The sequence below is a fragment of the Sulfitobacter sp. genome (assembly GCF_036960155.1).
Classification (GTDB): domain Bacteria; phylum Pseudomonadota; class Alphaproteobacteria; order Rhodobacterales; family Rhodobacteraceae; genus Sulfitobacter.
In genome coordinates, this window is sequence record NZ_JBALWB010000014.1 from 56,107 (window position 1) to 98,865 (window position 42,759).

Consider the following 42,759-nt stretch of genomic DNA (forward strand, 5'->3'; position numbering starts at 1 on the left):
CCAGTTTGAAACTGGCCTCATAAGCCACGATCTGCGCACTGGCCTAGAACTGATCAGAAAAGAGCGTTTGGATGCCAATTCAGCACCGGGTGGCACAGATGACCGTGTCGCCATTTATGCTGTAGACACCATGGCCATCGGCAACGCATGGACGCTGACACCTGCCCTTCGGTACGAACACTCTCAGATTAATGGCTCAACGTCGGCTTACGACACCGAGTACACAAATGAAGCTTTGATGGGCGGCCTCTCCCTTCGCTACGCATTCCAAAACGGTTTCGCCCTATTCGGGAGTGCTGCCTACACCGAAAGCCTGCCCATTATCGATGACTTGGGCATTGCCGAATACATGAAATTATCTGAAAAATCGCGGACCTTTGAATTAGGGGCATCCTATGATGCAACGGACGTCTTCTTGGGGGGCGATACGTTCTCGATCAAAGGTAACATCTACAAGACCGCGCTTTGGGACATAACCTCCTATACGGTGTCAAACGTTGCATTGGACAACGTCGAAACCACTGGATTGGAGCTGGAAGCCTCTTATGCCACCAATGCGGGCCATTATGTGGATTTGAACGCCAACTTCGTTCACGGCAAAGAATATGAAGCATCAGGAGCAACAGCAGACTGGCGCGGCCTGCCTGCTGACACGCTTCAGGTCGCATTCGGCAAGAAGTTCGGCGAAGAGTTGGACCTGAGCTGGGAAATGGTCGGTAGCAAGCGGTACGAGAGTGAATCCACAACGGTTGCCGGATCTGTTGTTCATAATTTGCGGGCAACCTACAAACCGCAACAAGGCCTCTTGCGCGATACAGAAATCAGGTTTGGGGTGGAGAACGTATTTGACCACGATTACACGCCGCGTCTGTCAACACGCACTGCCGCTGGACGTAACTTTAAGGTGAGCCTCGCCACGACATTCTAAGTATCGTTCCATCGGAAATACTATTCCTTCCCGCAGCAGCGCGTTGCGGGAAGGGCCAAGCAGCCACTGGCCCTTGGCACAATGGTTTGATGTTGTGACCTACTAAAAGGGCGCAGATTTTAGCGGCTCGTCGCCATCAACGCACTGCCGCCAAGAAGGATAGAACCACCCGCATATCCCATCCGCTTACGGGCCTTGACGCTTTGCATCGTTTTACGTGCTTGTGAGGCCAGTATTGCGTAGCCCATTAGCACGATGAACACGACAACCATGGATGTCACCATCAGGATCAAAAACTGTGGAGTCATCGGCTGTGCCGTGTTTATAAATTGCGCAAGAAATGCCACATAAAATAGGATCGCCTTAGGGTTGAGCACACCCGTCAAGAAACCAGCACGCAGGCTGGTGGCCCGCGCCGGGGCTTTTCCTGTGTCCAAAAGATCGCTCTGGACAAGCCGCCTTGCCGCAATGATCTGGGTCATTCCCAGCCACGCCATATAGGCCACCCCCGCCCATTTGAGGAATTGATAGGCTTCGCTAGAGGTTGCCAAGAGCGCACCCAGACCAATGTAGGATGCCGTCATAACGACAACACCTCCAAGCAGGTCACCGAAGATACAATAAAGAGCCGCCCCCATGCCGCGTGACAAGGATTGCCCCAAAACCATAAAAACACTTGGACCGGGGATTAGGGACAGCACGGTATAAGCGATTACATAATACAGCCAAGTTTCGAGTGTCATGGGGCAACCCTTTCAAAGTTACGATCATGTTGGGACAAGCCGCGTCAGACCGAAACACCAAAGCGGTTATTGGAAAAGCGGCTGGTCACTTCGTCTGCGCAAATGGCGACCTTCGGACCCTCAAACACACCTAGCTGAAATTTTACCCGATATAAAACGAGCAACCCTCACGTGATCACACCTAAGACTTAGGGTTTACGTGGTCTTTTAACCCAACAGTTCTTGGTCAAATAGGTTTTCTTGAGATAGAGTGAATCCCCTATAATACTCTTATGCGGTTTGTTGCTCCAAGTTTGAATAACAACCATAAAGGGATTTCCAGGCCTTGTTACCTGTGCAAGCAATTCGTCTTTGAACCGCTTACAGATTTCTATAGCCCGCTTCTTGATCACTTTAAGACCAATTTCACCAGCGTCGCGCTCTTTCATGTAATCGACGATAACTCCAGCTCCATTCATTGACGACTTGAGGCTGGTGGTCCCACCTATGGAACTTGATTTGGTTATGATTGTTAGTTCTTTGGCCAAAACACAGGCTTGGCTACCATCACTTAGCGTGATCCGAGACTTCCCTTTGCATGTCGCGTTGGCCTGTGCCGAAGAGACTGAGAGGAGAATAAGTGCAGCCGAAAGTTTGGCTATGGTCTGGACGCGCGTCCTGAGTATAGATGTCATTTCTAGTCCTATTCCCTTGCCATTGAGCCGCTGAGTGCAGCTCGTTTTGCCTGCTTTGAATTTATGGAGTTATTCAACGCATAGGGGAAAATTGCAATCAATGTTCAGATCAAAACACGCGCAAAGATCACTCCGAGGCCCAATAAGCACAAAGCAATTCGAACCGGTATTTTGAAGTTGGCGATCACGCCAAACGACAAACACGCCAGACCAAGGGACATCTGCAAGAACGACAGACCAGACGCCAGCGGGTTGGTTTGCAGCCGGATAATGTCAGGATTGGCGATCATGCCCAATGGGATAATATACAGGCCGATCCCAAGCGCCATCGCGCTGAGCGCAACCTTCAACCAATTCTCACCAACCATACCAGCCGCAATGAACACAGCCCCGCACACAGGCGGCGTGATGGTCGATAAAAGAGCAAACCAGAACACAAACAGATGCGCCTGAAGCGGTTCCAAACCTAGATCAATCAAGGCCGGACCAGCAACCGAAACGCAAATAACATAGGCGGCGGTTGTGGGCACTTCCATCCCTAGCAACAAACACGCAAGTGCCGTCAAAAGAAGCGAAGGCCAAAGCAGGCCACCTGATCCCGAGACGATGAAGGAGGTCAATTTAACCCCAAGACCTGTAATCCCAAGAACACCAATCACAATTGATGCGCAAATAATGATGGAGCCAATCATCGCGATTTGACGGCCTGCATTCACGCAAGCAGTGGCAAGGCGATTGCTGCCAAGCTTAAGGTCAAAACCGGTCTTTGCGTTAAAGAGCAGTGCTATCAGACCAATAAAAATAGCCAAAGCAGCCGAATACTGCGGCGTGTATTTCAGGGCAAACATCGCAAGCAACAGCACTGTGAAGGGGACAGCAAAAAAGGCGGATGTCACAACAACATCGCGGCGGTGCGGGCGTTGGTTTTCGGGCACTCCGCTGAGTTTGTAGCGCGTGGAATAGGCATCAATGCCGACCCAGACCGCCACAAAGAACAGAACCGCAGGCAGAATGGCCGCGAACATAATATCTGTGTAGGGAACCCCTGTCAGTTCGACCATCACAAAGGCACCCGCCCCCATCAATGGTGGCATGATTTGCCCACCCGAAGACGCGACCGCCTCAACAGCCGCGGCAAGCCGTTTGGGATATCCCAGTTTTGTCATCGCTGGCAGCGTGACGGCGCCCGTGGAGGCAACATTGGCTGACGCGGACCCAGAGATTGACCCAAAAAGAGCAGAAGACAGAACAGAAACTTTTGCAGCCCCTCCCCGCAAGCGCCCTGCAGCGGCGTTGGCGACGTTCATGAAGCCCTGCCCCGCTTCGCCTGCGTTCAAGACCGCGCCGAAGATCACAAAGACCGATACAACGCCAACGGAAACGCCAGTCAAACTGCCCCAAATGCCGCCCTCGGCGATTGTCAGTGTCCCTAGGAAGCTGCCAAGCGGCGTTCCAGAATGCCCGAATTCGCCGGGGATAAGGTCGCCAAACAAGCCATAAGCCAACATTAATGCAGCAACTGTCGGGAGCGGCCAGCCGATCATACGGCGCGCGCCCTCCATCACAATAACCAATAAGAATATCGCCATCGCCGTTTGCTGTGGCCCCTCGATAAATCCGTATTGATTGCGCAAGCTTTGATGGTTCACTGCAATCCACAGACAACAAGCCATGCCAATCAGCGTGACCAACAGCCCAAACAAAAAATGCGGTTTTGTTGATGCCGTAAACAGAAAGACCCACGGTAAAATCATCGCAAGATGTAGGGGACGCGACACTAAATTCGGGACCAACCCGTAGAAAATAAGCCCAAGGTGGGCCGCTATCATCAGCGATCCCAAAAGAACCCAAAGCGTCGGTATTCGATCTTTTGACATATGCCCCCCTAGCCGAACGCCCGATCAATATGGCCGGGCGTTCACGTCAAATTTAGCGGTGCGCGTCGGAAACAGGTGCACCCGTCTCTTCATAATAACGGATAGCACCAGGGTGGATTGTTGTTGTGATATTCGCAATCATGTCAGGGCTAATGCCGTTCCACCACGCTGCTGCACTTCCCATCTCGTCGCGCTGTTCCCAAAATGTCTTGGTCAGCAGATAGGCAGTATCATCGCTCATTGCGCTGGTTGTATAGGCGACAACGGGCAGTGACGTTGTCTCAATTGCCGCGTCTTGGCCCGCGTATGTGCCCGCAGGAATGGTCAAAGGTGTCCGCTTGGTTTTGGCAACCTGATCTTGCGACAGGGATAGAACAGTCACGCCAGTTGAGGCCGCTGCTTCGATCACGTTTGGCGCAGGGTAAGAACCCGCCGTCACAAAGCCGTCAATCTGACCGTTTTTCAATGCAGCAACAGCATTCGACAATTCGGAATCAGCAAGCGTGACTTTGCCTTCAAGGCCAAACAAGCCAAGGTATTTCTCGCCTTCACGTGCGCCAAATGATCCGCTGCCCAGCAAAATGGTTTTCCCCTCCATGCCTGCAAACGTCTCAATGCCGCTGGCGTCAGAAACAACAAAATGCATCGTCAGGGATGGGATCGGGAACAATGCGCGGATTTCATCAAACGCGGGGTCGCCTTTGCCCTCAAACATCGCGGCACCACGTTGCGCAAGCCCTACAAGAGCTGGCGGCGTTGTGAAAACATAGTCACCGCCACGCGCACGTACTTCCATGACATTTTGCACAGAACCCTGGCTTTCTTCAACGGTAACAACAACGCCGCCTTCTGTTCCAGCGCGCATTGCCTCAGAAATTTGCACCCCCATTTGATAGTACGATGAAGTTGTTTTCGCCGATTTATAAGTGATCCGTTCTTGCGCAAATGCTGATGTGGACATGACCGCAAGTGATGACACCGCGACAAGCGCCTTTAGTACGTTTTTCATTTTCGTCCTCCCAAAATATCTATTGGCCGAATTCTGGCCCAATTTTCTAAGGTCACCGCAAGGTAATCCCTTGCTGGCAACCCTCATTGATCGACCATAAGCATTTTGTGTTTGGCCTCAAGTAGCTACGCGAGGTTGCACCATCTCATATTTGGTGGATCAAAAGCCCCAATTAGGTCCAAGCTGTCTCTTTTGACATCAAGAGTGCTATCGTATCTCATGACATAAGAGGACGCTCCAAATAGGTGAGCCATGGGCCCCAAGCTAGAATGACAGCGAAACGAGATGTTTGAGGTCTTCAATGACATTGCGTCCAAATATCCAATTCCAGAAATGGCGGTTGTGGATTTTCACATGATCCCCTCTGCGCCAAATGCTGACTGGGAACAAATGGCAACACATGCCCGCGCGCGGGGATTTACGGTAGAACTATATGACCATGAGAATGTACCGACCATGGAGATACGCACATGCCGTCTCACGCTCAGTGCTGAAGTTAATTGGGAGTATGTAGAACGTTTGACTTTGCTAGCGCGGCAATACGGGTTCAAACCAGACGGGTGGGGCTTTTTCGGTGTCTCGATGGATGAGGATTTCGGCGGAGTCTGAGTTAAGATGGTTTAAAATGCATCTTGATAGTCGCTGACATGAATACCAAACCGCCGATGGAATGCGCGCCGCATGCGTTGTAAATCTCCGAAACCACTATCCGCAGCCACTTGTTTTAAGGGCAGACCTTCCGACAATAAGCCCCTTGCGTGGTCAACACGTATCCGCTCCACAAAACGGGCTGGAGTTTCGTTCAGGTCCCGTTTGAAATGCCGAGATAGGGTTCGTGAATTCATCCCTGCTTCAGCTGCCAATGCCTCAAGCGACCAATCCAAATGCGGCTGGGTCACGACCTTCTCGATCAATTGCGTTAGATTGTCATCGCGCGTAAATTGACCCGCCAAGTGGATGGCATATTGGCTTTGCCCTCCTGTGCGGCGCAGTTGGACAACCAACTCACGTGCGGCAGCCAAAGCCACCCTTGGGCCACAATCGGCACGGATAATCGCCAACGCGAGGTCGATCCCGGTTGTGACGCCAGCTGACGTAAAAATACGTGTATCTGATGTGCTGATCCGGTCCAGATCCCATAGGACATTTTCATACTTGCGTGTGTCCAAGGAACGCGACCAATGCGTTGTCGCGCGCCGTCCGTCAAGAACACCCGCCGCCGCCAGTACCAGCGCACCCGAGCAGATTGAGATGAGGCGCCCCGTTCCCTCACACGCCGCGCGGTGTTGGATGACATCGCGCACAGTTGCGTCTTTGATCAACGCATCAACGCCTTTCCCACCGGGGATCAAAAGATCGTCACTCCCAGATCGTTCGCAAAGTTGCCCTTCAGCAATGAGCCTTAATCCGCAAGACGCAATTACGGGCTTACCATCTGGTGATACGTACCGCAGCGCATACCGCTTGCGGCCCTCAACAAACGCGGCCTCAAATGCTTGGACCGGGCCTGCGACGTCCAACAGATTCACATTATCGAATAGCAAAACGTCAATTGTGCGGATCACAGGAATTTGTCCTTTTTTGATGCTGTATTGACCTATAAGACAAATCCGTTCGTAGATACACAGGTTCTATCAACGTCTTTCACTGGAACCTATAAATGTTTGTATCGTCTTTCGCACGAAACCGTAATTTCATAGGCCTGCTTGCCGCCAATACGATCCTTGGCTCCGCAATGCCTTTGTTGATTATTCTGGGCGGGCTTGCAGGCCTGATGCTGGCGCCAACAACGGCGCTTGCGACCATACCAGCATCGATCCAAACCCTTGCGGGACTGTTTGCAGCTGCCCCGTTCTCCTTGTTGATGGGACGGTTTGGCCGAAAAACTGGTTTTTTGATTGGGGGTACGCTTGCAATCCTTGGAGCGTTGATTGGCACGTGGGCCATGATTTCAAGCAGTTTTTTCCTGTTGTGCATCGCTCATCTCGCGCTTGGCGCGGCCTTGTCATGCTTTCAGTATTTTCGATTTGCAGCCGCTGAGGTGGTCAGCACTGAGTGGCAACCTGTGGCGATCTCTTTGATGCTCACATCTGGACTGATCGCAGCATTCGTTGGCCCGCAGGTGTTTATTACGGCCAAAGATGCGCTTGCGCCTGTACCCTTGGCCGGTGCGTATGCAGCGATTGGTGTTATGTCATTGGTAGGGCTTGCCCCATTGGCGCTGGTACGTATTCCAAAGGTCAAACCTACGGCGCAACGTCGCTTGGGCAACCGATTTGCCGCACTTGGCGTCCTCAAACAGGGGCCAGTTCGGACCGCTGTAGGAATTGGGGCCGTCTCCCAAGGGATTATGGTATTCCTTATGGTCCCAACTCCGCTTGCGATGATTGGATGTGGGTTTTCTGAGGCGGTTGCAGGAGATGTGATCCGCTGGCACGTGGTCGCAATGTTTGCACCCAGCTTTTTCACTGGTTTCTTGATCAAACGGTTCGGGTCTCGGCGCATTTCAACAACAGGATTGGTGCTGTTGATCATGGCGGCTATCGCTGCAGCAATGGGCCTAACATCCGTGCATTTTTACGGATCGCTCATTTTACTGGGGGTTGGTTGGAACTTTGGCTTCATTGGGGCAACAACAATGTTGGCGGATGCAGTACCCGCAGAAGAGAAATCCGTTGTTCAAGGTGTCAATGATACCGTCATCGCGCTGGTTTCTACAGTATGCGCATTTGCAGCCGGTATAATCATCGCGGGTTTTGGATGGGCTATTCTTGCGGTTGTTGCACTGGTTGTCCTTGTACTGGCACTTGCCTCACAAATGTTTGGACAACGACAGGCCGCTTAAAGCGAAAGGCACCCTAAGCGATACGGCCAACACCGATCAACTGTTACCTTGATCTCCGAACACATCGGGTAGGACTCGCGTTAAAATACCAATTAAAAAGGCTGTGCTTATCCCAAAGGTTAACAACCCTGTGATCGCACAAAACGTCGCGGCAATGCGCGCATCCGGACCAAGAACGATGTCGCCATACCCCAGTGTTGTGTATGTCACCGTCGCAAAATAAAAACTGGTTACCAAATCAGGCAAGTCAGTCGCCCACAGAAAGGCGATGGCCCATGTCCAAACTTGGACAGTATGCGCTAGCACCAAAATAAACACGCTGAGAGCAAGCAAAGCCACAACTCGAATGCGCGGCCAGCGTGCAGCGGGAAACAGCTCCGCAAATTTTGAAAAATAGGGAATGCTGAATGCAATGGCACCAACATGAACCAGAGCACTGAACGTCAGCAGCGCAGTTCCCAAAAGGATTTGTTGGACAGCACCCATAGCCAATTCCTCGAATTTATGTCTAAGCTTGTATCAACGAAAATCGAGATACAGACAACAGATAGGGGCAATCGTCATGACGCGAAACAGCATTTTGGGTGTAGTGGGATTGATCAGTGTTTTAATGTCATCCAGTGCAACCGCACAAAGCCTAACCACGCGTCCGGCCAAGGTAACAACAGTGACCGCTTCTGAAGCTGTTATTTCTCGGAAGTACCCCGCGATTGTCTTGCCCTCTCGAGAGATCGAATTGTCCTTCAAGGTGTCTGGGCAGGTGATCGACCTTCCTGTTCACGCATCATCAGAAGTGACTACCGGTGACACCATTGCCCAGATCGACACACGTGATTTCGAGAACCAGATCTCGCAACTATTGAGCAGCCGCGACCAAGCCACAGCACAACTAGATGCCTTAATGGCGGGCGCACGGCCAGAAGAGATCGCAGCACTAGAGGCCGCGGTACAATCAGCGCAAGCGCAGGTCGACCAAACCGTGGATGCCCTAACGCGGGCAGAAGCCCTTCTTGAACGCGGCGTCAGTACACGAGCCGTGGTAGAAAACGCACAGGCACAGGCGCGCGTTGCCCAAGCAAACTTGCGCGCGCAAGAGGAACAACTGCGCATTGGCGAAATTGGTGGCCGCCCCGAAGAAATCGCTGGAGCCGAGGCGGGCCTGCGTGGGATTGACACCCAAATCAAAGTGGCCCGAGACAGTCTGTCTGATGCAACATTGACCGCGCCGTTTGACGGCATTATCGCCCGGCGCGATATCGAGAATTTTTCCAACGTTTCCACAGGTCAAAGTATTGTGTTGTTGCAGGGGGTGGGCGTTGTACATTTGGCCTTCGACATACCTAGTCTTGATGTCACGGAACTCACGCGCAACGGACCGGGAACAATTACAAACACCGCCACTTTCGCGGCGCTGCGCGGACAAGAGTTCGAGACCGAATTGGTCGAATTTTCAGTTCAAGCGGACAGTGCAACCCAAACCTACCGAGGCCGCGTTTCGGTGACCGTACCAGAAGACGCAGTCATCCTCCCTGGCATGGTGGCAAACGTCGTTTCATCCACCCGAGGTGCGGCAGCACAAATCACCGCCCCCTTGTCAGCCATCGCATCCGAGCCCGATGGCGCGCCTTTTGTTTGGCTGGTCGCTAAGAACGGAACAGTATCCGCGCAATCCGTCTTTCTGGGTGAAGCAACCGGCGCGGATGTTGTTGTGAAAGGTGGGCTTTCTGACGGCGACACCATCGTTTCCGCAGGCGTAAGCGAAATTATCGATGGGATGACGATCCGCCCTATCACACGCGTGGGGAATTAATCAGATGGATTTGGCCCGGTTCGCGCTTGAAAAGCGCCTGATATCCGCTGTTGCGACGGTATTGATCCTATTTGCAGGGTATTTTGCATATACTGCTTTGCCCCGTTTTGAAGACCCTGAATTTGTCATTCGCCAAGCACAGATTGTTACGCCTTATCCAGGGGCCTCAGCGGAAGAAGTTTCTGAAGAAGTAACCGAGGTTGTTGAGAATGCTTTGCAGCAGTTGCAAGGCGTGGACGAAGTCAGGTCTGTTTCGGCCCCCGGACTGAGCACGGTCACAGTAGAATTCACCATCGCCGCGACACCTAGCTATACCGAGCTGGATCAAGCGTTTTCAAAGATGCGGGCAAAGATCTCTGATGCGCAGTCGCAACTGCCGCCAAACGCGCTGGAGCCGCAGATCTATGACGACGTTGGAGATGTCTACGCACAGTATTACGCCGTCACTGGCGAGGGTTTCACCATTTCCGACCTCTATGAATATACCAAAGATTTGCAGCGCGAATTGGTCACTGTTGAGGGCGTGTCAAAGGTCATTCTAAATGGCGTCCAGAACGAGGTGATCTATGTCGAATATGAGCCTGCACGCCTGACCGAGCTTGGGTTGGCACCGCAACAGATTCAGCAATTGCTTGAAGGGCAAAACCTTGTGACGCCTGCAGGAACAATTGTGGCTGGCACATCGCGGTTGTCGGTACGACCAGAAAGCGCTGTTGGGTCGATTGATGCAATCAAAAACCTGCTGATCACCAATGCCCAGACCGGTACTTCCTTCCGTCTGGGGGATATTGCTACTGTGGTAAGAGGATTGAACGAACCTGCTAATACGTTGCTTTTTCGCAATGGAGAGCCGGCCATCGGCCTTGGCATTTCCAATACACGCGGCGGCAATGTGGTGAACATGAGCAACGCTGTCAAAGACCGCATTGCTGAACTAGAGATTGATCGCCCTATCGGGATCAACGTCCTGCCCATATCGGATCAGGGGGCAACGGTGAAATCATCTGTTGACGATTTTGTGGTAAACGTTGGGCTTGCTCTGGCCATCGTGGTGGGCACTCTGCTGATCTTCATGGGCCTGCGGTCAGGTATTTTGATGGGTGGCATCTTGCTGGTGACCATCGCTGGTACGCTCTTTGGGATGTACCTATACGGCCTCGACATGCAGCGCATCTCATTGGGTGCATTGATCATCGCGCTGGGGATGTTGGTGGATAACGCAATTGTTGTGGTCGAGGGCACGCTGGTCCGTGTTCAGCGTGGTGAAGATACGGCACAGGCGACCCGCGCAGTGGTCAAACAAACCATGTGGCCCCTGTTGGGCGGCACGCTTGTTGGCATTCTCGCATTCTCTCCCATCGGTTTTTCACCCGATAGTACTGGTGAGTATGCAGGCAGCCTGTTTTGGACCATCGGCATCGCCCTGCTGTTTTCATGGTTGGTTGCGATTTGGCTGACACCGTATTTTTGCTCAGTCCTGCTAAAGCAAGGCAAGACAGAGGTGATTGAAAAAGAGAGCGCCGTTCTTAAGGGTTATCGATCCATCCTAGAACTTGCGATCAAAGTGCGTTGGATCACTGTTGGCATAACCGTGGCCCTCTTTGTATCTGCCATCGCGCTGTTTAGTGCCGTACCCGCAGGGTTCTTTCCGTCTTCTACCCGCGATCAATTTGTCATTGATTACTTCCTCCCCCTCGGCACCGACATAGCCCGTACCGAGGCAGACCTAACCAAGGTTGCACAATACGCGCGCGGCCTTGACGGTGTTACGGGCACAAACACCGTTGTAGGCGGCGGCCACCTGCGGTTTATGCTGATCTATGAAGCTGAAAACGGAAATCCCGCCTATGGGCAGATTTTGGTAGATGTTGAGGACTATACGCTCATCGACGGACTGCGCACCGATTTGCAGGCCCACATTGATGAAACCTATCCCGAGTCAAACACCAAAGTTTGGAAATTTGTTTTGGGCCCGGGCGCTGGTTCAAAGGTTGAGGCGCGTTTCTTTGGGTCCGAACCGGCTGTGCTACGCGCGTTGGCCAATCAGGCCAAGACCATCATGTCGCAGGCTGGTGCCGTCGCCGTAAAGGACGATTGGCGTGAACAAGTACAGGTCGTGCGTCCGGTAATCGATATCGAAAACGCCCGCCGATTGGGGCTCACGCAGGGTGAGATTTCCAATGCGATCTATAGCCACCTGACGGGAACAACCCTTGGCGTTTACCGTGAACGGGATGAATTGCGCAATGTTGTCATGCGCCCTGTTGAAGAGGCCCGCAACGACATTGCCCAACTGCGTGACATCCGCGTCTACAGCTCAGCCATCGGGGGATACATCCCAATCAGTCAGGTTGTAGACCGTTTTGATATTGTGTTTGAGGCAGGCAACCTGCGCCGCATAGACCGCGCATTGGCCATCACAGCCCAATCTGACAATGCGCCCGGCGTGCTGTCAGGTGACCTGTTTAACGCGGTTAAAGACCCCATAGACAACATCGCCCTGCCCCCCGGATACCGTATGGAGTGGAAAGGCGAATATGGCAGCAGTATAGAAGCAAACGCAGGCCTCGCCTCGACCATGCCTATCGGCATTGGTGCCATGTTCATCGTCGTCCTGTTCCTGTTCAACGCGTGGCGACAAACCATCATCATCTGGCTCGCCGTACCACTGGCCTTGATCGGAGTCATCTATGGCCTAGCCGGAACCCAAACACCAATGGAATTCATGGCAATCCTCGGCATCCTCTCCCTGACGGGTATGTTGATCAAAAACGCAATTGTGCTGATAGATGAAACCGATACCCAGATTGGAGATGGAAAGGCGCGCATGTCCGCAGTGATCGATGCTGCTGTAAGCCGGGTGAGGCCCGTCTCACTGGGGGTTCTCACAACGGTTTTGGGAGTTGTTCCGTTGCTCTGGGATCCGTTTTTCAAATCACTTGCGGTGGTTGTCATCTGTGGCCTCAGCTTTGCGACCATCCTGACTTTGATTGTAGTTCCAGCGCTTTACGCTATTTTCTTCAATGTGAAACAGGACGAAACGACAACAGGTTAGGTTGCGACTAGGTGCGAATCTTAGCACGCGCCTGCCGCACCATTTTGCCTGCACAACAGATGAAAAAAGGACCATTTCAGCAATGCAATAATACCGTTGCATGAAGCGGGCTGCCCAATTCATGCGGGAAGAATTTACGCCTAGTTATGTCTTAACGAGACTAAAAGAATAGATATTTCAATATCTAGTTGTCACCCTCAAGGGAAACGGGCTCCAGTATCGCATCCGACAGCGTCCTTGCGATCTTTACCATGGAGTAGGGTTTTTGAACAAACGCGTTTACGTTCATCTTTGCCGCCTCGTCAGGATCATAATTGCCGCTAACCAGTACAACTTTGACGTTACCGTCAATATTTCGCAATCGCTCCAAGGTCTCCTCACCGCTCATGAGAGGCATGCGAAAATCCAACAGCACACAGTCAATCTCGTGTTGGTGTTGCTCAAACAATTCGAGCGCTTCAAACCCATTTGACGCGCTGAGAACCGAAAACCCGGAATGTGCGAGCATTCTGTTCGCCATGTCCCGCACACCGTCTTCATCATCCACAACCAAGATCATGCCCTTGGTATAGACCACTTCTTTTTCCACAATTTCGCTTTCTGTGGTGGCCTGAATGTGGGGTTCAAGCGCAGGGAGGTAGATCGAAAACGTTGTTCCGTGTCCAATTTTGCTTTTGACCGAGATTGTCCCGCTGTGGCGAATAACAATGCCCAGAACAGTTGCAAGGCCAAGTCCGCGTCCAGCCATTTTGGTTGAATAAAATGGCTCGAAAAGTTTTGCCGCTACAGCATCATCAATACCGCTGCCGGTGTCGGAAACCTCAACAAGAATACAATTTTCTGACGCCGGGAGCGGATTGGTGAAACTTTCATCAAACTTAATCCGGCTACTGTTTACCAAACTTGTGCGGACAGTGATCGAACCTATCTTGCCCCCCACGGCATCAGACGCGTTGATAATGAGGTTGAGAACGACCTGCTGAATGAGCGTCGGATCGGCCATTGTCGTAGGCAAATTTTGCCCCAAATCATGCGTAAGATTCACGCTTTTTGGATGCGCTCTTTCGACAAGGCTCCACATGTCCAATATTATGGCGTTAAGATCGGTATCTTTCAGCTCCAAGGGGTCCTTGCCCACGTAAGTGAGCATTTCGTGGATTAGTTCCGCAGCTTGGCGGCCAGCTTTTTGTATATCTTCCAACAGTGATGTCGTCGTAAATGGCGCGGTTGGTGCATCTACATCTGACATGGTCAAAACCAATTCGGCATTGCCCAATATTACCGTAAGCAGATTGTTGAAATCATGTGCGATCCCACTGGCCATTAAGCCAAGGCTTTCCATTTTTTGAGACCGGTATGTCGTCGCTTGTAAAGCAAAGGATGCTTCCTCAGCCTTTTTGCGATCATCAATGTTAAAAAAATGACCGCGTAAAAACACAGGGGTTTCTTGTTCGGATATCACAGTAATAACGTCCCGAACCCAAACGGTATCTCCGTCTGCCCGGATCATCCGGTACTCGATGTCGTGATCAAGCCCTTTCGCTGTTTCGGCCTGACACCAATTCACGGCGTCTGATCGTTCGTCCGAGTGAATCTTACTTGCCCAGAAGTTGAAATCCGTCCATTTTTCGGGTGGATATCCGGAAAGCGCCTCAATTTGAGGGCTTATATAGGTAAATTGGAGGGAATTTACGTCCAGTTCCCAAGCTACTGCATTTGTTGTTTCCAGAATGCTGCGATACCGATCTTCGTGTGTTTGAAGCTCAGCCAAAACCTTTGCCTGCTCGGCAAGTTGGCTCTTTAGATGTTCGACTTCATTCTGGTCAGTAACAAGTTTACCTTGCTCCGGATCAACATCATTTTCAGTACCCCGTGCCATCTGTCGGTAACCTCCAAAACACTATTTTCCAAAACCGCAATTGAGCACATCCATCGTCTACAGCCTGATCCAGCCCCTGTCATACCATTCAAATAGCCTAAAGCGTTTGCCCAAGTTCGTCGAGGCATCGGGCGTTTGAAAGTATCAACAGGCATTGATGCATTTATCACAAATGCAGAGTTTTTCGTTTAAACGCATAGGACCAAATCTCTCATTTGGCTTGGAAATTCTGAGTGTGGCGCAGGTCTTACGGGTGACAACGCAGAATTGGATTCCTCAGCCAATTTGTGTTACGAAACTAAAATACATCAGCTATAATGACGGTTGCCACCAAGTATAATAGCCATAGCTAAGTCTCCTAGTGGTTCTTCGTTTCAGGCAGTTGACCGCATAATTCATTTAGGAATATGCGACGGCGGTCCCTATTCCTTACTCGCTGTAAGTGTCTGCTCTTTACTCTCATTGCTTGAGCTCTGGATTGGGTGTGATTAGGCAAAAACCTGTCGTAGCATGTGACGCAATTATTCTTTCGAAGACCCTGAGCATAGTTAAATTCTCTCGGTCTCGACGATAGACAATTGAAGCTGGCACAAGCCACGTGCATGCTTTGGCTATGATCTGACATCCCTTCAATTCGCGGGACCATACCTTGCTTAACGCTCAATTCTTACGCCTTCCTGACGCCTCTACGGATAACCTGCGCAATCAGGTCTGTGAATTGATCAGTTCGGCCATTGCACGCGACCTATTCCCCGCCTCGGCGCCCTTGCCGTCCTGTCGCGCGTTGGCAACCCATTTGGGCGTGTCGCGCAACACAGTTTATGACGCCTATTGCAGGTTGATCGATATTGGCCTTGTCACCGCCCGGGATCGCAGCGGTTATTTCGTGAATGACGAGACGTTCAATCCGGCATCTGCTTTGTCTTCGCAGTCAGAAACTGAACGCACACAACATTCTCCACTAGTTCAATTGATGGGCGCAAAACAATGTCCCTCAGACATGGCAAAAGTAGACCACCCCGTGGATTGGGAACGTTACAAATACCCCTTTGTTAACAATCAGGTGGAAACCGCAAGATTTCCAATTCAAGCATGGCGAGAGAGTATGAGGGTGGCCATGGCCTCTTCCAACCTTGAAGTTTGGAGCCGTGATGCGGCTGGTACAGGCAGCGCAAAACTCGTTAAGCAATTACAGCAAAGACTCCTTAGTTATCGCGGGATCAGTGCCAACTACGACCAAATCCTCATTACCTCCGGCGCACAGAATGCGATTTATCTGCTAGGATGCCTGACGGCTTATCTGGGGCGCAGTGTTGCCGTTGAGGACCCCTGTTATCCAGAGGCCCGAAATGCGTTTGAGGTGGCAGGCAATAAAGTCGTTACCGTCCCAGTTGACGAAAAAGGGCTGGTTGTCTCAAAAATTCCGGCGGGCATTGGGATGGTCTATACGACACCCAGCCATCAATTCCCCACAACAGTAACGATGCCGCAAGACAGAAGGCTGGCGCTTTGTGCCCGGGCCGAACAGGAAAATTTCCTAATTTGCGAAGACGATTATGAGGCCGAGATGAATTTCATTCGACCTCGAGGGCGACCCGTCCAGTCGATCGATAACACCGGTCGCGCGGTCTATGTTGGCAGCCTATCTAAGAGCGTCGCACCGGGCCTGCGCATTGGGTATATGGTAGCGCACCCGGATATTATAAAAGAAATCAAAGCAATACGGCGTTCTATGATGCGTCACCCACCGATCCTGATGCAAGAAGCCATGGCCCACTTCATCGCCAGCGGTGCGTTGGATACCCATCTGCGCAAAATGGAACGGCGGTATCGGTCCCGCTGGGAAATCACGCTCAGTGCACTGACCGATTATCTGCCCGAATTTGAAGTGCAAGCTTCCCAAGGGGGGACGAGCTTTTGGTTGACAGGGCCGCCAAATCTCAACACCACGGTTCTTGCCCGCAATCTCAAAACGCGAGGCGTTTTGATTGATGAAGGCTCGGTCTTTTTCAGTGATCCACCGCAAGGATTACGCAATTTACGCATCGGTTTCGCGGCGCTTCCTAAGGCTGTCATTCGGGACGGAATCAGCATCATTGCAGAAGAGGTCACCCTACTGCGATCGTAAGTCGCGCTTTCATCTGTCCTGAAAATTATCAAAAACTGTCCATTATAAATGCCGATCTCCTTTGGCATAGTCCAGATTAACGGGCCAAACAATGCGTCGAAAGACCCAGTTCACACTGCCGTTCGGACCATAGTTTTAAAGGAGTGACAGGCATATGACGATGACGGTTGACTGGTCGACGCAAGCCATTATCGACAGGCGAGACACCTATTATGCGGCGTCCCAACGTGCTTTTGTCCCCTACCAGAAACCGTTGATCCTGAAAAAAGGAAAGATGCAATATTGCTGGGATGAGAAGGGCAATAAGCTGATCGATCTCTTGGGTATGAACCTTTGCATCAGCGTGGGTCATGCGCATCCCAAGGTTGTTGAGGCCGTGACCGCGCAGGTTCAGGACCTTACCCATTGTACGACGATGTTTCACCATCCCGTCCCCGCCCACCTTGCCGAAGAACTTGCCGCAACCATGCCCGCAGGCCATGAATGGGTTGTTCACTTTACCAATTCTGGTGCGGAGGCTGTTGACCTTGCGATAATGATGGCGCGCTGCTCAACAGGAAACCAAGATATTATCGCGCTGCGCAACTCCTATCATGGCGCGACCTATGGCGCGCAGGCTGTGACCGGCGTTCAGGGGTTCCGTCAAAATATTTCACAACTGCCCAATATTTCTTTTGCGGCTGAGCCAAACCAATACCGGGGTATCTTTGGCGAGGGTACGGACCCGTATCTAGACGAGATCGACCGCACGATTTCCTACACAACAAGCGGTGCTTTGGCTGCGATGTTTGTCGAACCTGTTCAAGGCTATGGCGGCATCATTCAAATGCCACCCGGCTATCTAAAGGGTGCGGCTGAAAAGGTCCGTGCGGCAGGCGGATTGCTGATCGTGGACGAAGTACAATCGGGTTTCGGCAAAACCGGAGATGCGATGTGGTGCTTTGATCACCACGGTGTCGTGCCGGACATGATGGTCATCGCCAAAGGCCTAGGGAACGGAATCCCGATTGGCGCGCTGGTTGTCAAAAAAGAGATCGCCGAAAGCATGGCGGGCAAACTGTTGTTCCACACCTACGGCGCGAACCCTGTTGCGTGTTCCGCCGCGCGGGCAGTGTTGAACGTGATAAAGCAGGATGACATGATCGCCAACGCAAAGACGGTAGGCGCTGCGCTGAATGAGGGTCTTAAGCAGCTCCAATCCCGATATGACATTATTGGCGACGTACGCGGGCGCGGTTTCATGCAGGCCATTGAGCTGGTGAAAGACCGCGACACAAAAGAACCGGCGCCAGATCACACCGCCTATGTTTTTGAGCGTACACGCGAGCATGGGTTGATCCTGTCCAAATCGGGCACGTTCAAAAACGTGCTGCGAATGGTGCCGCCCCTTTGCTTGCAAATGGAAGATATTCAGCCCGTGCTAGACGCCTTGGATCGCAGTTTTTCCGATCTCGAAAAAGCGAAATTGGTGTAACATCGCATGACAAACTCAAATCCCTCCCCCAGCCAAGAACAGCGGACACATGTCGTAGTCGTGGGCGGTGGCATGGTCGGAGTTGCGACAGCTATCTGGTCGCAACGCGAAGGGAATAGGGTCACATTGATCGACATGGGCAGCCCCACAGATCGCGCCAGTTTTGGCAATGCGGGTGTGCTGGCTTCGTCCTCTGTTTTGCCCGTAACCATGCCCGGCTTAATCGGTAAAATCCCCAAAATGGTCCTTAGCCGCGCAGAACCCATTTTCCTGCGTTGGTCCTATCTGCCACGCCTGATCCCTTGGGCCTTGCAATACCTGTCCCATGCATCCGAACCAGAGGTCCGGCGCATTGCTGCCGCCTTGGAACCTATCATTGGGAATAGTTTGCAAGACCATATGGCATTGAGCGCGGGTACAGACGGACAGCGTCACATCAAACCCTGCGATTTTGCAATTCTCTACAAGAACCGTAGCGCATTTGAGAAAGACGCGCTTGGCTGGGAAATTCGCGCTAACTTGGGCTTTGATTGGTCCGAGCATGACGGCGCATCGCGGCATAGCTATGACCCAATCTTCACCAAAGATCTGGGATTTCTTTCGGCACTGCCAAACCACGGACAAATCACCGATCCCGGCGCCTATATCAATGACCTTCGCTCGCATTTTGAGACCTCTGGCGGCACAATTCTAAACCGCAAGGTGACCGATATCACCCACCGTGACGGGCACGCCACTGGGGTGCTCACTGAGGATGGCCCGATCAAAGCAGACCGCATCGCGATTACTGCTGGCGCATGGTCACCGCTTTTGATCAAAAAGCTGGGTGTGAAAATCCCAGTTGAAGCCGAAAGCGGCTATCATCTGGAATTCTGGGACCCGTCCTTCCTACCACGTGTGCCGACCCTTGTGCCCAGCAAAAAGCTCATTTTTTCACCGATGAAGGGCCCACTACGGGTCGCAGGCGCAGTTGAGTTTGGTGGTTTGAAAAACAAAGGGCAGGACAAAGTATTTGATCTGCTCAAATCGTCCATGACCGAAGTGTTGCCCGGCTTGACGTACTCCAAAGAAACCCGCTGGGTTGGTCATCGACCTGCCCCCACAGACTCCGTTCCTATCATTGATGAACTGCCCCAGATCAAAGGCGTATTCTTGGGCTTTGGGCATCAACATGTAGGCCTGACCGGGTCCGCGCGTACTGGCCAAATTCTAGCACAACTGATGAACAGCAAGCGCCCCAATATCGACCTGTCTCCTTATCGCGTGTCGCGTTTTACTGACGCTGGGCAGCGCCCACCCACAACACCCGACACAATCCAACACCGAGAGTGTGCCTAATATGGAATGGAACTTTGCACCCGTTTTCGACAGCTTCGGCCTGTTGATGCTCGGGCTGGTGAACACACTGAAGATCACGGGCCTTGCGCTTTTGTTCGGGGTTCCGCTGGGCCTTGTGCTCGCGCTTTCCCGTTTGTCGTTATGGCGTGCATTGTCGATGGTTGCCGCCTTCATCATCGAGTTTTTCCGCACGACCCCGCCGCTCGTCCAGCTGTTTTGGTTCTTCTTTGCCTTTCCCATCCTATTCAACGTGAACATGACGCCATTCACGACAGCGATTGTAACCTTCTCGATCCAATCATCCGCTTTCTTCGCCGAGATTTTCCGCAGCGGAATCCAATCCATCGACAAGGGCCAATGGGAAGGTTCAAAGGCGATCGGTATGACGCGGCAACAGTGCCTAAGGCGCGTGATCCTGCCGCAAGCAGTCAAACGCATGATCCCTGCATTTATGGAACGCTCTATCGAGCTGTTGAAGACAACCACGCTGGTTTCGACCATCGCCTATACGGACTTGATGTATCAGGCCAACGATATCGCTCAGCGCACCTTCCGCCCATTGGAAGTCTATACGGTTGTGGCCTTAATCTATTTTGTCATGATTTTTGTCTTCAGCCAGATCTCGATCATCGTAGAGCGCAGACTGGCCAAATCTGGCGAAGGGACGGTGCAGTAACATGGATTATAATTGGGATTTTGCAACGATCTTCCTAAACTGGCGGGTCTTCTGGATCGGGCTTCAGGGCACATTGGTCATGTTTGGCATCACAGTGGTTTTGGGCATGTCTGGCGGTCTGGTTGTTGGCATTTTGCGCTACATCAAATCACCTTTAGCCGCGTGGCCTGCCCGCGCTTTTGTCGAGGTGTTTCGCAATACACCCGTTCTGGTTCAGATCATCTGGTTCTACTATGCCTTTCCGATCTTGACCGGGATTGAAACCACACCCTTCTTGGCAGCAGTGCTTGGGATATCACTGAATACTATGGCCTTTTCAGCCGAGATTTACCGCGCTGGAATTCAATCCATCGACAAAGGCCAATGGGAAGCGGGCAAAGCCATCGGAATGAGTTTCGCGCAAACCCTGCGGCGCGTCATCTTGCCCGTTTCGCTGAAACGGGTGCTGCCCGCCCTTACCAATCGCGGGATCGAGGTCTTCAAGATGTCCACGCTCGCGTCGATCGTGGCCTATGTTGAAACCCTCAATCAAGCCAAGTTAATCGCCGATCTCAACTACAACCCAATTGAATCTTATACTGCTGTCGCTCTGATTTTCTTCGTGGTCCTCTACCCTGTTGTACAGGCCACCTATGTAATCGAGCGCAAATTAGGCCGGAGTGACCAATGAGCGACCTTATTCGCGTTGAAAACCTGCACAAAAGCTTCGGCACACTCGATGTCCTGAAGGGCATTGACCTAACGGTAAAAGCCGGCGAAACCGTTGTATTGTTGGGCTCTAGTGGCTCGGGCAAATCAACGCTTCTACGGTGCATCAACTTCATGGAAACCCCGACAAGCGGGCGCACCCACCTCAACAATGAGGCTGTTGGGACCGAAGTTGGTGGTAAGATGCGCTACAAAGAAGCTGACCTGTGCAAGTTACGCACGCGCATCGGGATGGTGTTTCAGCATTTCAATCTGTTCCCCCATATGCGGGTTCTGGAAAACGTCATGGAAGGCCAAGTTACAGTCTTGGGACGTGGACGTGCTGAGGCCAAGGAAAAATCCATGGCCCAGCTAGAGCGTGTTGGCTTGGCTGACAAGGCACTCGAATATCCTGCCCGCCTTTCTGGTGGCCAAAAGCAACGGGTGGCGATTGCACGGGCCTTGGCGATGGACCCTGATGTGATGCTGTTTGACGAAGTCACATCAGCGCTTGATCCTGAACTTGTGGGTGAAGTCCTCAAGACCATGCGCCAACTGGCTGATGAAGGCATGACCATGATTTGTGTCACCCATGAATTGGGCTTTGCCTACCATGTCGCCAACCGCGTCTTGTTTCTGAATGACGGTGCCATTCATGAAGAAGGTGCGCCGCAAGAGCTGCTCATGAAGCCACAAACCCAACGTATGAAAGAATTCTTGGAGGGGCATGCCCTGTTCAAGCTACCTGACTAAACCGACCAACAGAGAGGACCAAATATGAAAAATATGTTTAAAAAAACAGCAAGTTGGATGGCGGGGATCACCGCTGCCGCGATATTGACGACAACACCTGCCGCCGCCCAAGAGGTTTCCACTTGGGAACAAATCCAAGAAACAGGCACGCTGCGCATTGGCGTGACCCAAGCCCCGCCTTGGTTCAGTAAGAACCCTGCAACTGGCGAATGGGACAGTGGTCTGGGCGTGACCATCGGTCAAAATATGGCCGACACGCTTGGCGTTGAAATTGAGTTCGTCGAAGTGACGTGGGGCACAGCCGTGGCCGCCTTGCAGTCCAACAAAATTGACGCGATGCCAGTGCTTGATCCAAAGCCGGATCGGGCAGTCTCAGTAGCGTTCCCCTCCAATCCACTGCTTTACATCTCACTTGCCGTTCTGGCCAACGAAGACCTAGCAGCAGATACTTGGGCAGAGCTGAACAACGCTGACGTCTCCATCGCTGTTCCACAGGGTTCCAGCATGGACACCTACGTTACCGCAAACCTGCCGCTGGCCGATATCCAGCGTTTCCCTGACAACGGCGCATCTATTGCCGCGTTCCAATCTGGTCGCGTTGATGCCGTTTCCTTGTTCCATCCTCCCCTTTTGGCCGCGCGCCAGAAACTGGGTAGTGGTCAGCTTGTAATCCCGACACCTGCGTTTTCCTCACCCACCTCTGTGGCCGTGCGTCAAGAAGCGGATCAGCGGTTCTTGAACTGGGTCGATACGTCGATCTTCTACTGGTACGAGACAGGCAAAACGCAAGCATGGTACGCTGACTTTTTGACAGGATTTGGTCTAGACCCGAAGGCATCGCCAGTTATCCAGCGTGAGTTGATGTTCAACAACTAAGCCCCTGAAACACAAATCAGATGCCGGGCGCGTTTAGGGCCCGGCATTTATTATTTTAGCCAATTAGGCAGTCCCCCCACAAGATGACCCTCAACAGCTGCACGCGCACAATCAGCAAGGCTTGCGAACCGCACGGTCCGGCCAGACAGCCCCGGTGCGTAATGGGCGTACTTGCCCGAGTTCGTGACCAGATGACGGGCCGCTGGGGGAAAGACCGGCTCGGAAATCGAGCACCAACACAAATCGCGCAACACGAGCACGCCTGCCGTTTCAAGGATCTCGATCACCCCTTCGCCTTCAAGCTGTTGCTCGGTTTCCCTACTCAACGTGATGATGCAGGCCGTAGCAGGTGTGCATTTGCGCCCCTCGATCAGGGCGGCAAAGCGACCGCTTTCGCTAAAAGAGAAATGCGGACTGCCCAAAGCCACCAAATCCACCTGTTCTGGCCCAGAATTCAGCTCATCCCATGCGACAGCCAGCATGTCCTTGGTGATCTCAAGGTGTGCAGCATCGGCGCGCGATGCTTGATCGCCCTCAGGCGTCACGCCCTGTATGTGGAGCATCGGTGCCGCAGAGGTGGTGCCAAATGCGGCGCAAAGCGCTTTGAGGTCATCCTCATTCATCTCCGCCCCACCGAGACCCTCAAGCCGCGGCACTTGATCGGGGGATTGTTGCCCCGCGACCCAACCAATCAATGGCCAGATTGCCTCGTCATAGTTTTCCGGCAAATCAATCGTGATGCAAACCCGCGCTTGCCGGTTTTCGGGCAAATAGACATCCGACAGCGGTGCGCGGCCCGTCAGCGCGATAAACAGATCAAAGAAATCAGGGTGTTTTGCCGTCCGCGCGCCCAGCACACTATTGGCGAAAATAACGGCATTGGACTCGGACCAGCCGATATCCTCGCCCGCTTTGGGGCGGTCCTCGGCCAAATAGGGGGCGCAGGTGAAGGTCGGGCGCGCGCCCATCGAGACATAAGCGCTGGCAAGCTGACTGGCCGGAGTACCAAACAGGGCCGGAACGCCCTGATCCTGCCAGTTGTCAAAATCAACAGAGATCGCATTCATTGTCGTGGGGATTTTCACCCGCGCGCCCATCTTTTCCATGGCAGCGGCAAAGGTCAGGTTGGCGGGTCCCGCATAAATGCAGCCATCGATATGCACCCGACTGACATCAATCAGCCGCGCCGCACCCTGCGCCGCACCCATGATCTGGATCACTTCCATCGCCAATTGAACGGCTTCGCCCTCGACACCCATCAACATGGCCTTGTCCGCAGGCGTCAGGGTCATGGCTTGTGTATTCAGCCGCTCCAGTGTGATGCTCTCCCCATCAGCGACAATACGGTCATCCTCAATTCGCGCATGATCGCATGCGGACAGACGCGCGTAGCTGGCTTTGCTCAACTGCAATACCGCCAACGGCCGGTCAAACATCCTTGCCGAGATCAGCGCACCCAGCGTCAAAATGTCTTCTGCCTCATGAAACACCAACGCTGCAGGCGCATTCCCGTTCAGAGCCAGTTCCAACAGCACACCACTGCCCGAACAGGACCCTCGGCTGGTGGGCATCAGAACGATCTTGCCAGCCAAAGATTGCCCAAACTGCGGATGATGGGCATCCTGCACGACACCAGTCTGCGCATTCACGCCACCCCAAAAACTCATGCCCTCAGTACAGGTCAAGACGGCCCCGTTGGCTTCACAATGGACAATGATCTGATCCATGGGGTTTCTCACTTCAATGCTTATTGCCAGCGTGGATATTCGCGCGGCTTACGTCATATACACTTACAATAACAAAAGGATCACACCAATGCTTGACGCAAAAATAACCACTCACGATTCAGACGAAGATCCCCGGAACCTAGACACCAAAGTCTACGTAAACGGCGAAATCTTCCACCGCGACGAGGCCAAGGTTTCGGTTTACGACAGCGGCTTTATGTTGGGCGACGGCATGTGGGAAGGTCTGCGCCTTTACAACGGCAAGTGGTCGTTCTTTGAAGAACACATGGATCGCTTCTTTGGGTCGTGTAAGGCAGTCTCGCTTGACGTTGGAATGGACCGTGACGGGATTTTAGAAGCCCTCACCATGACGGCTGAAGCCAACGGCATGGTCACTGATGCGCATTGCCGCCTGATGTTGACGCGAGGCGTTAAGGTCAAACCTTATCAACATCCTTCGCTCAGCCGCACTGGCCCAACCCTTGTGATTATCATGGAGCATTCCAAGCCTGCTGGCGGGCTGGCAAAAGGCATCCGTCTGGCCACAGTTCCGCAGGTGCGCGGTTTACCGATGAGTCAGGACGCCAAGTATAATAGTCACTCCAAACTGAACTGTGTTCTGGCCTGTCTTCAAGCCGACCAAATGGGTGCCGATGAAGGGCTGATGCTGGACCCACATGGCTTTGTGAATACTACCAATGCCTGTAACTTCTTTATTGTGCGCAAGGGTGCCGTTTGGACATCAACAGGCGATTATTGCATGAACGGGGTCACCCGCCAAAAGGTCATCGACATCTGCCGTGACAACGACATTCCTGTCTTTGAGCGCAACTATTCTTTGTACGAAACAATCAGCGCCGATGAAGCCTTTATAACGGGTACATTCGGCGCGCAGACGCCTGTGTCAGAGATTGATGGCAAGCAGATCGGGACAGGGGAACGCCCAGTGATGGACCGCATTCGCCTGCTCTATAAAGAGCTGATCACTGCTGAAACTGGTGCCACGTTTTGAAGCAAATCAACGCGCGTGGCCTTGTGATGATTGGGTGCGGCTTTATGGGTAAAGCGTTGCTTGAGGGCTGGTTCGCGCGCGGCGTTCAACCGGGTGCCTTTCATGTGCAAGACCCAACACCTTCAGACTGGGTTCTGTCTCAATCCGAACTGCATGTGAATGAAGTTCTGCCGGAAAACCCTGCGGTTCTCCTCATCGCCATAAAGCCACAAATGCTTGGTGATGTTTTGCCCGATTTGAAGCGGTTCGGAGGCGGTGATACTCTTGTCATTTCCATCGTAACAGGGGCCGCGCTTGAGGTGTATGAAACGGCATTTGGTCCAGACACCCCTGTGGTGCGCGCCATGCCTAACCTGCCAGCGGCTGTCGGTGCAGGCGTTAGCGTATATGCATGTAATGCCTGTATTAACGCTGATCAAGCCGACATCGCAGCGGAACTGTTTGGTGCCGTAGGGATCGCAATTCGACTGGACGACGAGGCGCAGATTCATGCCGTGACTGGTACTTCTGGGTCTGGTCCTGCCTATGTCTTTGCAATGGCCGAAGCGATGACAAAAGCGGGCGAGGCTTTGGGGTTACCCAGCGCCCTTGCCGCTACTCTTGCGGTTCACACAATTGCGGGTGCAGGGGAAATGATGCGAAAATCGAAGGCAGGTCCGGTTGAGTTACGAAAGGCAGTGACGTCCAAAGGCGGCACAACCGCTGAATCTTTGAAGGTGTTGATGGCTTCTGACACAGGTCTATTCGAACTGATGGAGCGCGCCGCTCGTGCCTCGCATAATAGAAGTTCTGAACTGGGTCAGAAACAATTTTAAGATGCGTTTCTTGGCACAACCTTTTGCGTTCATTCGTTTTTTAACGGTTGAGCACGGTGCTGAGAGGGTCAATAGCGCGCCCGCGTCAATTGCTCTGTAAAATTCAGCGTCGGCTATCCTAAGATGGCCGGCGCTAATGTGACCAGCACTGAAATGTACTATAGCCGCATAACCCGCCACAGACCTGAACGGTTTTGCTCCAAGTCACAGCCAGAACTGTCTAGAAGTGGTCGACGTTGATTTGCTTTTCCGCGCACAGCTTGCCGATGTCATAGGCCATTTTCATCCCCGCCGGATTTGTAAAATCCCTAACAAGGGCCAGCTCTTTCTCGGTGAGAGTCAAATCGAGTTCATCTTTTAACCAGCGATGTTCCAGACCAACATTGTACCGTGAGAACCCGAACAGAGGCGTGTTTCCTAACTGAAAGTTGGACAGATCACCGATCTCGCTGTTCAAGTTCCAAGCATGTTTACACGCCCCCAGAGATTGCATCACACTTAGATTATGGGCCTCGCAATCGGCGATCACACTGGATACTGCTTTGATCGCCATGCTGGCAGCAGGTTGCCTACGCCACCCGATTTTTTCCATCCGTTGTCTAAAGGTGCCCGTTCCGATTGACACGATGTTCAGCTGATCCTCTCCAGTGTCCCACTCATACCCATATTCAGGAACCGTCACCAACAACAGCAAGGCCAGCCCCGGCATATTGTGAGGCGAAACACCCCCGTCAACAAACAGCCCGGGCGCTTCTCCCTTCACGATTTCGATCATCTCTGGCGAAAAGTAATAAGGTGCGGCTGTTGACGCCCTTACGATCTCGGCAAGGCGATAATGCCGATTGCCAATATAGCTGCTGTCCTCTGCGTCCTGCCAGAAAGCGCCATTTGGGTTATTGTGTACGATCCAGGGGCTTCCTGTGTCCATACGTTTTGCTACAATCGCAAGCTTGCCCCGAATGCGATCACTGTCGAGCGTGGCATCGCCAATGATCTCTTCCAACTGCGCTTTGAGCATCCGCGCATCAAACACCGATTGGAACCCGCGAATTCGAAAGCGCGGCTTGCGAAATACCTTGGGGCCAAGGCGCATGTAAAACTGTGTCAGCTCTTTTGCGGAGATGCCAAGGCTGAGGCCTGCGGCAATGATGGACCCCGTTGAGGTGCCGCCAATCAGGTCAAAATACTGATTGAGATTGCCCTGACCTGACTCCGCCAGAAGATCCTCAATCCGTTCCAAAAAGGCCAAAGTAATGATCCCACGCACGCCGCCGCCATCCAGTGCTAGAACATTGCGCTTGGGCGGATCTGTGCGTGTTGTCATCAGGTTTCCTTTTGAGGTTACGTTTCCAAAGAGCCGTCACTCCGATATCCATCAAAGCGTTGCTGGAAATCATGTTCAGGTCAACACCCTTGATTTATTCAACTTTCGCACAGTATGTTTGAAGGCTCAGACACTACGGCCTGCCAGCCTTGTTGTTCGATTGGGGGAGAAGATATTGATGATACGCCAAAAGGCCAATGAACGCCTGACGCATTTGCGCAGCCATATTTCCGTCATATCACTAATTTTCACCCTTATATTTGTCGCGCTACTGATGTCCCTGACACAGCCAGCGCGCGCCGGGATCAACCTGAAGAACGGCAATTTCTACATCACATATACCGATATGATTTTGGGCCAACCTGAACTGCATGTTGCACGAACCTACAACTCCAAGGCGACCAAGACGTTGTCCTTCGGCTTTGGTTGGGGCTCGGACTTTGACACCTTTTTGACAGTTGTCGGGGACGGCACAGTGGTTCTGAATGAGAATGGATCAGGCGCCCGGAATTATTATCGCCCTCCCCGTCTGGATCCTGCCGAACGCGAAGCCATCGTGGAAGAGATGCTGATTGCAATGGAGGCGGCTGGCTGGATTTCATCGGATGCGCAACTTGAAGAAACCCGTGTTGAACTAAATACGGATGCAGGTGAGCGCAGGCGCTTGCACGGCAAGCTTGCCGCGATTGATCTGATGCCGGATCGGGATCTAGCCGTTGGAGAGCGCCTGACATCGGCCCAAACCCCAAATGTCTTCCTCGTCAAGGAACCCGCTGGATACTACAGACGCAGTTTGACGGGATATGAACGTTTCGACGACAAGGGCCAGCTGGTTGAACTCGTAAGCCAAGGCGAAAATGGCTTTAAGCTGCAGCGCAATGAGCATGGGCATCTTCGTGAAATCATCGCCTCCACCGGGGAGCGGATTGAGGTTTCAACAAATGACACAGGTCAAATCACTCAACTTGTTTCACCTACGGGCACGGCAAGCTACGAATATGATGATCGAAAGGATTTGCTCAGCGCGACCAATGCGGTTGGATCGACCTTCAGGTATGAGTATGACGCCGCCCACAATATGCGCTTCATCCGCTATGAAGATGGCTCCTATCTTGAGACGCGGTATCACGACGAAACGCAATTCGCGTCTTTTCAGCGCCAGCCCGATGGCAGGGTAACCCGTTATGATTATGGTAAAAACCCTATCAGCGAACCGGATATCATCGAACATTACTATACCCAAACACGCAACTATGAGAACGAAGCCGATGAGATACCGTTTTCTGACAGAACGGTCGCTTACCGGGTTGGACGTGATCGTTTTGGCAACACTTACACCGCTGGCATCACCGAAACCACCAATGGCACAACCATCGACAAGCGCTATCACCCTTGTGGCAATCCAACCTTGATCGAACGAGGTAACCAGCGCACCGAGTTCGACTATGACGACAAATGCCGCCTGATTTTTAAGAAAAGCAACAATGAACAAATCCGGCTGGAATATGAACGCCGCCACAGCAAGATATCGCGGGTCGAAACGACGGACCTATTAAGAGACACGCAGTCTTCCTCAGATTTTGAATACAACCTGCGCGGCAATCTAACCATGGCACAAGACAGCAAGGGGCGCCGAGCGGAACTTACCTACGACGCCGCAGATCAGATCAGCAAGATGAAAGATCAAGACGGGCAAGTCCTGAACTTTGTTTACGGGCCACTGGGCAAACCGATCCAGATCGAGATCGAAGGGCTGGGCAGGATTGATGTTGAATACGACTCAAACGGGGAAATCGAAAATGTGGCCAGTGATCAGGGGCATCAAATGGCCCTGCGTGTCACCCAAGCGTTTCAAGGACTTCTCAGTTTGGTCAAACCCGCAGGCGTGAATTTTGATCTATAATCTGACCTAAAGGGAGTGTCCGATTTGACTGGTGCAATCGAGGCAAACGGCGTTCCTGAGATCAAGATTTTCTTGTCCTCTCCGGGGGATGTGAACGAGGAACGTGTGCTGGCTGGCCGCGTGTTGCAACGGCTCACAGAACGGTATGCCCCCGTGGCCAAACTGGTGCCCATCATTTGGGAACATGAGCCTCTCCTCGCCTCAGCGACATTTCAAGATCAAATCGAAAAACCCTCTACCACGGATATTGTGGTCTGCATTCTATGGTCGCGTCTGGGCACAAGGTTGCCCGCGCATATCCAACGCGAGGACGGCACCCGCTATGACAGCGGCACCGAATTTGAATTCGAAGACGCATGGGACGCTATCCAGCGCACCGGCCGTCCTGACCTGCTGGTCTACCGCAAGATGGCCGAACCCTTTATCAGTCTTGCCAGTAACTCGGATGCCGAAGAACGGTTGCGCCAAAAACGGGCGCTGGATGGGTTCATTCAAAAGTGGTTCCATGACGATGATGGCTCCTTGCTGGCTGCCTTTCACGGGTTTAGCAATTCAGCCGAATTCGAGGAGGCCTTTGAAACCCATCTAGACAAGCTCGTCCAACGACGTCTTGAAGAGCTGGGTGTCAAAAGCCTCAGCGCGACAATTAGCGGGGGCACAGCGCCTGCCCTTTGGGAAGGTTCCCCTTTTCGCGGATTGGAGACCTTTGAGTTTGAACATGCGCCTGTTTTTTATGGCCGCACCCATGCGATATCCGGTGTCTTAAAAACCCTGCGCGCCCAAGCCGCACAGGGCAATGCCTTTGTTCTGGTGTTGGGCCGTTCAGGCGGCGGCAAGTCCAGCCTTGTGCGTGCTGGTGTTCTGCCCTTGCTGGTAGAGCCCGGCGTCGTTGAGGGTGTCGGCCTCTGGCGGCGCGCGGTGTTTCGCCCAAGCGAAGCCAGCGGCAACCCCAACAAAGCCTTTGCTGCCGCACTGTCTGCCCCTCTTGCCCTGCCCGAACTTCTCAGCGATGGCACAACCGTCGAAGAATTGGGCGAGCTTCTGGACTCAACCCCAAAAGGCGCGGACCTGCTGCTGAAAGGCGCGCTCTCCCAAGCGGCGCAGAAACTTGCTGCTCTGGGGGCTGAAAACTATGATGCCGCCCATCCTGACATGGATCCTGATCTGCGCGCGCAAAATCGCCGCGTGATCCTAGACAACCCACCCAAAGCCAAATTGGTCCTGCTTGTGGATCAGATGGAAGAACTGTTCACTGATACCAGCATTTCTCAATCCGAACGGGAAGGTTTTCTTGATGCGCTCTGCGCTCTTGCTGCTTCGGGGCGAGTTTATGTGGTGGCGACATTGCGTAGCGATTTTTACCAGCATGCGATCGAACAGCCAATGTTTGCAAAGCTCAAAGGCAGTGACGGACAATACGATCTCAGCGCGCCTACATCAGCTGAGATTGGGCAGATCATCCGCCAACCCACCATGCGTGCAGGTTTAACATTCGAAGAACATCCCGAAACCGGCGCGCAGCTGGATGATGACCTGCGCGATGCGGCTGTCGCCGAGCCCGACAGCCTGCCGCTGTTGGAATTCACGCTTGAAGAACTCTACCGTGCGCGCTCCCCCACTGGGGTACTCACGTGGGAGGCCTACGAAGCACTGGGTGGGTTGGCCGGAGCCTTGGGGCGGCGCGCAGAGGAGGCTTTCAATGACCTGCCCGCCGCCGCGCAGGCCACCCTGCCCCGCGTAATGCGTCAGATCGTACATGTGCGATTGGACCGCGATAGGGCCGCAACCAAACGCGCGGCCAGTATGGAGAATTTTCCGCCAAACACCCCCATCAGGACATTGATCGACGCCTTTGTCGCCGCGCGCTTGTTTGTTGTTGGGGGGGATAGTGCCGGCAATACCGTAGTGACATTGACCCATGAGGCCTTGCTTGGCTCATGGTCGCGCTTGCAGGACTGGTTGGCGGCAGATCAGGAGTTCTTGCGGATCAGCGCCCGCGTCAACTTTGCGGCGAACCGTTGGGAAGAATCTGGACGCGAGGCGCAGCTCTTGCTGCCCACCGGCCCAGCACTTGATGAAGCCCGGCAGATCACAAAAGATGCCGAGGCCAATGTATCTGAAAAGGTCACCCGTTTCATTTCCCTGTCAATGGCGCGCGCCACGCGGCTGCAGCGCCTGAAGCAGACAGCAATTGCAGCATTGGCCGTTCTGACATTCGCCGCATCTGCCACCGCTTGGTATGCAGACAGACAACGCAGCGAAGCAGCATCAGCGCGATTGGTATCAGAAGCCGCCCAAATCGAAGCTGAAAAAAGTGCGGCAACGGCCCAATCCCGTTTAGGAGAGTTGTTTTTCGAGCAAGGCCGCAAAGCGCTTTTGGACGGCCGCGCCGAAGAAGCCACCCTGCTTTTGGGCGCGGCCTACGGAAGCGCCCCCAAAGATCAAACTGGCGCCCTATTTTCGACTGCCCATGCGCTTGCTTCGATCAAGGGGACGGCAACCTTTGAAAGCGCTGGTCCCATTACCGTCCTTGCAGCAGGGCCAGATGATTTGATGGCGATAGCGGCATCTGATGGCTCGATCTCGGTCACAAACATGGCCACAGGCAAAAGACTGGCGCGCTACAAAGGCGACGATGACACAATCAAGGCTCTTGCCTTTTCGCAGGATGGACGGTTTGTGGCCGCGGGAGCCGAGACTGGCACTGTTTTGCTTTGGGATTTTCAGGCACAGACAACCCAAAAGTTCGAGGCACATTTCCAAGCCATCACAAAATTGTACTTCTCGGGGGATGGTACAACGCTGGCCTCGCTGAGCCATGATCAGACAACACGTCTTTGGAACGTCAGCGATGGCGCGCTAATGGCAACCCTTGCAGAACATGGCGGCGTTCCCGTGTCGGCGGCATTTGATCCAAACGGAACACACGTTACGACGCTTACCAGCGAAGGTCAGATTGCCCAATGGGACAGCGCAACTGGCAACGAGATCTTGCGCTGCACGACACAAGCGCCTTTGCCTGTGCTGGACGGACTTGTCCTTGGAGACACCCGTGCGGTTCTGGCCCTCGGAGGGTCAGGCCTGATGCAGGTCACGCTTGACGCGGACTGTCAGACCGTCTGGGAGAACCAGACACCGGCGCTGGGGATCACGACAGATACCCGTGGCACCCGTTTACTGGTGCGCAATGAGACCCAAGCGGTTGTCGTGGATGCCCGCAAGGGCAAGACGATCACCAACTCCGGTGGGGTCGATACCGCAGGCACGCAACGCCAGATTATTGCAGCAGCCCTGACAGAGGATGCCCGTATGATTGCTGTCGTCGACACTGCCGGCACCATGACATTGTCGGACGCGTCGGCGGACGGGGTCGTTCTGGCCCGCCTTGACGGTCATGCGGCAAGCGGCAGCGCATTAGCGTTTTCCCATGATGGGAACACTTTGGCCACTGCGGCAGTTGATGGCACATTGACGCTCTGGGCCCTCTCTGCCCTGCGCCCTTGTGTCGTACCCGGTGCGGCAGGCCGGGTTGTGACCTTCTCACCCGACAGCCAGTATATTGCATCAGGCGATGCCCTTGGGCAGGTGACCCTTGCTGAGGTGAGCGATTGCGCAAATGCAAGAGTCGTTTCTGCCCATCCAGGTAAGGTCTGGGTCCGTGACATCACTTTCAGCCCGGATGGCAACCAGATTGCTACAGCAGCAGGCAATCTCGTGACCCTGTCGGATGTCAAAAGCGGCATGCAGCTTTGGCAATACGCGTTGTCAGACGACAAGTTCGCTGCAAACATAACATGGAACTCTGACGGGTCAGGCATATTGGTCGGAACAAGCGGGCATGAACTGGGTAGCAACTTGGGCGGGTGGCTAGAACTGAGCCGCGCCACAGGCACAAAGATCAACGAGAGTAAAAAGACCGAGCAACCAGTGACCAATGTCGATTTTTGGAATGACAGTACTTATGTCTTAACCCGCTCAAACGCGGGACTGCATCTGTGGTGGCAGGATACAGGTTTGCTGAGGCATCGGGTGGCTAACCGCGAGACACGGGCAGCAGTCTATTGGCCTGATAAAACACGGATTGCAGTTGGAGATACGGCCGGTCAGTTACGTGTCATCCGCCATACAAACAGCGAGCTTTTTCAATTTGATGCTCATAATGCACCGATAAGCGCCATGGCCATCGATGCGACGGGCAAGATGCTGGCCAGTGGTGCAAACGACGGCACAGCGGCGCTTTGGGATTCAGAAACGGGTACGCTTGTGGCGCGTCTAATTGGGCATTCAAGCAAAGTCGCCTCATTGGTATTTGTACCTAACTCTTCTTATGTGCTCTCTGCCGCGACAAACGGGGCCGTGATCCTGTGGGATCTGACGTCGGGGTCTCAGGTTGCACGGTTTGATGGGCAAGCTGGCCCAAAACCACAGCTTGCTGTGGACCCGAGCGGCGCATGGTTCAGCCTTGCAACGGGCCGCGGAAACACGCGACTGTGGCGCCTGCCAAAAGTGAATGTTCCCGCCTCGGATATTATTTCTGAAATCAGTGCTGTGACACCTTGGGGGCTAAAACTGGATGATGATCTGCCACAGGACCGCTGGCAAACCCTAGCCCTTGAGGCACTTGGTGACCAGTTCTCGGAAGGTGAAAAACTCCCCCCACTTGAGGCACGTCAACGGCTGGAAGCTGGACGGATTGCAGCCGTGCGCGGCGATGCCCTAGCTGCGGGGCGCAGTTGGCACCAAACTGGTGAGGGCCTTGAGAAGGCAACACAACCGCCCCTCGACTTGCCCCCAGCCTATCAACACGCACTGGCCGCAAACGCTGTTGCGCTTGATGGTCTAAAACGCGTGCTAAGCGACCATCAGGAACGGGTTGAAAATGTGATCTTCTCCCACGATGGCAGCCTGCTGGCGACTGTCGATTGGGCCTCCAAAATGGTAATTTGGAACAGCAAGGATTGGACAAAACGATTTATCTTTGACGAGGGGTTTGAGAGCGGTATTTCGTTTTCTCCAGATGACGCCTTCCTTTTAACCCAAGGAAATCACGGCGGCCTTGTGAGTGTTGATCTTGCGACTGGCGCCGAAAAGATGCGCTTTGCCCAAGGCAGGCGGGGCGTTTGGTCGCCGGATTCAAAGCGCATCGCGGCCTTTCCCCGCATAGGTGCCCCAACCATCTATGACGCGCTAACAGGCGGCGAAATCATGCGGTTTGCCAACTACGATGCAAGGGCCATTGGTTTTGCGATCTCAGACGATTTCAAAATCCTTGCGGCGCCTACAGATGCCGGGGTGGAGCTGCTGGACACCGTGTCGCGCAGCGTTCTGTCGACAATCCAAAGCACGCACGCATCCGACGAAGGGAAATCAGTGACGGTCACCCAGAGTGTCTTTTCCCCTGATGGGGGTTTGATTGCAATCTTGTGGTCAAACAAGACAGGGGCGTTGTATTCAACGCAAGATGGCGCATTGGCCGTGCCATTGCCTGCTGGGACAACGGTCATTCGTTTCTCACCCGATGGAACAAAAACCCTAGCTGGTATCAGCAATAGTCGGGTTGCCTTGCTAGAGGTTCAAGACGGAACAGAACTAGCCAATGTATCTGGTGGTCTTGGGCACAGCGAAAACTTTCCGCAACACGGGCAGTTGTTTTCGACCGTTGATGGCGGTCGAAAGAGTATCCATCTTTATGATATTGAAACCGGAGAACTGGTTAGGGAATACACTGGCCATGCCACGGCTTGGCTGTTGCTGGCTGAGTCCCCAGATAGCAGTACCAGAGTGACCACATCCGGCGATGGGCAGCTTCGGATCTGGGACACCGCCACCTCCGCTGACGCGCGCCTGATCAAGGCTGAGCCTATTACCCCTCTGGCAGAGAATGTGCTGGCAAGCCTGTCAGGTACCGAACAAGTGGTGCGCAGCGAGCGGCGTGTGCTGCTAACCGATGCCTCGGGCGGGACGAGCGAATTGGATGGGCACCGCGGCGAAGTGACCGCAGCAAGCTTTTCCACCAAGGGCGATAAGTTGTTTACTGGTGGGGAAGACGGGCGGCTTCTGATCTGGGACAGGACAAGCACATCCTTGCTGCGCGTGATCACAGATGTTTGCGACCAAAGCGTTTCTGCGATCCTTCCTACCAAGGATGGTACCGCGGTATGGGTCCATTGTTCGGCTGGTTCCCTGCGGCTGTTCGATACTGCAAGTGGCCGTGCTATGATCTCGCAATCCGCCATGCCTGCGCCAAAAGAACAGCGCGCGCAGATGCAATGGGCAGCAGATGGGAAGGCATTGCACCTAACAGGCCCTGATGGCCAACCCTATCGATGGAGAGTTGCCCCCTAAGCGATCAAGGTCGCGAGGTGCTTATGATTTTTCTAGGTCTGCTCTTTTCATAACCCAGCGCGCTTTGGCGCGATCATACTCCTTAATATCATCGCTTAATGTATCATAGGGAACCAAATTTGGGTGAAACTTGCGGTTGTTGTTGCGGGTTTCGTTCAAGCACCATCCGTCAAGTTCACGATCAATCCACCATGCATCATGTTCAATGGCCGCCAGCCGCTCGATCACCGCATCGGGTGATTGTGCATTGCCCTCCATCAATTGAGCTTTTGAAAACTCAAGCATGCGCAATTGATCAGCCGCACGTCTGTTGGCGTTCTTATAGGTTTCAGGCAGAGTGTTCCAAGGCGCCAAAGAGGCGGTTCGATCCTGATCGTCATCTACATCAGCACGCCGGTCCTGCACATACTCAGCATGCAATTGCTGGGCCAAAGTCTCGCGGGTGCTTTCGCCCTGCCCCCAATTGTAAACTTCATCTGAGCGGCCAAAGGGTTCGACAACTTCACAAAGAAGATCGGTCTTTGCCAGTTTCTTTTGCGAGACAGGCATGTCCCCGCCCGAATATTTCGAGCAGATCAAGAACTCGTCCATGGCGCTCTTCTTTTCGGAGTGAACAAAGATCGGCACCTCAAGGCAGTTCAACCGACGGCTTGTCTGACGCAGCGCTGTGCCGATTTGAATGTTAGATTTATGGAACCGTTCGGGATCTTCGGCAACGATTACCGCGGTGGGTTTGCCCAGTTCCTCCTGAAAAGATGCGATTTTGGTTTCATCATACAGCGCGGTGTCCTCACCCGTCTCAAATACCTCCATCGAGACCGCCCAAACTAAGGGGGTGCCCGTCAGTGGCGAAGACAGCAGCGCGGCCAATGGAGCGTAATCCAACGACAACATCCTTTGCAATTCGGCCTTGTCCTCAACCACCCAACAAATCTTTGGTCGCTGCGACAGGACCGAGGGCGAAACCCGCAAGAAATGTGTAACGACCTCTGCAGCGACATTGGTTGTGCCAAACACCACCAGCGTGACGCCCGCCTGCCCTTGAGCCAGCGCCAATGCGTTGAAATTGACCCGTGACATCAAGTCAATCGCCGCCGACTTTGCTGGATTGATCATGCGCATGACAGTCCCATCGCCCAGCTTTTGCATGAATGTATCGTTCTCTTCGAGCTGGTGATGCAGTTTGACATCTTCGATGATCATCAGAACATCTTTGGGCGGCAGCAATTCGCCCTCAGCGATCTCTTTAATATACTCTAGGTTTTCCGTATCGGTCCCGGTTGATACGATGATCCGCTCCGCCCTTGTCGCTCGACAAGCTTGCAATTGCTTGGTCAGCTCGACTTCGTCCGTTGTGGCAAAATGCAGACATCCTTCGGCGTGTGCTTTTTCACGGGTCTTACTGGATGCGCTTGGATCCACCACCACCACAGCGCGGTCTCTAGGGCGTTGCTTTGACTTCATAAACAATCGTGCACGTTGATCAAAACCAAGCAAGATCGTGTGGCGTCGCAACATTGAAATCCGCAGTTTTTCAACCTGTTCCTTGAGCACTGACCACAGCACGGTCAAGACCGCCACAAAGGTCACTACCGCCCCCAAGGTTTCAGCAATGGTGAGAATCCAGCCCTCTGTGCCGGGAGATTTGCGCGGCTTAGGGCGAAAGACCTTTATTGCGCTTGGAATGGTATCCAGCACAATTTTTGCACTTCTGGACAGGTTCCTGTCTTCGGAGGCCACCGTGTCGAAGTTCTTTTGCAAGTTCCCAAAAAAGCTGAGCGCCAAGGCAAGAAAAGCAGCCCAGACAATGGACCGCCCCAAAGCGGAACGTTTCTGCAGTAGTTTAAGCATCTCGGTTACCCCAATATTACCCCGAAGCTTACCCAAGGTACGATGAATTGGAAATTACTAAAAGTGAACCGCACCGCCGTTTCAATGGTTGCTACGCATAAGCAGCACAAAACATCTTGAGCTAGAACCTGAAATCAATACTCTCGGTCCGCCAACCTGGATCAAAATCGTAAGGACCCACGGCATGCTGATACGCGTGGTGTAAGGTATCTTGATTTTGTCGGGAACCGCCTGACCTTAGAGGATCAAATTACACCCTATCAGTCAGTTCCACCTTTTGAATTTTGAGATTGCAAAATTATGCGCCTAATTCTTATATTTACTTATCTTTTCAATAAGATAAATAAATATCCGCATCCGACGCACCAACCCAACGCTGGAACACATTCGCGAAGTCGGTATTGAGAAGCACCTTCTGATCCGAATGGTCGGCACAAATATTTGCCAACGAATGAATAATCAGCTCGATCAGTCTGCCCTATCGTCGAGCTGACGCATGAAACAACCGGTTGTAAACATCTGAACTGCACACCTCGGTCGGATCATCCCCAACAGCTTCGTTAAACGTCACCAAGATTGTATCAACCTCTGTAAAGCTGATCCCATCATAAGCGATGTCATGGTACGTGACGGGGTCAAGCAAACTGGTCAGTTGTCTCTTAACATTTACAAAGTCCAAGAGTTCCGGCACGCCAGAATGAATGGGAAGGATCAGCCAGCGCGGTCTTTTTATCAAATTCTTGTATCCGTTCATATCTACAGTCTGATGTAGCGGGCATTCATACAGCTTTAGATTGAAATCTCGCACTTCATGCATGTATCGGATCGTCCATCCTTTTAAACTATCGTTTGAAAGTGAATTATGTCATTGTTAACTAATATAATTCGATTTCAGACTTCTTTTAACCCGTTGGTTTTTTATTTCTGCGCAGCCCGTTTCTTATGACGATGAAGGCAAGCCTACTCGCGCGACGCGTCCTGCTATTTGTGCAGCACGACTGAGCGGCTTGTTATTTTTTGCGGTTCTGACCCGCTGGCCCACGGGCCTGACGTTCCTCTCCAAAGCGACAGCACTGTAGGGCCTTTGCGCCCCGGACCAATTGCCAGCCTGACCCCTGGCGCAAACAAAGCCCGCGGGTAAAGGATGCCTTTCCATGATCAAAACTGTTTTCTCTCTCTCGTCGCTGGACGGCACAAACGGCTTTCGGATCGACGGGATCGATGCGTATGACTACAGCGGGCGCTCGGTTTCCTCTGCTGGGGATGTGAACGGCGACGGGATCGATGACTTGATCATCGGGGCATTTCGTGCTGATCCGAACGGCACCTCCTCTGCGGGCGAAAGCTATGTTGTGTTCGGCGACACGGGCGGCTTTAGTTCCAGCCTATCACTGTCTGCGTTGGATGGATCTAACGGCTTCCGGATCGACGGGATCGATGCGTCTGACAACAGCGGGCAGTCTGTCTCCTCTGCCGGTGATGTGAATGGCGACGGCATCGATGATCTGATCATTGGGGCGCAATATGCTGATCCGAACGGCAGCTCCAATGCGGGCGAAAGCTATGTTGTGTTTGGCGGCACGGGCGGCTTTGGCTCCAGCTTGTCGTTGTCGGCGCTGGACGGCACCAACGGGTTCCGAATCGACGGGATCGATGCGGGTGACCTAAGCGGATGGTCTGTTTCCTCTGCGGGGGATGTGAATGGCGATGGCATTGATGATCTGATCATCGGGGCGCGTTTTGCCTATTCAAACGGCGCCTCCCTTGCTGGCGAAAGTTATGTGGTGTTCGGCAGCGCGGGGGGCTTTAGTTCCAACCTGTCGCTGTCTGCGCTGGATGGCACCAACGGGTTCCGCATCGGCGGGATCGATGCGTATGACCGCAGCGGCTATTCGGTCGCCTCTGCGGGGGATGTGAACGGCGACGGGATCGATGATGTGATCATCGGGGCGCAATATGCTGATCCGAACGGCAGCTCCAATGCGGGCGAAAGCTATGTTGTGTTCGGCAGCACGGGGGGCTTTGGCCCCAGCCTGTCGCTGTCAGCGCTGGATGGCACCAATGGGTTCCGCATCGACGGGATTGATACGGATGACAGCAGCGGTTATTCGGTCGCCTCTGCTGGGGATGTGAATGGCGACGGGATCGATGACCTGATCATCGGGGCATTTCGTGCTGAGCCAAACGGCGCCTTCCGTGCGGGCGAAAGCTATGTAGTGTTCGGCGGCTCGGGGAGCTTTAGCTCCAGCCTATCGCTGTCTGCGCTGGATGGCACCAACGGGTTCCGCATCGACGGGATTGACGCGGGTGACCTAAGCGGATTGTCTGTTTCCTCTGCGGGGGATGTGAATGGTGACGGGATCGATGACCTGATCATCGGGGCATTTCGTGCTGAGCCAAACGGCGCCTCCCGTGCGGGCGAAAGCTATGTTGTTTTTGGCAGTACGGCGGCCTTCACTTCCAGCCTGTCGCTGTCTGCGTTGGATGGCACAAACGGCTTCCAGATCGACGGGATCGATGCGGCTGACTATAGCGGGCGCTCGGTTTCTGCTGCCGGGGATGTGAACGGCGACGGCATCGATGACCTGATCATCGGGGCGGAACGTGGCGATCCGAACGGCAACACCAGTGCAGGCGAAAGCTATGTGATCTTTGGCGAGAATGCCGCCGCGGAGGCCGCCGATGACAACGTGGCAACGAACGAGGATACGCCGCTGTCCGGCGATGTGTTGGCCGACAATGGCAACGGTGTCGATCGGGACGATTCACCCAACAACCTGATGTCGATCGCTGCGGTAAACGGTGTGGCGGCGAATGTGGGCAGCCAGATTACGCTGGCCTCGGGCGCGCTGGTGACGGTAAACGCCGACGGAACATTTGACTATGATCCAAACGGCGCGTTCGAGAGTTTGGCCGCCGGTATCGATGCCACCGACAGCTTTACCTATGCGGTGACGGACGGCACCGAATTACAATTGCCGGGCATATTTTCCTCCAACCTGTCGCTGTCGGCACTAGATGGCACAAACGGCTTCCGCATCGACGGGATAGGTTTGGGTGACAACAGCGGGTTTTCGGTCGCCTCTGCCGGGGATCTGAACGGCGACGGGGTTGATGACCTGATCATCGGAGCACCCTTCGCCGATCCGAACGGCATCTCCTCCGGCGAAAGCTATGTTGTGTTCGGCGACACAGGAGGCTTCACCGCCAGCTTGTCGCTGTCTGGGCTGGATGGCACCAACGGGTTCCAGATCGACGGGATCGATGGGTCGGACCAGAGCGGATATTCTGTTTCCTCGGCCGGGGATGTGAACGGTGACGGGATCGATGATTTGATCATCGGGGCGTTCGGTGGCGGTCCGAACGGCGCCCCCTTTGCGGGCGAAAGCTATGTTGTGTTCGGCGACACGGGCGGCTTTAGTTCCAGCCTATCACTGTCTGCGCTGGATGGATCTAACGGGTTCCGGATCGACGGGATCGATGCGTATGACTTCAGCGGGGGTACGGTTTCCTCTGCTGGGGATGTGAATGGCGACGGGATCGATGACCTGATCATCGGAGCACGCTATGCCGATCCGAACGGCACCTCCTCTGCAGGCGAAAGCTATGTTGTGTTCGGTAGCACGGGGAGCTTTGGCTCCAGCCTGTCGCTGTCAGCGCTAGACGGCACAAACGGATTTCGGATCGACGGGATCGATGCGTATGACCAGAGCGGGCGATCGGTCTCCTCTGCCGGAGATGTGAACGGCGACGGGATCGATGACCTGATCATCGGAGCACGCTATGCCGATCCGAACGGCACCTCCTCTGCAGGCGAAAGCTATGTTGTGTTCGGTAGCACGGGGAGCTTTGGCTCCAGCCTGTCGCTGTCAGCGCTGGACGGCACAAACGGCTTCCGGATAGACGGGATCGATGCGAGTGACTACAGCGGTTATTCGGTTTCCTCTGCGGGGGATGTGAACGGCGACGGGGTTGATGACCTGATCATCGGAGCACGCTATGCCGATCCGAACAGCACCTCCAATGCGGGCGAAAGCTATGTTGTGTTCGGCGACACGAGCGGATTTAGCTCCAGCCTGTCGCTGTCTGCGCTGGATGGCACCAACGGCTTCCGGATCGACGGGATCGATGCGGGTGACTTCAGCGGGCGCTCGGTCGCCTCTGCAGGCGATATAAATGGTGACGGCATCGATGACTTGATCATCGGCGCGCGCGGTGGCGATCCGAACGGCAACTCCTCCGGCGAAAGCTATGTGGTGTTCGGCAGCACGGGGGGCTTTGGCTCCAGCCTATCACTGTCTGCGCTGGACGGCACAAACGGCTTCCGCATCGACGGGATTGATACGGATGACAACAGCGGGCGTTCGGTCGCCGCTGCTGGTGATGTGAACGGTGACGGTTTTGATGATCTGATCATCGGGGCGTATCGCGGTGATCCGAACGGCACCTCCAACGCGGGCGAAAGCTATGTTGTGTTCGGTCGGGCGACCTTTACCCCCGTGGTTGATACCGCAACAGTCACTGTCACCATCGCCGGTGTGAATGACGCACCTGAGTTGGGCGGCCTGAGCGCCACCGTCGGGGCAACCGAACAGGTCGCGTTGGTGGCCCTGCCGGATGTGACGGTCAGCGACGTGGACACAACCACGCTGGCCTCGGCCACGGTTGCAATCACTGGCGGGCTGGTCACTGCCGAAGACGTGCTGGCCTTTGCCAACACGTCTGGCATGGGCAATATCGCGGGCGTCTATGACGGCAACACCGGTGTGATGACGCTGACCTCGGCGCTTGCCACGGCGACACTGGCCGAATGGCAGGTGGCCTTGCGCGCGGTGAGCTACACCAACACCTCTGACACACCAGACACCGGCGACCGGATATTGTCGGTACGCGTAAACGACGGCATCGATGACAGCCTTTTGGCGACACAGACGATCACGGTGACAGCGGTGAATGATGCGCCTGTGGCGCAGGACGATATCATTTTCACCGATGAAAACACGACGCTGACCACCGACAACGTGCTGGCC

The 42,759-nt window shown here is 53.7% G+C and carries 28 protein-coding genes (1 of these 28 only partly in view); 17 read left to right on the forward strand and 11 right to left on the reverse strand.

What is annotated here, in order from left to right:
• A protein-coding gene (locus V7775_RS20740) for a TonB-dependent receptor domain-containing protein (protein WP_335753832.1) crosses the window boundary here: on the forward strand, positions 1-928 show its end. It extends 1,109 nt beyond the left edge of the window; only the last 928 of its 2,037 coding nucleotides appear in the window; its start codon lies beyond the left edge, outside the window; its stop codon occupies positions 926-928.
• 119 nt (positions 929-1,047) lie between these two features.
• Here V7775_RS20740 and V7775_RS20745 read toward each other — a convergent pair whose 3' ends face one another.
• The 4 genes from V7775_RS20745 to V7775_RS20760 all read right to left on the reverse strand — a co-directional run bounded on the left by V7775_RS20745 (position 1,048) and on the right by V7775_RS20760 (position 5,231).
• Positions 1,048-1,671, reverse strand: coding sequence for a LysE family translocator (locus tag V7775_RS20745; RefSeq protein WP_335753833.1), 624 nt, complete (start codon positions 1,669-1,671; stop codon positions 1,048-1,050).
• A gap of 188 nt (positions 1,672-1,859) precedes the next feature.
• On the reverse strand, positions 1,860-2,345 hold the full coding sequence (locus V7775_RS20750) for a hypothetical protein (RefSeq protein WP_335753834.1): 486 nt from the start codon (positions 2,343-2,345) through the stop codon (positions 1,860-1,862).
• Between the two features lie 104 nt (positions 2,346-2,449).
• Positions 2,450-4,222: a TRAP transporter permease gene (locus V7775_RS20755; RefSeq protein ID WP_335753835.1), complete on the reverse strand. Its 1,773-nt coding sequence runs from the start codon at positions 4,220-4,222 to the stop codon at positions 2,450-2,452.
• A gap of 52 nt (positions 4,223-4,274) precedes the next feature.
• Entirely contained in the window at positions 4,275-5,231 is a 957-nt protein-coding gene (locus tag V7775_RS20760; RefSeq protein ID WP_335753836.1) for a TAXI family TRAP transporter solute-binding subunit, read from the reverse strand.
• Between the two features lie 285 nt (positions 5,232-5,516).
• Between V7775_RS20760 and V7775_RS20765 the strand changes: the two genes are divergently transcribed.
• Complete coding sequence (locus V7775_RS20765) at positions 5,517-5,840, forward strand: ribonuclease E inhibitor RraB (RefSeq protein WP_335753837.1); 324 nt, start codon at positions 5,517-5,519, stop codon at positions 5,838-5,840.
• An 11-nt stretch (positions 5,841-5,851) separates the two neighbouring features.
• Here V7775_RS20765 and V7775_RS20770 read toward each other — a convergent pair whose 3' ends face one another.
• A complete protein-coding gene (locus V7775_RS20770; protein WP_335753838.1) occupies positions 5,852-6,796 on the reverse strand; it encodes a GlxA family transcriptional regulator in 945 nt (314 codons plus the stop codon).
• A 95-nt stretch (positions 6,797-6,891) separates the two neighbouring features.
• Between V7775_RS20770 and V7775_RS20775 the strand changes: the two genes are divergently transcribed.
• Positions 6,892-8,076, forward strand: coding sequence for an MFS transporter (locus V7775_RS20775; RefSeq protein WP_335753839.1), 1,185 nt, complete (start codon positions 6,892-6,894; stop codon positions 8,074-8,076).
• 36 nt (positions 8,077-8,112) lie between these two features.
• On the opposite strand, the gene V7775_RS20780 is transcribed toward V7775_RS20775, so the two are convergent.
• Complete coding sequence (locus V7775_RS20780) at positions 8,113-8,562, reverse strand: ion channel (RefSeq protein ID WP_335753840.1); 450 nt, start codon at positions 8,560-8,562, stop codon at positions 8,113-8,115.
• Between the two features lie 76 nt (positions 8,563-8,638).
• Here V7775_RS20780 and V7775_RS20785 point away from each other — a divergent pair, with 76 nt between their 5' ends.
• Positions 8,639-9,886 (forward strand): efflux RND transporter periplasmic adaptor subunit, encoded by a 1,248-nt coding sequence (locus V7775_RS20785; protein WP_335753841.1) that lies wholly within the window; start codon positions 8,639-8,641, stop codon positions 9,884-9,886.
• 4 nt (positions 9,887-9,890) lie between these two features.
• A complete protein-coding gene (locus V7775_RS20790; protein WP_335753842.1) occupies positions 9,891-12,941 on the forward strand; it encodes an efflux RND transporter permease subunit in 3,051 nt (1,016 codons plus the stop codon).
• Between the two features lie 184 nt (positions 12,942-13,125).
• Here V7775_RS20790 and V7775_RS20795 read toward each other — a convergent pair whose 3' ends face one another.
• Positions 13,126-14,820: a hybrid sensor histidine kinase/response regulator gene (locus V7775_RS20795; RefSeq protein ID WP_335753843.1), complete on the reverse strand. Its 1,695-nt coding sequence runs from the start codon at positions 14,818-14,820 to the stop codon at positions 13,126-13,128.
• 649 nt (positions 14,821-15,469) lie between these two features.
• Here V7775_RS20795 and pdxR point away from each other — a divergent pair.
• From pdxR to V7775_RS20830, 7 genes are all read left to right on the forward strand, one after another.
• The gene (gene pdxR / locus V7775_RS20800; RefSeq protein WP_335753844.1) at positions 15,470-16,948 is read left to right on the forward strand and encodes a MocR-like pyridoxine biosynthesis transcription factor PdxR; all 1,479 of its coding nucleotides are present in this window, start codon (positions 15,470-15,472) and stop codon (positions 16,946-16,948) included.
• 154 nt (positions 16,949-17,102) lie between these two features.
• Positions 17,103-18,422 carry an aspartate aminotransferase family protein gene (locus V7775_RS20805; protein WP_335753845.1) on the forward strand — a complete coding sequence of 440 codons (1,320 nt, stop codon included), beginning with the start codon at positions 17,103-17,105 and terminating at the stop codon, positions 18,420-18,422.
• Positions 18,423-18,428: 6 nt separating this feature from the next.
• Positions 18,429-19,760 carry an NAD(P)/FAD-dependent oxidoreductase gene (locus tag V7775_RS20810; RefSeq protein WP_335753846.1) on the forward strand — a complete coding sequence of 444 codons (1,332 nt, stop codon included), beginning with the start codon at positions 18,429-18,431 and terminating at the stop codon, positions 19,758-19,760.
• Between the two features lies 1 nt (position 19,761).
• Entirely contained in the window at positions 19,762-20,436 is a 675-nt protein-coding gene (locus V7775_RS20815) for an amino acid ABC transporter permease (RefSeq protein ID WP_335753847.1), read from the forward strand.
• Between the two features lies 1 nt (position 20,437).
• Positions 20,438-21,106: an amino acid ABC transporter permease gene (locus V7775_RS20820; protein ID WP_335753848.1), complete on the forward strand. Its 669-nt coding sequence runs from the start codon at positions 20,438-20,440 to the stop codon at positions 21,104-21,106.
• The gene (locus V7775_RS20825; RefSeq protein ID WP_335753849.1) at positions 21,103-21,876 is read left to right on the forward strand and encodes an amino acid ABC transporter ATP-binding protein; all 774 of its coding nucleotides are present in this window, start codon (positions 21,103-21,105) and stop codon (positions 21,874-21,876) included. Before V7775_RS20820 ends, V7775_RS20825 begins: the two co-directional genes overlap by 4 nt.
• A gap of 24 nt (positions 21,877-21,900) precedes the next feature.
• On the forward strand, positions 21,901-22,752 hold the full coding sequence (locus V7775_RS20830) for a transporter substrate-binding domain-containing protein (RefSeq protein ID WP_335753850.1): 852 nt from the start codon (positions 21,901-21,903) through the stop codon (positions 22,750-22,752).
• Between the two features lie 50 nt (positions 22,753-22,802).
• Here V7775_RS20830 and lhpI read toward each other — a convergent pair whose 3' ends face one another.
• Positions 22,803-24,479, reverse strand: a complete 1,677-nt coding sequence (gene lhpI, locus V7775_RS20835; protein WP_335753851.1) for a cis-3-hydroxy-L-proline dehydratase — start codon at positions 24,477-24,479, stop codon at positions 22,803-22,805.
• Between the two features lie 88 nt (positions 24,480-24,567).
• Between lhpI and V7775_RS20840 the strand changes: the two genes are divergently transcribed.
• Together V7775_RS20840 and proC are read left to right on the forward strand one after the other, a co-directional pair.
• Positions 24,568-25,491 carry an aminotransferase class IV gene (locus V7775_RS20840; protein ID WP_335753852.1) on the forward strand — a complete coding sequence of 308 codons (924 nt, stop codon included), beginning with the start codon at positions 24,568-24,570 and terminating at the stop codon, positions 25,489-25,491.
• Positions 25,488-26,306 carry a pyrroline-5-carboxylate reductase gene (proC, locus tag V7775_RS20845; RefSeq protein ID WP_335753853.1) on the forward strand — a complete coding sequence of 273 codons (819 nt, stop codon included), beginning with the start codon at positions 25,488-25,490 and terminating at the stop codon, positions 26,304-26,306. The genes V7775_RS20840 and proC overlap by 4 nt, the downstream gene beginning before the upstream one ends.
• Before the next feature lie 220 nt (positions 26,307-26,526).
• Here the strand turns inward: proC and V7775_RS20850 are convergent, their stop codons facing one another.
• Positions 26,527-27,630, reverse strand: a complete 1,104-nt coding sequence (locus V7775_RS20850; RefSeq protein ID WP_335753854.1) for a patatin-like phospholipase family protein — start codon at positions 27,628-27,630, stop codon at positions 26,527-26,529.
• A 178-nt stretch (positions 27,631-27,808) separates the two neighbouring features.
• On the opposite strand from V7775_RS20850, the gene V7775_RS20855 reads away from it, so the two are divergent.
• Positions 27,809-29,533, forward strand: a complete 1,725-nt coding sequence (locus V7775_RS20855; RefSeq protein ID WP_335753855.1) for a DUF6531 domain-containing protein — start codon at positions 27,809-27,811, stop codon at positions 29,531-29,533.
• A gap of 24 nt (positions 29,534-29,557) precedes the next feature.
• Entirely contained in the window at positions 29,558-35,878 is a 6,321-nt protein-coding gene (locus tag V7775_RS20860; protein WP_335753856.1) for a WD40 repeat domain-containing protein, read from the forward strand.
• Positions 35,879-35,899: 21 nt separating this feature from the next.
• On the opposite strand, the gene V7775_RS20865 is transcribed toward V7775_RS20860, so the two are convergent.
• Together V7775_RS20865 and V7775_RS20870 are read right to left on the reverse strand one after the other, a co-directional pair.
• The gene (locus tag V7775_RS20865; protein ID WP_335753857.1) at positions 35,900-37,729 is read right to left on the reverse strand and encodes a RyR domain-containing protein; all 1,830 of its coding nucleotides are present in this window, start codon (positions 37,727-37,729) and stop codon (positions 35,900-35,902) included.
• Between the two features lie 478 nt (positions 37,730-38,207).
• Positions 38,208-38,546, reverse strand: coding sequence for a hypothetical protein (locus V7775_RS20870; RefSeq protein ID WP_335753858.1), 339 nt, complete (start codon positions 38,544-38,546; stop codon positions 38,208-38,210).
• A gap of 337 nt (positions 38,547-38,883) precedes the next feature.
• Between V7775_RS20870 and V7775_RS20875 the strand changes: the two genes are divergently transcribed.
• Positions 38,884-42,759 (forward strand): beta strand repeat-containing protein (locus V7775_RS20875; protein WP_335753859.1); only part of this gene is annotated, 3,876 nt, incomplete at its 3' end.

Bases quoted from the DNA above. Each gene is read 5' to 3' on its own strand.
- V7775_RS20745 (WP_335753833.1), bottom strand. From the start codon at position 1,671: ATGACACTCGAAACTTGGCTGTATTATGTAATCGCTTATACCGTGCTG.
- V7775_RS20750 (WP_335753834.1), bottom strand. From the start codon at position 2,345: ATGACATCTATACTCAGGACGCGCGTCCAGACCATAGCCAAACTTTCG.
- V7775_RS20755 (WP_335753835.1), bottom strand. From the start codon at position 4,222: ATGTCAAAAGATCGAATACCGACGCTTTGGGTTCTTTTGGGATCGCTG.
- V7775_RS20760 (WP_335753836.1), bottom strand. From the start codon at position 5,231: ATGAAAAACGTACTAAAGGCGCTTGTCGCGGTGTCATCACTTGCGGTC.
- V7775_RS20765 (WP_335753837.1), top strand. From the start codon at position 5,517: ATGTTTGAGGTCTTCAATGACATTGCGTCCAAATATCCAATTCCAGAA.
- V7775_RS20775 (WP_335753839.1), top strand. From the start codon at position 6,892: ATGTTTGTATCGTCTTTCGCACGAAACCGTAATTTCATAGGCCTGCTT.
- V7775_RS20780 (WP_335753840.1), bottom strand. From the start codon at position 8,562: ATGGGTGCTGTCCAACAAATCCTTTTGGGAACTGCGCTGCTGACGTTC.
- V7775_RS20785 (WP_335753841.1), top strand. From the start codon at position 8,639: ATGACGCGAAACAGCATTTTGGGTGTAGTGGGATTGATCAGTGTTTTA.
- V7775_RS20790 (WP_335753842.1), top strand. From the start codon at position 9,891: ATGGATTTGGCCCGGTTCGCGCTTGAAAAGCGCCTGATATCCGCTGTT.
- V7775_RS20795 (WP_335753843.1), bottom strand. From the start codon at position 14,820: ATGGCACGGGGTACTGAAAATGATGTTGATCCGGAGCAAGGTAAACTT.
- V7775_RS20805 (WP_335753845.1), top strand. From the start codon at position 17,103: ATGACGATGACGGTTGACTGGTCGACGCAAGCCATTATCGACAGGCGA.
- V7775_RS20810 (WP_335753846.1), top strand. From the start codon at position 18,429: ATGACAAACTCAAATCCCTCCCCCAGCCAAGAACAGCGGACACATGTC.
- V7775_RS20815 (WP_335753847.1), top strand. From the start codon at position 19,762: ATGGAATGGAACTTTGCACCCGTTTTCGACAGCTTCGGCCTGTTGATG.
- V7775_RS20820 (WP_335753848.1), top strand. From the start codon at position 20,438: ATGGATTATAATTGGGATTTTGCAACGATCTTCCTAAACTGGCGGGTC.
- V7775_RS20825 (WP_335753849.1), top strand. From the start codon at position 21,103: ATGAGCGACCTTATTCGCGTTGAAAACCTGCACAAAAGCTTCGGCACA.
- V7775_RS20830 (WP_335753850.1), top strand. From the start codon at position 21,901: ATGAAAAATATGTTTAAAAAAACAGCAAGTTGGATGGCGGGGATCACC.
- lhpI (WP_335753851.1), bottom strand. From the start codon at position 24,479: ATGGATCAGATCATTGTCCATTGTGAAGCCAACGGGGCCGTCTTGACC.
- V7775_RS20840 (WP_335753852.1), top strand. From the start codon at position 24,568: ATGCTTGACGCAAAAATAACCACTCACGATTCAGACGAAGATCCCCGG.
- V7775_RS20850 (WP_335753854.1), bottom strand. From the start codon at position 27,630: ATGACAACACGCACAGATCCGCCCAAGCGCAATGTTCTAGCACTGGAT.
- V7775_RS20855 (WP_335753855.1), top strand. From the start codon at position 27,809: ATGATACGCCAAAAGGCCAATGAACGCCTGACGCATTTGCGCAGCCAT.
- V7775_RS20865 (WP_335753857.1), bottom strand. From the start codon at position 37,729: ATGCTTAAACTACTGCAGAAACGTTCCGCTTTGGGGCGGTCCATTGTC.
- V7775_RS20870 (WP_335753858.1), bottom strand. From the start codon at position 38,546: ATGCATGAAGTGCGAGATTTCAATCTAAAGCTGTATGAATGCCCGCTA.